The organism is Delftia sp. Lp-1 (genome assembly GCF_020523835.1).
GTDB lineage: Bacteria > Pseudomonadota > Gammaproteobacteria > Burkholderiales > Burkholderiaceae_C > Comamonas > Comamonas acidovorans.
In genome coordinates this window covers 1308270-1363857 of the sequence record NZ_JAJALJ010000001.1, presented here as the reverse complement: position 1 = coordinate 1363857, position 55588 = coordinate 1308270, and the positions used below count along the sequence as shown (strand labels likewise).

At 67.1% G+C, this 55588-nt stretch carries 52 protein-coding genes and 1 other RNA gene (2 of these 53 only partly in view); 25 read left to right on the top strand and 28 right to left on the bottom strand.

Going from position 1 to position 55588, the window contains the following annotated elements; translation table 11 throughout:
• The 4 genes in view from LGR64_RS05975 to LGR64_RS05960 are tightly spaced (at most 40 nt apart) and all read left to right on the top strand, a layout consistent with a single transcriptional unit that may run on beyond the window.
• Positions 1-266, top strand: partial view of a DUF3106 domain-containing protein gene (locus tag LGR64_RS05975; RefSeq protein ID WP_034398837.1) — the 3' portion only. It extends 586 nt beyond the left edge of the window; 266 of the gene's 852 nt are visible here — the last part of the coding sequence; its start codon lies off the left edge, out of view; the stop codon is at positions 264-266.
• A gap of 29 nt (positions 267-295) precedes the next feature.
• Positions 296-841, top strand: a complete 546-nt coding sequence (locus LGR64_RS05970; RefSeq protein WP_034396055.1) for an RDD family protein — start codon at positions 296-298, stop codon at positions 839-841.
• A 40-nt stretch (positions 842-881) separates the two neighbouring features.
• Positions 882-1295 carry a diacylglycerol kinase gene (locus LGR64_RS05965; protein ID WP_034396058.1) on the top strand — a complete coding sequence of 138 codons (414 nt, stop codon included), beginning with the start codon at positions 882-884 and terminating at the stop codon, positions 1293-1295.
• The gene (locus LGR64_RS05960; protein WP_012206672.1) at positions 1292-1885 is read left to right on the top strand and encodes a TIGR00730 family Rossman fold protein; all 594 of its coding nucleotides are present in this window, start codon (positions 1292-1294) and stop codon (positions 1883-1885) included. Before LGR64_RS05965 ends, LGR64_RS05960 begins: the two co-directional genes overlap by 4 nt.
• A gap of 101 nt (positions 1886-1986) precedes the next feature.
• Here LGR64_RS05960 and LGR64_RS05955 read toward each other — a convergent pair whose 3' ends face one another.
• Together LGR64_RS05955 and LGR64_RS05950 are read right to left on the bottom strand one after the other, a co-directional pair.
• On the bottom strand, positions 1987-2325 hold the full coding sequence (locus LGR64_RS05955) for a P-II family nitrogen regulator (protein WP_012206673.1): 339 nt from the start codon (positions 2323-2325) through the stop codon (positions 1987-1989).
• Between the two features lie 71 nt (positions 2326-2396).
• Positions 2397-4046, bottom strand: coding sequence for an NAD+ synthase (locus LGR64_RS05950; protein WP_013801500.1), 1650 nt, complete (start codon positions 4044-4046; stop codon positions 2397-2399).
• Positions 4047-4132: 86 nt separating this feature from the next.
• Between LGR64_RS05950 and LGR64_RS05945 the strand changes: the two genes are divergently transcribed.
• Entirely contained in the window at positions 4133-5356 is a 1224-nt protein-coding gene (locus LGR64_RS05945; protein WP_141834603.1) for a GNAT family N-acetyltransferase, read from the top strand.
• A 3-nt stretch (positions 5357-5359) separates the two neighbouring features.
• Here the strand turns inward: LGR64_RS05945 and LGR64_RS05940 are convergent, their stop codons facing one another.
• The 4 genes from LGR64_RS05940 to LGR64_RS05925 all read right to left on the bottom strand — a co-directional run bounded on the left by LGR64_RS05940 (position 5360) and on the right by LGR64_RS05925 (position 10862).
• Entirely contained in the window at positions 5360-7195 is a 1836-nt protein-coding gene (locus LGR64_RS05940; protein WP_141834599.1) for a methyl-accepting chemotaxis protein, read from the bottom strand.
• A gap of 492 nt (positions 7196-7687) precedes the next feature.
• Complete coding sequence (locus tag LGR64_RS05935) at positions 7688-9457, bottom strand: methyl-accepting chemotaxis protein (protein ID WP_141834596.1); 1770 nt, start codon at positions 9455-9457, stop codon at positions 7688-7690.
• A gap of 181 nt (positions 9458-9638) precedes the next feature.
• Positions 9639-10166, bottom strand: coding sequence for an inorganic diphosphatase (gene ppa, locus LGR64_RS05930; RefSeq protein ID WP_012206678.1), 528 nt, complete (start codon positions 10164-10166; stop codon positions 9639-9641).
• 153 nt (positions 10167-10319) lie between these two features.
• Complete coding sequence (locus tag LGR64_RS05925; protein ID WP_088164128.1) at positions 10320-10862, bottom strand: Mpo1 family 2-hydroxy fatty acid dioxygenase; 543 nt, start codon at positions 10860-10862, stop codon at positions 10320-10322.
• 62 nt (positions 10863-10924) lie between these two features.
• Here LGR64_RS05925 and LGR64_RS05920 point away from each other — a divergent pair, with 62 nt between their 5' ends.
• From LGR64_RS05920 to LGR64_RS05880, 9 genes are all read left to right on the top strand, one after another.
• Entirely contained in the window at positions 10925-11761 is an 837-nt protein-coding gene (locus LGR64_RS05920; RefSeq protein ID WP_013801494.1) for a Crp/Fnr family transcriptional regulator, read from the top strand.
• A 104-nt stretch (positions 11762-11865) separates the two neighbouring features.
• Positions 11866-13299, top strand: a complete 1434-nt coding sequence (locus LGR64_RS05915; protein WP_047218958.1) for an aldehyde dehydrogenase family protein — start codon at positions 11866-11868, stop codon at positions 13297-13299.
• Between the two features lie 75 nt (positions 13300-13374).
• On the top strand, positions 13375-13974 hold the full coding sequence (locus LGR64_RS05910) for a DUF2889 domain-containing protein (protein WP_141834593.1): 600 nt from the start codon (positions 13375-13377) through the stop codon (positions 13972-13974).
• Positions 13975-13998: 24 nt separating this feature from the next.
• Positions 13999-14784 (top strand): SDR family oxidoreductase, encoded by a 786-nt coding sequence (locus LGR64_RS05905; protein ID WP_141834590.1) that lies wholly within the window; start codon positions 13999-14001, stop codon positions 14782-14784.
• 65 nt (positions 14785-14849) lie between these two features.
• On the top strand, positions 14850-15986 hold the full coding sequence (moaA, locus tag LGR64_RS05900; RefSeq protein ID WP_141834587.1) for a GTP 3',8-cyclase MoaA: 1137 nt from the start codon (positions 14850-14852) through the stop codon (positions 15984-15986).
• An 85-nt stretch (positions 15987-16071) separates the two neighbouring features.
• Positions 16072-16767: a molybdenum cofactor guanylyltransferase MobA gene (mobA, locus tag LGR64_RS05895; protein ID WP_141834584.1), complete on the top strand. Its 696-nt coding sequence runs from the start codon at positions 16072-16074 to the stop codon at positions 16765-16767.
• Between the two features lie 52 nt (positions 16768-16819).
• On the top strand, positions 16820-18166 hold the full coding sequence (gene moeA / locus LGR64_RS05890) for a molybdopterin molybdotransferase MoeA (RefSeq protein ID WP_141834581.1): 1347 nt from the start codon (positions 16820-16822) through the stop codon (positions 18164-18166).
• 12 nt (positions 18167-18178) lie between these two features.
• Positions 18179-18511 carry a thioredoxin family protein gene (locus tag LGR64_RS05885; RefSeq protein ID WP_012206687.1) on the top strand — a complete coding sequence of 111 codons (333 nt, stop codon included), beginning with the start codon at positions 18179-18181 and terminating at the stop codon, positions 18509-18511.
• Between the two features lie 46 nt (positions 18512-18557).
• Entirely contained in the window at positions 18558-19289 is a 732-nt protein-coding gene (locus LGR64_RS05880; RefSeq protein WP_225970995.1) for a TetR/AcrR family transcriptional regulator, read from the top strand.
• A gap of 53 nt (positions 19290-19342) precedes the next feature.
• Here LGR64_RS05880 and LGR64_RS05875 read toward each other — a convergent pair whose 3' ends face one another.
• The 7 genes from LGR64_RS05875 to LGR64_RS05845 form a co-directional block, all read right to left on the bottom strand.
• Positions 19343-20320, bottom strand: a complete 978-nt coding sequence (locus LGR64_RS05875) for a Bug family tripartite tricarboxylate transporter substrate binding protein (RefSeq protein WP_013801486.1) — start codon at positions 20318-20320, stop codon at positions 19343-19345.
• Positions 20321-20373: 53 nt separating this feature from the next.
• Positions 20374-21195, bottom strand: a complete 822-nt coding sequence (locus tag LGR64_RS05870) for a TauD/TfdA dioxygenase family protein (protein ID WP_046240601.1) — start codon at positions 21193-21195, stop codon at positions 20374-20376.
• Between the two features lie 39 nt (positions 21196-21234).
• Positions 21235-23484, bottom strand: coding sequence for a xanthine dehydrogenase family protein molybdopterin-binding subunit (locus LGR64_RS05865; protein WP_141834578.1), 2250 nt, complete (start codon positions 23482-23484; stop codon positions 21235-21237).
• Positions 23462-23908: a (2Fe-2S)-binding protein gene (locus LGR64_RS05860; RefSeq protein ID WP_034396093.1), complete on the bottom strand. Its 447-nt coding sequence runs from the start codon at positions 23906-23908 to the stop codon at positions 23462-23464. The genes LGR64_RS05865 and LGR64_RS05860 overlap by 23 nt, the downstream gene beginning before the upstream one ends.
• Before the next feature lie 51 nt (positions 23909-23959).
• A complete protein-coding gene (locus LGR64_RS05855; protein WP_047218951.1) occupies positions 23960-25045 on the bottom strand; it encodes a porin in 1086 nt (361 codons plus the stop codon).
• A gap of 226 nt (positions 25046-25271) precedes the next feature.
• A complete protein-coding gene (gene rnhA / locus LGR64_RS05850; RefSeq protein ID WP_013801482.1) occupies positions 25272-25718 on the bottom strand; it encodes a ribonuclease HI in 447 nt (148 codons plus the stop codon).
• Complete coding sequence (locus LGR64_RS05845) at positions 25715-26545, bottom strand: class I SAM-dependent methyltransferase (RefSeq protein ID WP_141834573.1); 831 nt, start codon at positions 26543-26545, stop codon at positions 25715-25717. Before LGR64_RS05845 ends, rnhA begins: the two co-directional genes overlap by 4 nt.
• Here LGR64_RS05845 and gloB point away from each other — a divergent pair.
• Positions 26544-27317 carry a hydroxyacylglutathione hydrolase gene (gene gloB / locus LGR64_RS05840; RefSeq protein ID WP_012206696.1) on the top strand — a complete coding sequence of 258 codons (774 nt, stop codon included), beginning with the start codon at positions 26544-26546 and terminating at the stop codon, positions 27315-27317. The two genes, LGR64_RS05845 and gloB, sit on opposite strands and share 2 nt — an antisense overlap.
• The gene (locus LGR64_RS05835) at positions 27317-28852 is read left to right on the top strand and encodes a transglycosylase SLT domain-containing protein (protein ID WP_141834570.1); all 1536 of its coding nucleotides are present in this window, start codon (positions 27317-27319) and stop codon (positions 28850-28852) included. Before gloB ends, LGR64_RS05835 begins: the two co-directional genes overlap by 1 nt.
• A 75-nt stretch (positions 28853-28927) precedes the next feature.
• Here LGR64_RS05835 and LGR64_RS05830 read toward each other — a convergent pair whose 3' ends face one another.
• The 5 genes from LGR64_RS05830 to dnaX form a co-directional block, all read right to left on the bottom strand.
• Positions 28928-30013, bottom strand: a complete 1086-nt coding sequence (locus LGR64_RS05830; RefSeq protein WP_013801479.1) for an ABC transporter substrate-binding protein — start codon at positions 30011-30013, stop codon at positions 28928-28930.
• Positions 30014-30108: 95 nt separating this feature from the next.
• Positions 30109-30540: an MAPEG family protein gene (locus LGR64_RS05825; RefSeq protein ID WP_141834556.1), complete on the bottom strand. Its 432-nt coding sequence runs from the start codon at positions 30538-30540 to the stop codon at positions 30109-30111.
• Between the two features lie 45 nt (positions 30541-30585).
• A complete protein-coding gene (recR, locus tag LGR64_RS05820) occupies positions 30586-31176 on the bottom strand; it encodes a recombination mediator RecR (protein ID WP_034396114.1) in 591 nt (196 codons plus the stop codon).
• A 145-nt stretch (positions 31177-31321) separates the two neighbouring features.
• Positions 31322-31654 (bottom strand): YbaB/EbfC family nucleoid-associated protein, encoded by a 333-nt coding sequence (locus LGR64_RS05815; protein WP_012206701.1) that lies wholly within the window; start codon positions 31652-31654, stop codon positions 31322-31324.
• A gap of 47 nt (positions 31655-31701) precedes the next feature.
• On the bottom strand, positions 31702-33882 hold the full coding sequence (gene dnaX / locus LGR64_RS05810; protein ID WP_141834553.1) for a DNA polymerase III subunit gamma/tau: 2181 nt from the start codon (positions 33880-33882) through the stop codon (positions 31702-31704).
• A gap of 100 nt (positions 33883-33982) precedes the next feature.
• On the opposite strand from dnaX, the gene ffs reads away from it, so the two are divergent.
• An RNA gene (ffs, locus tag LGR64_RS05805) (signal recognition particle sRNA small type) lies at positions 33983-34079 on the top strand.
• A gap of 65 nt (positions 34080-34144) precedes the next feature.
• Here the strand turns inward: ffs and LGR64_RS05800 are convergent.
• Entirely contained in the window at positions 34145-35521 is a 1377-nt protein-coding gene (locus LGR64_RS05800; RefSeq protein WP_043818992.1) for a TIGR03862 family flavoprotein, read from the bottom strand.
• A gap of 271 nt (positions 35522-35792) precedes the next feature.
• Here LGR64_RS05800 and trxA point away from each other — a divergent pair, with 271 nt between their 5' ends.
• The gene (gene trxA, locus LGR64_RS05795) at positions 35793-36125 is read left to right on the top strand and encodes a thioredoxin TrxA (protein ID WP_012206704.1); all 333 of its coding nucleotides are present in this window, start codon (positions 35793-35795) and stop codon (positions 36123-36125) included.
• Between the two features lie 266 nt (positions 36126-36391).
• Entirely contained in the window at positions 36392-37654 is a 1263-nt protein-coding gene (gene rho / locus LGR64_RS05790) for a transcription termination factor Rho (RefSeq protein ID WP_012206705.1), read from the top strand.
• A gap of 73 nt (positions 37655-37727) precedes the next feature.
• On the opposite strand, the gene LGR64_RS05785 is transcribed toward rho, so the two are convergent.
• On the bottom strand, positions 37728-39137 hold the full coding sequence (locus LGR64_RS05785) for a CoA transferase (protein ID WP_141834550.1): 1410 nt from the start codon (positions 39135-39137) through the stop codon (positions 37728-37730).
• A gap of 101 nt (positions 39138-39238) precedes the next feature.
• Here LGR64_RS05785 and LGR64_RS05780 point away from each other — a divergent pair, with 101 nt between their 5' ends.
• The 4 genes from LGR64_RS05780 (at position 39239) to LGR64_RS05765 (ending at position 44051) form a co-directional block, all read left to right on the top strand.
• The gene (locus tag LGR64_RS05780; RefSeq protein ID WP_141834548.1) at positions 39239-40432 is read left to right on the top strand and encodes a citrate synthase family protein; all 1194 of its coding nucleotides are present in this window, start codon (positions 39239-39241) and stop codon (positions 40430-40432) included.
• A 114-nt stretch (positions 40433-40546) separates the two neighbouring features.
• Positions 40547-40792, top strand: a complete 246-nt coding sequence (locus LGR64_RS05775) for a type B 50S ribosomal protein L31 (protein WP_013801474.1) — start codon at positions 40547-40549, stop codon at positions 40790-40792.
• Between the two features lie 155 nt (positions 40793-40947).
• Complete coding sequence (locus LGR64_RS05770; RefSeq protein ID WP_141834546.1) at positions 40948-42687, top strand: hypothetical protein; 1740 nt, start codon at positions 40948-40950, stop codon at positions 42685-42687.
• On the top strand, positions 42684-44051 hold the full coding sequence (locus LGR64_RS05765; RefSeq protein ID WP_141834543.1) for an MATE family efflux transporter: 1368 nt from the start codon (positions 42684-42686) through the stop codon (positions 44049-44051). The genes LGR64_RS05770 and LGR64_RS05765 overlap by 4 nt, the downstream gene beginning before the upstream one ends.
• A 30-nt stretch (positions 44052-44081) precedes the next feature.
• On the opposite strand, the gene phoR is transcribed toward LGR64_RS05765, so the two are convergent.
• The 7 genes from phoR to pstS form a co-directional block, all read right to left on the bottom strand.
• Positions 44082-45476, bottom strand: a complete 1395-nt coding sequence (gene phoR, locus LGR64_RS05760; protein ID WP_012206711.1) for a phosphate regulon sensor histidine kinase PhoR — start codon at positions 45474-45476, stop codon at positions 44082-44084.
• 116 nt (positions 45477-45592) lie between these two features.
• Complete coding sequence (gene phoB, locus LGR64_RS05755; RefSeq protein WP_012206712.1) at positions 45593-46288, bottom strand: phosphate regulon transcriptional regulator PhoB; 696 nt, start codon at positions 46286-46288, stop codon at positions 45593-45595.
• Between the two features lie 20 nt (positions 46289-46308).
• Positions 46309-47010 carry a phosphate signaling complex protein PhoU gene (gene phoU, locus LGR64_RS05750; protein WP_012206713.1) on the bottom strand — a complete coding sequence of 234 codons (702 nt, stop codon included), beginning with the start codon at positions 47008-47010 and terminating at the stop codon, positions 46309-46311.
• 13 nt (positions 47011-47023) lie between these two features.
• Positions 47024-47806: a phosphate ABC transporter ATP-binding protein PstB gene (gene pstB, locus LGR64_RS05745; RefSeq protein WP_012206714.1), complete on the bottom strand. Its 783-nt coding sequence runs from the start codon at positions 47804-47806 to the stop codon at positions 47024-47026.
• A 38-nt stretch (positions 47807-47844) separates the two neighbouring features.
• Entirely contained in the window at positions 47845-48708 is an 864-nt protein-coding gene (gene pstA, locus LGR64_RS05740) for a phosphate ABC transporter permease PstA (RefSeq protein ID WP_034398840.1), read from the bottom strand.
• A gap of 17 nt (positions 48709-48725) precedes the next feature.
• Positions 48726-49664, bottom strand: a complete 939-nt coding sequence (pstC, locus tag LGR64_RS05735) for a phosphate ABC transporter permease subunit PstC (protein ID WP_012206716.1) — start codon at positions 49662-49664, stop codon at positions 48726-48728.
• A gap of 171 nt (positions 49665-49835) precedes the next feature.
• Complete coding sequence (gene pstS, locus LGR64_RS05730) at positions 49836-50876, bottom strand: phosphate ABC transporter substrate-binding protein PstS (protein ID WP_012206717.1); 1041 nt, start codon at positions 50874-50876, stop codon at positions 49836-49838.
• Positions 50877-51121: 245 nt separating this feature from the next.
• Between pstS and LGR64_RS05725 the strand changes: the two genes are divergently transcribed.
• Positions 51122-52606, top strand: a complete 1485-nt coding sequence (locus tag LGR64_RS05725) for a Ppx/GppA phosphatase family protein (RefSeq protein ID WP_141834541.1) — start codon at positions 51122-51124, stop codon at positions 52604-52606.
• Positions 52607-52668: 62 nt separating this feature from the next.
• Here LGR64_RS05725 and ppk1 read toward each other — a convergent pair whose 3' ends face one another.
• The gene (gene ppk1 / locus LGR64_RS05720) at positions 52669-55116 is read right to left on the bottom strand and encodes a polyphosphate kinase 1 (protein WP_034396140.1); all 2448 of its coding nucleotides are present in this window, start codon (positions 55114-55116) and stop codon (positions 52669-52671) included.
• Positions 55117-55328: 212 nt separating this feature from the next.
• Here ppk1 and LGR64_RS05715 point away from each other — a divergent pair, with 212 nt between their 5' ends.
• A protein-coding gene (locus LGR64_RS05715; RefSeq protein ID WP_013801468.1) for a Ppx/GppA family phosphatase crosses the window boundary here: on the top strand, positions 55329-55588 show its 5' portion. The gene runs 721 nt beyond the window's last position; 260 of the gene's 981 nt are visible here — the first part of the coding sequence; it begins with the start codon at positions 55329-55331; the stop codon falls past the right edge of the window.

Sequence of the window (55588 nt, the reverse complement as noted above, 5' to 3'; positions counted from 1 at the left end):
TTCCGGCGGCCTCGGTGGCTCCGGCCACCATTCCGAATCCGCCGAAGATTCCGCCCGCCACCATCTACAACCCGCCGCTCCCCGTACCTCCGGCCCCATCCCCTCCAGGTGTGGAAACCCATCCCGTGCGCCCGCCGGCGCTGGTGGAGACGGCGCCGGTGGAAGTGCCCTCGGCCACGCCCATGCCTTTGCCGCCCATGGAACTGCATGACAGCCCCGATGCTGCATCCCAGCCATCGCACGGCGAAGCGCCCCTCTCGCATTGACGCACTGACGCACCGATCTCCCCGTCCGCATGACGAACGCCACATCCCCCGCCTCCACCACGGCAGCCGCAATCGCAGCATCCCCACAGATGGCCCCGCGACTGGCGCGGCGCATGGCCTGCTGGCTCTACGAGGGCATGCTGCTGTTCGGCGTGGTCTTCATTGCAGGCTATCTGTTCGGCACCCTGTCGCAGACACGCAATGCCATGGACAACCGCCATGCGCTGCAGGCCTTCATGTTCGTGGTGCTGGGGATCTACTTCGTCTGGTTCTGGTCCAAGGGCCAGACGCTGGCCATGAAGACCTGGCACATCCGCCTGGTGGATGCGGCAGGCCAGCCCGTCAGCCAGTTGCGCGCGCTGCGGCGCTATGTGTTCAGCTGGATCTGGCTGCTGCCGCCACTGGCGGCCTATTCGACCGGCGTGCCTGCACTGACCACGCTGATGCTGCTGGTGCTGTGGGTAGCGCTCTGGGCGCTTCTGAGCCGCTTTCATCCGCGCCGGCAGTTCTGGCATGACGCATGGGCTGGCACCCAGTTGATCCACCAGGCCCCGGCGCCCAGGAAAAAGCGCTGACAGCCCCAGAGGCAGCGTCGCATCTCCTACACTCGCAAGCATGCCCGCCGCATCTCCCGACCCGACCGACAGTGCACCTGTCAATCCCCAGAAAAGCCGCACAGGCCTGACGCGTGTCTGGCACGCGGCAGGCTATTCGCTGGCAGGCCTTCGCGCCGGATGGAATGAAAAAGCCTTCCGCCAGGAAGCGCTCGCCGCCATCGTGCTGATCCCTGCCGCCTTCTGGCTGGGAAGCAGCTGGATCGAGGTCGCACTGCTGGCGGGCACCGTCTTGCTGGTGCTGATCGTGGAGCTGCTCAACAGCGGCATCGAGGCCGTGGTCGATCGCATAGGCCCCGAATGGCACGTTCTGTCCAAGCAGGCCAAGGACATGGGCAGCGCGGCCGTGATGCTGGCGCTGCTGCTGTGCGCCGGCGTCTGGCTGGCCGCCCTCTATCAACGGTTCATTGCATGACAAATCCCACGTTTTCCATTTGTGTGTATTGCGGCTCGCGCCCCGGCGACCAGCCCGGATTCATTGAGGCGGCCCGCGCCACCGGCCGCTGGATCGGCGAGCACGGCGGCCAGCTGGTCTATGGAGGCGGCCGCAGCGGCCTGATGGGCGAGGTGGCCGAGGCCACACGACAGGCCGGCGGCCGCGTCGTGGGCGTGATCCCGCAGGCGCTGGTGGACAAGGAACTGGCCAACCATGCCTGCGATGAACTGCACATCGTCCAGACCATGCACGAGCGCAAGGCCATGATGGCCGAACGCAGCGATGCCTTCGTCGCCCTGCCCGGCGGCATAGGCACCTTCGAGGAATTGTTCGAGGTCTGGACCTGGCGCCAGCTGCGCTATCACGACAAGCCCATCGGCCTGCTCAATGTGGATGGCTACTACGACAGCATGCTGCAGTTCCTGCAGACCTGCGTGGGCCATGGCTTCATGGGCGAGTGGCAGATGGGACTGATCGAAAGCGGCAGCGACATCCCCACGCTGCTGCAATCCCTGGTGCAGAACGCCGGCACCGGCCTGGAGACTGCGCCCTTGCGCGCCGTGATCTGAACAGAAGCGGAAACGGAAACGGCCACCCTTGAGAGGATGGCCGCCAGCGTCGAGATATCAAGAATGCAGGGCGCCGAATGCGCCCTGCCCTGCTCTCGGACTCAAATGGCTCCGTCGTCGAGCTCGCCGGTACGGATGCGCACCACGCGCTCCACGGCCGTGACGAAGATCTTGCCGTCACCGATCTTGCCCGTGCGCGCCACGTTGACGATGGCGTCCACGCAGCGGTCCACGTCCTCGGTGCGGACCACGACCTCGATCTTCACCTTGGGCAGGAAGTCCACCACGTACTCAGCGCCGCGGTAAAGCTCGGTATGGCCCTTCTGGCGGCCAAAGCCCTTGACCTCGGTGACGGTCAGGCCGTTGACGCCGCAGTCGGCCAGTGCCTCGCGGACCTCTTCCAGCTTGAACGGCTTGATGATGGCGGTGATCATTTTCATGGGGTGAACTCCTCAGTGCATGCAATACGGGGCAAGACGGCTGGCCAGGAAACCCCGCCGCCTCAGGTGCTTCAAGCGCGGAAGCGGTTGGTGATGGGGTAGCGCCAATCCTTGCCGAAGCTGCGGCGCGTCAGTCGCGGCCCCACGGGCGCCTGGCGGCGTTTGTACTCGTTGATCTGGATCAGGCGCGTCACTCGCTCCACATCGGCGCTGGCGTATCCGTCGGCCACGATGGAGGCGATGCTTTCGTTATTTTCCATGTAACGGCGCACGATGGCATCGAGCACCTCATAAGCGGGCAGGCTGTCCTGGTCTTTCTGGTCAGGGCGCAGTTCGGCGCTGGGCGGGCGCGTGATGATGCGATCCGGAATGGGGTCCAGCCCCGTGCCGAACGGATCGTTGGCATTGCGCCAGCGCGCCAGCGCAAAGACCTCGGTCTTGAGCACGTCCTTGATCACCGCAAAGCCGCCCGCCATGTCGCCATAGAGCGTGCAGTAGCCGGTGGACATCTCGCTCTTGTTGCCCGTGGTCAGCACCACGGAGCCGAACTTGTTGGACAGGCCCATCAGCAAGGTGCCGCGGATGCGGGCCTGCAGGTTTTCTTCGGTCGTGTCCTCGGCGCGGCCCGCGAAGGCCGGGGCCAGGGCGGCCTTGAAGGCCTCGAACTGGGGCGCGATGGAGATTTCGTCATAGCGCACGCCCACGCGCTCAGCCATGTCACGCGCGTCAATCCAGCTGATGTCGGCCGTATAGGGCGAAGGCATCATCACCGTATGCACCTTGTCCGCTCCCAGGGCATCGACTGCAATCGCCAGCACCAGGGCCGAGTCGATACCGCCCGACAGGCCCAGCAGGGCGCCGGGGAAACGGTTCTTGCCCACGTAGTCGCGCACGGCCAGCACCAGGGCGGACCACAGCGCCGGCAGGTGCCCTGGCTGCGCAATCACCTCGCCTGCCAGCACCAGCGCATGCCCGCCCGTGCGGACCTCCACCCGCGGCAAGGCCTCGGCAAAGGCCGGCGCGCGCGCGGCAATGGAGCCGTCCGCCTGCACGGCAAAGGAGCTGCCATCAAAGACGATTTCATCCTGGCCGCCAACCAGATGTGCGTAGACCAGGGGCAGGCCAGTCTCGCACGCACGCGCGGCCAGCGTGGCTTCGCGTTCGGCCTGCTTGCCCTCATGGAAGGGCGAGGCATTGATCACGGCCAGCAATTGCGCACCGGCCTGAGCGGCGGCGCGTGCGGGTTCGGGATGCCAGGCGTCCTCGCAGATCAGCAGGCCCACGCGCACGCCCTGCACTTCGATCACGCAGGGCGATTGGCCGGCCACAAAGTAGCGCTGCTCGTCGAACACGCCGTAGTTGGGCAGGCATTGCTTGGCATGGCTGCATTCCACGCGCCCGTCGCGCAGCACGCTGGCCGCATTGCGCAACGCGCCAACGGCGCCCTGGTCGCGCCAGGGATGGCCCAGCACCAGCGCCAGGCCCGGCCATTGCGCGGTCTCCAGCGCAAGCTGCTGCACGGCCTGGTCGCAGGCATCCAGAAAGGCGGGGCGCAGATACAGGTCTTCGGCCGCATAGCCGCACAGGGCAAGCTCGGGCGTCAGTAGCAAGCGCGCTCCCGTGGCATAAGCTTCACGGGCCGCGGCAATGATTTTCTGGACATTGCCGGGCAGGTCGCCCACGACAAAGTTGAGCTGGGCAGTGCAGATGGAGAGCGTCATGGAATGCAATGGAGCCAACAGGGCCGACAAGGCCACCCCACAGCGAAAGGCGGCAGCGCGCGTCACACCGGCCTGCAAGGAATGGCATGGCTGAAACCGCAATTATCACCCGCGTGCTGGACAGCGTGCAGCAGCTCGATGCCCAGGCCTGGAATGCGCTGCTGGCATCGCAGGCCGCGCCCACTCCCTTCATGCGCCACGAGTACCTGAGCGCGCTGGAATCCAGCGGCAGCGCCGTGCCGCAAACCGGCTGGGCCGGCCGCGTGGTCACGCTCTGGCAGGGCGGCGAGCTGGTCGCCGCCTGCCCGGTCTACGCCAAGGCGCACTCCTATGGCGAGTACGTGTTCGACTTTGCCTGGGCGCGCGCCTACGCCCAGCATGGCCTGGACTACTACCCCAAGGGCGTGCTGGCCGTGCCTTTCACGCCCGTGCCGGGCAGCCGCCTGCTGGCGCGCACGCCCTTGCTGCGTGCAGCCCTGGTGCGCGCGGTGCGCGAATGGGCCCAGGCGCAGCAGCTGTCTTCGCTGCACCTGCTGTTCAGCGATGCCGAGGATCTGGCAGCCTGCGATGCCGACGGCTGGATGCAGCGCAGCACCGTGCAGTTCCACTGGAGCAACCAGAGCGCCGATGGCGCCGGGCACAGCGATTTCCACCACTTTCTGGCGACGCTGAACCAGGAAAAGCGCAAGAAGATACGCCAGGAAAGGCGCAAGGTACATGAGGCCGGCGTGCGCTTTCGCGCCCTGCACGGGCCGGACATGGGAGCAGAGGACTGGGCCTTTTTCTACCGCTGCCACGAGCGTACCTACCTGGAGCATGGCAACGCCCCGTACCTCGAACCGGCCTTCTTCGAGGCCATGGCGCGCCAGATGCCCGAGGCCTGGCTGATGTTCATCGCCGAGCGCGACGGCCAGCCCATGGCCTGCAGCCTGATCGCGCTGGATGCTGCGGCCGCAAGGCTGTCAGCGGGCCATCCAGGCGGGCGCGCCCATGCGCCGCAGGCCCCGCAGGGAACGGCCTACGGCCGCTACTGGGGTGCACTGGAGCGCGTGGATTGCCTGCATTTCGAGGCCTGCTACTACCAGCCCATCGCCTGGTGCATAGAACGCGGCATTGCGCACTTCGAGGGAGGCGCCCAGGGCGAGCACAAGATGGCGCGGGCGCTGCTGCCCGTGGTCACCCCCAGCGCCCACTGGATTGCCCACCCGTCCTTTGCCGATGCCATCTCGCGCTTTCTGGACCGCGAGGGCGAGGGCATGGCCGGCTATCTGCAGGAGCTGCAGGCCCACAGCCCGCTGCGCCAGGGGTAGGGCTCAGAAGGTTTCCCAGTCGTCATCGCCCTGACCGGGCTGGCCGGGCTGGCGTGGTGCCGGCTTGCCGGCCTGCGTGGGTCCGGCGCGCGGCCGGATGGGGGGCGTGGCATCGCGCTCAAGCCGGCGGGCCAGCGTCTCGCCGCCTGCAGGCGCACCGCCGCCGCCCAGGGCCGCAGGCCGCGCAGGGCTGGCGGGTGGGGCGGGCCGGACAGGCGGGGCTGCGGGGCGCGTTGCGGCGCTGGCCGGTGCCGCCACCCTGTGCGGCACATGCGCATGGCTGTCCGTGGCGCCACGGGGCAACTGGAAGACGGCCACGGCCTCGACCAGGTCCTGCGCCTGCTTGCGCAGCGAGGCAGCGGCGGCCGCGCTTTCCTCGACCAGGGCCGCGTTCTGCTGCGTGGCCTGGTCCATCTGCGTGACGGCTTCGCCAACCTGGGCCACGCCGGAGCTCTGCTCGGTGCTGGCCGAGCTGATCTCGCCCATGATGTCGGTGACCCGGCCGATGGCGGCCACCACTTCGGTCATGGTCGTGCCTGCGCGGTCCACCAGTTGCGAGCCCTGTTCCACACGCTCCACGCTGGCCGTGATCAGCGCCTTGATTTCCTTGGCCGCCTCGGCGCTGCGCTGCGCCAGCGAGCGCACCTCGCCCGCCACCACGGCAAAACCCCGGCCCTGCTCACCTGCGCGGGCCGCCTCCACGGCGGCATTGAGCGCAAGGATGTTGGTCTGGAAAGCAATGGAGTCGATCACGCCGATGATGTCGCCGATGCGCCGGCTGCTGTCGTTGATGCCCTTCATGGTTTCCACGGCCTCGGCCACCACGTCGCCGCCACGGCGCGCAACGCTGGATGCATTGAGCGCCAGCTGATTGGCCTGGCGTGCGTTGTCGGCGTTCTGGCGCACGGTGGAGCCCAGCTCCTCCATGGAGGCTGCCGTCTGCTCCAGGGCGCTGGCCTGCTCTTCCGTGCGGCTGGACAGGTCGGCATTGCCGGAGGCAATCTGCGCGCTGGCCGAGGCCACGCCTTCGGCGTTCTGGCGCACGCTGCGCACGGTCTGCACCAGGCTGGACTGCATGCGCTGCAGCGCGCCCAGCAGCAGGCCGGTTTCGTCATGGCGGTCGATGCGGATGGTCCCGCCCAGGTCGCCGTTAGCCACGCGGTCTGCGGCATCGACCGCATGCGCCAGCGGCGCGCGGATGGAGCGCGTCAGCCACAGGCCGGCCAGCACGGCCAGCAGCACGGCCGCCAGCGCCGCCACGCTGAGGACGACGACCGAGCGCCCGTACACAGCCTCGGCATTGCGGCTTTCCTGCAAGGCGGCATCACTGTTGAGCTTGACCAGCAGATCCAGCGTGTTCGACGAATCGTTGTAGAGCTTCAGCGACTCGCCGCCCAGCACCGCCTGGGCCTTTTCCTTCTCGCCCTGGCGCGACAGCGCCAGCACCTGCTGGCTCAGTTGCTGGTAGCGCTCGCGTTCCTGGACCAGTTGCGCGTAGAGCCTGCGTTCTTCGTCCGATGACAGCAGCGGCTCATAGGCCTTCTTGCGCTCGGCCAGGCGGCGCTGCAGTTGTTCCAGCTGCTTTTCCGAATCGGTCTTGTAGGCGGCATCGTCATTGTTGACATGGCGCACTTCCAGAAGGCGCGTGCGCACGACATCGGTGCCGATCTGGTTGATCACTTCCACGCTGGGCATGGCGTTGCCCGTGATGACTTCCATGCTGGCGCGCATGGAACGCAGTTGCACCAGGGCCGCGGCCACCACGGCCAGCAGCAGCAGCACCAGCAGGCCGAAGGTGCCCAGCATGCGCGTTGAGATCTTGAGGTTTTTCACGTTCATCTTTCTTGTCGAAGTCCTGCCATCTTGTTGTGCCTAGCTTTGTGTTGCGCCATGGACAGGCGTCAGCCAGGCCCGGCGCGGACTTCGCAAAAACAGATCTGCCGCAGCCGCGCAAGTCGGCTCGTTGGCAGGGATTGGAGAGGGAGAGCCACCGCGGTGGCGCGGCCTGCTGGAAGACTGATTGCCGCCAGGCGTGGCGACCATGAGAACAAGGTGATCACGGGATATCCCTTCGCTCCTAGGGAGCGGCGCCAGAAGCCGCCATTGTTCACGCTGTAAGAATAGGACTACATCCACTTACATTCTGCCAGTATCCAGGCATTGTTCAGGACAAGTTCAGGTACTGGTAGTAGGCAGAAACCTTCACTGGCAGATTTGTGCCACAGCCTCTCGCTCCCGTCTTGCGCCAGCTCAGCGGCAGACACAAAAGGAAAGCGGCCCCATGCAAAGCATGGAGCCGCCAGAAAAGGAAGCTGAACTGCGCGTGAGGCCTCAGAACGCGGCCCACTCCTCATCGTCGGCGGTGGCCGTCTTGGTGGTCTTGGTGGCCTTGGCCGGGGTGGCCGCAGCGATCTGTTGTGCCGGCCTGGCGGCCATGGGAGCCAGGGCCGGACGCGGTGCCAAGGAGGCAACAACCGTTGCGCGCGATGCTGCGGCAGTCGCCACAGAGACAACTGGCGCATCGGCAGCCGCCGTGCGAAATACCGAGACCGAGGCCACCATGGCCTGTGCCTGCTGCTGCAGCGACTGGGCGGCGGCCGCGCTTTGCTCCACCAGGGCCGCGTTCTGCTGCGTGGCTTGGTCCATCTGCGTGATGGCATCACCCACCTGGGCCACGCCCGCGCTCTGCTCGCTGCTGGCCGCGCTGATCTCGCCCATGATGTCCGTCACGCGCCGGATGGCGGTGACGATTTCCGACATGGTCTCGCCCGCCTTGTCCACCAGTTGCGTGCCCTGCTCCACGCGCTGCTCGCTGGCCTGGATCAGCGCCTTGATCTCCTTGGCCGCCTCGGCGCTGCGCTGGGCCAGCGAACGGACCTCGCCCGCCACCACGGCAAAGCCCCGGCCCTGCTCGCCTGCGCGGGCCGCTTCCACGGCCGCGTTCAGCGCAAGAATGTTGGTCTGGAAGGCAATGCCATCGATCACGCCGATGATGTCGGCGATCTGGCGGCTGCTGTCGTTGATGCCCTTCATGGTGTCCACCACCTGGGCCACGACTTCGCCGCCACGCGCGGCGATGCCCGATGCGGAGGCCGCCATCTGGTTGGCCTGGCGTGCGCTTTCGGCGTTCTGCCGCACGGTGGCGCCCAGTTGCTCCATGGAGGCTGCCGTTTCCTCCAGCGCGCTGGCCTGGCTTTCGGTGCGTGCCGACAGATCGGCATTGCCCTGGGCGATCTCGCCAGCGGCCAGTGCCACGCCCTGCGCGTTGCCGCGCACCTCGCCCACCAGCTCGGCGAGCTTGCGGCGCATGTCTTCCTGCGCGTTGATGAGCTGGCCCATTTCGTCGCGGCGGCGGCTGGTGACCGGCGTCTCCAGATGGCCGGCCGCCACGTTGCGCGCCACATGGACGGCCTGGGCGACGGGGCCGGTCACGGCACGCGTGATGGCCCAGCCCACCAGGGCGGCAATGGCCACCACCACGGCCAGCGTGCCCAGCACCCAGATGCGGGCGAGGTCAAAGCCGGCCTGCGCCTGCTGGCGTGCCTGCTCTCCCGCCTCGCGCTGCAGGGTCAGCAGGCGGCCGGCGCTTTCGGCCAGCTTGCCGAACTGCGCCTCGGATTCGCCGGCGAACATCAGCCCCATCTCGTCGGCCATGAAGGCCTGCTCCTCGGTGGTCGAATAGTTGCCGGCACGCGCGCGCTCCAGCAGGCGCGCATGCATGGCCAGGAACTGCTGCTTGAAGCCGAGGTAGTCGTCAAAGGCCGCGCGCAGGGCCTGCTGGTCGATCAGCGCACGCAGAGCCGTCTCGTGCTCGCCGATGGTCTGCAGCCGGTCCTGCACCTGCTTGGCAAAGCCATCGACCTCGCCCAGGCTGCGCGCCGAGGCGATGCCGGCCTCGTGACGGCGCAGGCGGTTGTATTCGGATCGCATGGCGCCCGCATGGAACATGCTGGGCAGGGCCACATCCGACAAATGCAATGCGTTGCGGTGCATCTGCGCCAGCTGCAACCAAGCCACCGCCCCCAGGATGGCCGAGAACAGGACCATGACGAGGAATCCCATGCCCAGCTTCGTGCCCATGCGCCAATCTGCCAACTTCATTTGCTCGCTCCCGGGCCGATGGCTCGCACCAGCGCCTGATTGATCTGCCCAAACCCTGATCCACGACAAAACAAAAAACGCACCCGGCGCGTAGGCAACGGGTGCGTTTCAAATTGTATCAACTGCGAAGCGGGCATTTACCTCAGCGCAGTTGAGACTCCCTCAACGGGAGTGAAAAGGATCAGCCCTTGTAGTTGGCGATGCCGTCCACGACTTCCTTCTTGGCCTCGTCCACGCCCTTCCAGCCCAGCACCTTGACCCACTTGCCCTTTTCCAGGTCCTTGTAGTGCTCGAAGAAATGCTGGATCTGCTTGAGGGTGATCTCGTGGATGTCTTCCAGCGTGTTGATCTTGTCGTAGGCGGGCAGCAGCTTTTGCGTGGGCACGGCCAGGACCTTGCCATCCACGCCGGACTCGTCTTCCATCAGCAGGATGCCGATGGGGCGGCAGGCCACGACCACGCCCGGGGGCAGCGGGAAGGGCGTCATCACCAGCACGTCCACCGGATCGCCGTCGCCGGACAGCGTCTGGGGCACATAGCCATAGTTGGCCGGGTAGTGCATGGCCGTGCCCATGAAGCGGTCCACGAAGACGGCGCCGCTTTCCTTGTCCACTTCGTACTTGATGGGATCGGAGTTGGCCGAGATCTCGATGACCACGTTGAAGGTTTCAGGAGCGTTCTTGCCCGGTGTGACTTTGTCGAAAGACATGATGGATGAGGAGAGTTGAAACAAAAAAGCCCCCGCAGGGGGATAGCAGCGTGATTTTAGGCGCAGGCACACGCCCCCACGGATGGCTCCGCAGGAACGCCTGCCATGCTACGGCGGCAAGCCTGCGCCAAGCTTGCAGCGGCCGGGCCGTTTTCAGGCGTGTGCGCCGCCCGCGCGCCGTTGCACGGGCCCGCTGCGCTGCTCCACCGCATGCTGCACTTCGCGGCGCAGGCCCAGGGCAAAGCCCAGCTCGGCCAGCACGAACAGCGGCCCGATGACCAGGCCCACGATGTCATCCAGGAAAGCCGGCTTGCGGCCCTCGTAGTAATGGCCCGCGAACTGGATCACCCAGCCCACGGCGAAGATGCCCAGGCCCCAGCCCAGCCAAGCCCCCATCGGCAGCATGGCGATGGGCTGGGCCAGCGCCAGCATCAGGGCAAGCACCAGGGCCATGGCGATGCCGTAGCGCAGGTCCAGCAGACAGTAGTAGATGCCTGCCGCCAGTGCCGCCAGCAGGGCCAGGCTCAATGGCAGCTCGGGCAGGCCATCACCCAAGGGGACAGCCCACTGCAGGCGGGCCAGCAAAATCACCACCGCCCACATGATCAGCGGCACGCCGACGAAGTGCGTGAGGATGTTGCGCGGATCACGGTGATAGTCCGCGTACTGGGACAGTTGGTCGATGAGGGTTTTCATAGGCTGCACCTGCGGTGGATGTTGCGCAACCATGGTGGTGTCATCAAGGATTGGCGTCTGTCATGGATCCGACACAAGCCTCATCGCACACCTCGGGCTTACCCGCACCCGCCCCGGCAGCTCCGGCAGCCCACGCCGCCCCGCGCGGCGTACGGCGCCGTGCTGCGGCCGGCCCGCCGGGCATGGCCGATCTCTGGGCCACCATCGAGGCGGGCCGCTGGTTCCACGCCCTGCCGCCGGAGCTGGGCGCACAGCTCAAGGCACTGGCCCAGCCCCGCACGCTGGCGGCAGGCGACTGGCTGTTCCGGCGCGGCGACCCGCCCTGCGGCCTGTATGCGGTGGCGCGTGGTGCGCTCAGCATCTCGGGAACGGCCGCCTGTGGCGAGCAGGCCCGCACGGCGCTGCTGACGCTGGTGGAGCCTCCCATGTGGCTGGGGGAAATCGCGCTGTTCGATGGAGCCGAGCGCACCCACGATGCCCAGGCAGCCACGGCCTGCACCGTGCTGCACGTGCCCCAGGCCCCATTGCAGGCATGGCTGGCGGCCCATCCCGAACACTGGCAGGTGCTGGCCTTGCTGCTGACCGACAAGCTGCGCGTGTGCCTGATGGCGCTGGAGGAGCACACGCTGCTGCCTGCGCCGCAGCGTCTGGCGCGGCGCCTGGTGCGCATGGCCGAAGGCTTTGACCAGTGGCAGCCGGACGGCCAGGGCCGCCAGCGCTGGCGCCGCGAGCTGGATGTTTCCCAGGAACAGCTGGCGCGCATGCTGGGCCTGTCGCGCCAGACCACCAACCAGATCCTGCAGGAGCTGCAGCAGGCCGGTTGCCTGCAACTGCGGCGCGGCAAGATGGAGGTGCTGGACCGGCAGGGCCTGCGCGACGCGGGCTGGCCCGAGGACTGAAGCCACTGAAACCGCTGTAGCCGCTGGAGCCACCAAGGCGATCGAGGGAACGCAGCAACGCCCGGGACTGGACAAGCGGCGCGGGCCCCCCACAATCGGGCTCCATGCAATACCACTACATCGGCAATGCGTCCGTGCCCACGGAGTCGGGACGCACGATCCCCGTGCTGGACCCGTCGGACGGGCAGGCTTTCGACGAGCTGCAGCGCGGCTCGCCCCAGGACATCGACCTGGCCGTTCGTTCGGCGCGCGAGTGCCAGGACAGCGTCTGGAGCAAGCTTTCTGCCGCAGAGCGCGGTCGCCTGCTGATGCGCCTGTCGGGCAGCGTGCTCCAGCATGCCGATGAGCTCACGGCCATTGAGCAGCGCGACTGCGGCAAGCCCACGCGCCAGGCCCGTGCCGACGTGCTGGCGCTGGCGCGCTACTTCGAGTTCTATGCCGGCGCCTGCGACAAGCTGCACGGTGAGACCCTGCCCTACCAGCAGGGCTACAGCGCCCTGACCTGGCGCGAGCCCCACGGAGTGACCGGCCACATCGTGCCCTGGAACTATCCCATGCAGATCCTGGGCCGCAGCGTGGGCGCGGCGCTGGCCGCGGGCAATACCTGTGTGGTCAAGCCCTCGGAAGACGCCTGCCTGTCCGTGCTGCGCGTGGCGCGGCTGGCCACCGAGGCAGGCTTTCCAGCCGGCGCCTTCAACGTGGTCACCGGCCTGGGTCACGAGGTGGGCGAGGCCCTGGCGCGCCATCCCGGCGTAGACCACCTGAGCTTCACGGGCAGCCCCGGCGTGGGCACGCTGATCCAGCAGGCGGCTGCCGAGCGCCACTGCCCCGTCACGCTGGAGCTGGGCGGCAAGAGCCCGCAGATCGTGTTTGCAGACGCGGACCTGGACGCCGCCGTGCCCGCCATCGTCAATGCCATCGTGCAGAACGCGGGCCAGACCTGCTCGGCAGGTTCGCGCGTGCTGATCGACTCGCTGATCTACGAGCCGCTGCTCGAACGCCTGGGCCAGGCCTTCGAGGCGCTGCGCGTGGGCCCGGCCGCCATGGACCTGGACCTGGGGCCGCTGATCCGCGCCAGCCAGCAGCAGCGCGTCTGGGATTTCCTGTCCGACGCCCAGGTGGCCGGCATTGCCGTGGTGGCGCAGGGCCAGATCGTCGAGGATGCCCCCGACAGCGGCTTTTACCAGGCGCCCACCCTGCTGCGCGACGTGCCGCCCGAGCACCGGCTGGCGCAGGAAGAGATTTTCGGCCCCGTGCTCTGCGCCATGCCCTTCCATGACGAGGACCATGCCGTGCAACTGGCCAACGGCACGGCCTACGGCCTGGTGGCCGGCCTGTGGACGCGCGACGGCGCGCGCCAGCTGCGTCTGGCGCGGCGCCTGCGCTGCGGCCAGGTCTTCGTCAACAACTACGGCGCCGGTGGCGGCGTGGAGCTGCCCTTCGGCGGCGTCAAGTCCAGCGGCCATGGCCGCGAAAAGGGCTTCGAGGCGCTCTACGGCTTTACCACGCTGAAGACCGTCGCCATACGGCATGGCTGATCCTGGCGCATGACGGAAAATCGCGGGATGCCCGGCGCCAGCCGGCAGCCCGCGACAGAAAGAACAGCTTCCCCCATGCCCTTGTCCCCCATTCCCGACCGCACGCCCCAGCATGAACGCGACGTGCGCTACCGCAGCTACGCCCGCGCCGATGGCCTCTGGGATATCGAAGGCGAGCTGCGCGACAGCAAGACCCATGACATCGAACTGAGCGGCGGCCGCCACATGCCCGCCGGCATGGCCATACACCACATGTGGATACGCACGACGGTCGATGCCCGCCTGGCGGTGCAGGCCATCGAGGTCGTCATGGACTCCCACCCGCTGGGCCACTGCCCCGAGGCCACGCGGGCCCTGCAGAAAATGGTGGGCTGCAGCATGGCGCGCGGCTGGCGCAAGGCCATCAACGAGAACCTGGGCGGCGTGGCCAGCTGCACGCATCTGCGCGAGCTGCTGTTCAACATGGCCACGGCCGCCTTCCAGTCCGTGCCGGGTGTCTTTGGCGATGCCGACCCCAGCCAGCCGCCACGCCACCTGGGCCAGTGCCTGGGCTGGGACTTCAATGGCCCCGGCGTGGCGCGCTATTACCCGCAATTCGTGGGCTGGCAGCCCAGCACAGGCGGCGCGACCCCGATCCCGTCGACCACAGCAACCACTGAAACCCAGGGGGCCTGACCCCCGACCGAGGAGCAAAGCCCGATGCGTGTCCAGGACAAATCCATCATCGTCACAGGCGCCGGCAGCGGCATCGGGGCCGGCATCGCACAGCGGCTGGCCGCCGAAGGTGCCCGGGTCATCGTCAACGACATCGACCGCGAGGCCGGCACGCGCGTGGCACAGTCCATCACCGCCGAAGGCGGCCGGGCACTTTTCGTGCAGGCGGACATGACAAGCAGCGAACAGGTCAAGGCCCTGGTGCAGGCCACGCTGCAGGCGCATGGCCGGCTCGACATCTTCATCAACAACGCGGGCTGGACGCACCGCAACCGCCCCATGCTCGAAGTCAGCGAGGCCGAGTTCGACCGCGTCTACGCCATCAACGTCAAGAGCATCTACCTCTCTGCCGTGCACGGCGTGCCCGCCATGCGCGCCAACCCGGCGCTGGCCGATGGCCGCCCTGGCGGCGGCAGCTTCATCAACATCGCCTCCACGGCCGGCCTGCGCCCTCGGCCAGGGCTGACCTGGTACAACGGCTCCAAGGGTGCCGTCATCATCACCAGCAAGTCCATGGCGGCCGAGCTCGGGCCCGAGAACATCCGCGTCAACTGCATCAACCCCGTGTTCAACCCGGACACCGGCCTGGCCGCCGAGTTCGCCGGCGGCCCGGTGGACGAAGCGCGCCGCGCACGCTTTCTGGCGACCATTCCGCTGGGCCGCTTCTCCACCGCAGGGGACGTGGCCAATGCCGCGCTGTATCTGGCCAGCGACGAGGCCGCCTTCATCAGCGGCACCTGCATCGAGGTGGACGGAGCGCGCTGCGTCTAGACACAGATCAAGAACTGCAGGCTTGCGCAGTGCCTGGACATAGGCATTCGGGCAAAATCGCAGGCATGGCAGAACGAGTGATCCCCCTGGTCGACGAGCGCTCCCCCACGCGCCCGGCCGCCGTGCCAAGTCTGCTGCAGACGCCCACCGGCGATCTGCAGGACAGGCTTGGCCGGTCGCTGCGCGACCTGCGCATCAGCATCACCGACCGCTGCAACTTCCGCTGCAGCTACTGCATGCCCAAGGAAGTCTTCGACAAGAACTACAGCTACCTGCCGCACGGCTCGCTGCTGAGTTTCGAGGAAATCACGCGCACGGCGCGCCTGTTCGTGCAGCACGGCGTGCAGAAGATCCGGCTGACGGGCGGCGAGCCGCTGCTGCGCAAGAACGTGGAAACGCTGGTGGAGCAGCTCTCCGCCCTGCGCACGCCCGGCGGCCAGCCGCTGGACCTGACACTGACCACCAACGGCTCCCTGCTGGCCCGCAAGGCCCGCGCGCTCAAGGACGCCGGCCTGAACCGCGTCACCGTGAGCCTGGACGGGCTGGACGACGCGGTGTTCCGCAGCATGAACGACGTGGACTTCCCGGTCTCCGACGTGCTGGCCGGCATCGAGGCGGCCCAGGCCGCGGGCCTGACCAACATCAAGGTCAACATGGTGGTCAAGCGCGGCACCAACGAAGACCAGATCCTGCCCATGGCGCGCCACTTCCAGGGCACGGGCGTGACCTTGCGCTTCATCGAATACATGGATGTGGGCGCGACCAACGGCTGGCGCATGGACGAGGTTCTGCCCTCCGACGAGGTCATCGCCCGGCTGCGCGCCGAACTGCCCCTGGTGCCGCTGCAGCCCAGCGCCACCGGCGAGACGGCCGTGCGCTGGGGCTATGCCGACGCACGCGGCCTGCACGACCCGTCGCTGGGCGAGGTCGGCGTGATCAGCAGCGTCACCCATGCCTTTTGCGGCGACTGCAACCGCGCGCGCCTTTCCACCGAAGGCCGGCTGTACCTGTGCCTGTTCGCTTCCGAAGGCTGGGACCTGCGCAGCCTGCTGCGCAGCGGCGCCAGCGATGCAGAAGTTGCCTCCGCGCTGGCCCCCATCTGGCAGCAGCGCGGCGACCGCTACTCCGAACTGCGCGCCAGCCTGCCGGCCAGCACGGGCACGCAGCGCAGGCGCATCGAGATGAGCTACATCGGCGGCTGATCCGTGCGGCGTGCGCGGGGCGTCGGCGCCCTGCCATCGCCGCCTCGCCACCTACTCCTTTTCCCGCTGCTCCCTCCCGCCCCACATGCCCCCTTCTTCCCAGCCCGCTGTCCAGCCCACCCCCCTGGCCCTGAACGACATCACGGGCTGCGTGCTGGCAGGCGGGCGCGGCATGCGCATGGGTGGCATCGACAAGGGGCTGCAGCCCTTTCTGGGCCAGCCGCTGGCAGCCCATGCGCTGGACCGCCTGGCGCCCCAGGTCGGGCATCTGTTGATCAACGCCAATCGCCATGCCGAGGCCTATGCGCAATTGGGCGCGGCCCACGGTGCGCCGGTCTGTCCCGATGCCGAACCCGACTATCCCGGCCCGCTGGCCGGCTTCCTGAGCGGCCTGATGCACTGCCGGACGCCCTGGCTGGTCTGCGTGCCCTGCGATACGCCGCTGTTCCCGCTGGACCTTGTGGAGCGGCTTGTGCAGGCGGCGCTGTCGCAGCAGCCTGCGGCCGACATCGTCGTCGCCCATGGCTGGGAGCGCTCGCTTGACGCAGATCAATCCCTGCTGCGGGCCCAGCCCGTGTTCTGCCTGATGCGGTCATCGCTGCGTGATAGTCTGCAGTCGTTCATACGTTCGGGCGGCCGCAAGATCGATGCATGGACGGGCCAGCACCGCTGCGCCACGGCCCTCTTCGACCGCGCAGGCGACAGCCCGCTGGCCTTTGCCAACGCCAACACGCAGCAGGAGCTGCAGGCGCTGGCGCGCGCCGCAGCCACCCCGTCGTAGTGCCCCGCGCCGCCGGCCCGCACGCCGCCTTGCCCAACCGGATTCCGTTCTGATGACAGCATCCTTCCAGCCCGCATCCCCCACCACCGCATCCACCCAGGACCTGAGGGTCGATCAGGCCCTGACACAGCTGGCCAGCCTGCTGCAGCCCCTGGGCCCGGTGGCAGAGTTGGAGACGCTGGCGCTGGCCGATGCGCTGGACCGCGTGCTGGCCGAAGACATCGTCTCCCCCGTCGATGTGCCAGCGCATGACAACGCCGCCATGGATGGCTATGCCTTCGATGGCGGCCAGCTGCAGGCAGCTCACGCCGGTTCGCCCGCTGCACCGCTGGTGCTGCGCGTGGTCGGCCAGGCCCTGGCCGGCAAACCCTGGCACGGCACCGTGCAGGCCGGCGAGTGCATCAAGATCATGACCGGCGCCGTGTTGCCTAGCGGGCTGGACACGGTGATCGCGCATGAACGCACCGTGTCCGCAGGCGCTGACCACATCGGCATTCCGGCAGGCAGCGTGCGTGCCGGGGACAACCGGCGCCTGCGCGGCGAGGACCTGAGCATGGGCCGCGTGGCCCTGGCGGCGGGCCAGCGCCTGCATCCCGCGGCCCTGGGCCTGATCGCCAGCCTGGGCCAGCCCCAGGTGCGCGTGCGCAGGCGGCTGCGCGTGGCCTATTTCTCCACGGGCGATGAAATCCTCCACCCCGGCACGGCGCCGCGCGAGGGTGCGGTCTATGACAGCAACCGCTTCAGCCTCATCGGCCTGCTGCAGCGCATGGGCGTGCAGGTGCTGGACCTGGGCGTGGTGGCCGACGAGCCCGAGGCCCTGCAGGAGCGCCTGCGCGAAGCCGCCTCTTTGGCCGACGTGGTGCTGACCAGCGGCGGCATCAGCGCAGGCGAGGCCGACCACACGCGCGCCATGCTGCAGCGCATGGGCTGCGTGCACTTCTGGCGACTGGCCATGCGGCCCGGCCGGCCGCTGGCCGTGGGCCTGCTGCAGCCCGATGCGGGCACGCCGTTTGCCGCAAGCCGCACGCCTGCACGCACCACGGTGCTGATCGGCCTTCCCGGCAATCCCGTGGCCGCCATGGTCAGCTTTCTGGTCTTTGTCCGTCCGGCGCTGCTGCAGCTCATGGGCGCTGCGCAGGCAGCTGCCGAGGCGGCCGCCCTGCCCCAGGCCGCGGCTGCCCATGCGCTGTCCAAGCGGACGGGCCGCACCGAGTACCAGCGCGGCCTTCTGTCCACAGGCGCCGATGGCCGCTGCCTGGTCCGCACCACCGGGCCGCAGGGTTCGGGCGTGCTGCGCTCCATGGCCGAGGCGGACTGCCTCATCGTGCTCGAACATGAGCGCGGTGCCGTGCAAGCCGGCGAAACCGTGTCCATCCTGCCGCTGCAGGCCTTTCCCTGACAGGAGATTCCCATGCCCTTCCAGTCCAAGCACCTGACCGACGCCCCCGATCGCAGCACCGTCGACACACTGCCCGGCGCTACCTTGCTGGAGTTCGGCACCGCCTGGTGCGGCCACTGCCAGGGCGCGCAACCGCTGATTGCCCAGGCGCTGGAGGCCGCCCCACAGGTGGCCCACATCAAGGTGGAAGACGGCCCCGGCCGGGCCCTGGGTCGCAGCTACCGCGTCAAGCTCTGGCCCACCCTGATCTTTCTGCGTGACGGGCAGGAGGTGCAAAGGTTGGTGCGGCCCCAGCAGGCCCGCGAGATCGCGGACGCACTGGCCCGCATTACCGCCCAGCCCTGACACTTGCGGCGCGGCCGCTGCCTGTGTATCGCCGACAATGGCCCGCATGCCGCCTCAAAAGAAGCCAACCGAATCCGCGCCCAAGAAGCCCCGCCGCAACAGCGGCCGCCCGCTGGCCGACGATGCCGTGGGACGGGACATCATCCTGCAGACCACGGTCAACCTGCTCAAGACCCGCACGCCGGAGCAGCTGAGCATTCTGGAAATCGCGGCGGCAGCCGGTGTCACGCGTGCCCTGGTGCGCTACTACTTCAGCAGCCTCAAGGGCTTGCTGCAGGAGGTGACGGAGTCACTGATGCGCGAGTTGCAAAACCGCATGGAAGTGGCGCTCAGGACGCAGGGCACGGTGGAAGAGCGCGTCTACCAGCGCCTGCTGCTGCGGCTGGATTTCATGCGCGAGCACCCGCAGTTCGAGCGGCTGGCGCTCTCCGAGATCTACCACTACGAAAGCGAAGAAGAGCCGCCACCCTCGGGCACGCCGCTGCAGCGCATCACGCGGCGCGGGCTGGAGCTGACCTCGACCATGCTGATGGACGGAGCGCAGGCCAGCCACCCGGCACAGGTGGACCCGCGCTTCATCCACCTGGCCATCCTCAGCATTTCGGCCTTCCTGCCCACGGCACGGCCGCTGCTGGCCGAGCTGTTCGGTGAGGGGCCCGAGGCAGACCAGCAGATCGAGCGCTACCTGCGCTTCATGTCCCACCTGCTGGCCGAGCGCATCAGGCAGGATGCGCCGGCGCAAGACCACCCTCCGTCCCCGGGCCACCACCCGGGATGACTTGCGCCGGCGCCCGCTGCTTCCTCCCTCCTTTCGTTCAGCGCCTGTTCAATCTAGTCAGGCTGTATGCCCAGTTCCTTGACCAGCCGCCCGAAGCGCTCGAAATCGCCGGCATTGGTCTTGCCCAGGCGCTGGGGCGGACCGCCCACAGGGACGGTTCCCAGCGTGGCCATGCGCGCCACCACGTCGGGCATCCTGAGGATCTCGTTGAGGTGCGTGTTCAGCAGCTTGACCACCTCGGCGGGCATGTTCCTGGGGCCGAACAGGCCGTACCAGGCAGTCAGTTCCACGTCCTTGTAGCCCAGCTCGGCCAGCGTGGGCACGTCGGGCGCCAGCGGTGAGCGCTGGGCGTCGGCCACGGCCAGCGCCACCAGCTTGCCGCCGGGCAGGTAGGGAGCGATGGAGCCCAGCGTGCTGTAGGTGAAGGGCACATGGCCGCCCACCACATCGGTGACGGCCGGCGCCACGCCCTTGTAGGGTATGGCCTCAAAGCGGGCGCCCGTGGCGCGCCGGACCATCTCGCCGAGGAAGTGCATGGGCGAGCCGTTGCCCGGCGTGGCATAGCCCAGCGAGCGGCCTTGGCTGGAGGAGATGGCCTCCTTGAAGCTGCGCACGCCCGCACCGGGCCCGGCGACGAGGAACAGCGAAGTGGAGCCGACCTCGATCACGGGCGTGAAGCCATTGAGCACGTCGTAGCCGTGGCCCGCGCCCAGCTTGAGCACCAGTTGGGCCATGGCAAAGGTATTGGGCGCCAGCAGCAGCGTGTAGCCATCGGCCGGTGCCTTGGCCACGAAACTGCTGCCTATGGTGCCGCTGGCGCCCGCGCGGTTGTCCACGAGCACGGACTGGCCGATGCGGGCCGACAGCTTCTCGCCCAGCAGGCGCGCCAGCGCATCGGTGTCACCGCCTGCGGGATAGGCCACGACGATGGTGACCGGCTTGTGGGGGTAGGTCTGGGCCTGCGCCGGACCGGCGAGCAGCGCCAGGGCCATGGCCGCGCCCAGGGCGAGCGTTCTGCGTTTCGCTTTCATGGAGAGGGCTTTCATCGTGGTTTTTTCATTGTCAGCAAAGGTCGTTGCCGGGCTCAAGCCTGGCGTATCGCCACACGGTGCATCCGCCGCGCTGCGGGGTGGTAGTCATTGACCGCGTAGTGCTGCGTGGCCAGGTTGTCCCAGATGGCCACCGAGCCCTTGCGCCAGCGAAAGCGAACCTGCCATTCAGGCACCTTGGCCAAGCCGCTGAGCATGGCGATCAGAGCCGCGCTCTCGTCGCTGGTCACGCCTTCTATGTGCGTGGTGTAGAGCGAGTTCACAAAGGCCACGGGCAGCCCGGTGACCGGGTGCACCAGGACCACGGGCTGCTCCAGCGGCGGATGCTTGAGGCGGGTGGCGCGATAGGCCTCGCCAGACGGATCTCGGCGCATCAGGCTTTGCCTGAGCGCTGGCGCCTCCCAGTTGTGGGTGGCGCGCAGCTTGCGCAGATAGGCCTGCAGCTCGGGCGCCAGCGAGGCGAAGGCCGTGGTCATGCTGGCCCACATGGTGTCGCCGCCCGTGGGCGGCACGTCCACGGCGTAGAGGCAGGCACCGGCGGGCGGCTTGGTCTGCCAGGTCAGGTCGGCATGCCAGATGTCGGTGCCGGTGCGCGTGCCCTGGCTGATCAGCAGCTCGACATGGGGATCGTCCGGGTGCGAGGGAAAGGTGGAGGACACGGGCTCTACCTTTCCGAACACCTGGGCCACGCGCACCTGCTGCGCAGGGTCCAGCGTCTGGTCGCGGAAGAAGATGACCTGGCGCTCGGCCAGCAGCCGGCGCAGCGCGTCCGCATGGTCATGCACCTGCGCCGGGTCCGAGAGATCGATGCCGTAGATCTCCGATCCTATGCACGGGGTGATGTGTTCGACTTGCATGAAATTCCTTTTCTCGAAAAAAACGGGTTGGGGTGGTGATCAGGTGGACGCGATGTCCTGCGGCAGCGGCATGGAGCGGAACCGGCGGCCGGTGGCATGGAACAGGGCCGTGGCCACGGCAGGCGCCGTGGGGCCCAGGGCCACTTCGCCGCAGCCCTGGGGCGGCCGGTCGCTTTCGACCAGGACCACCTCCACGCGGGGCATTTCGGACAGTTGCAGCAGCGGGTAGTCGTGGAAATTGCTTTGCTGCACCACGCCCTTGTCAAAGCCCAGCCGGCTCTTGAAGGTGTTGGTCAGCGCAAAGCCGATGCCGCCTTCGACATTGGCCTTGACCAGTCCCGGGTTGACCACGCGGCCCGCGTCGATTGCGCAGATGGCGCGCTCCAGCCGCACGCGGCCTTCCACAACACGCAATTCCATGACCAGCGCGACGAAGGTCTGGAAGCTCTCGCCCCGCCCCGTGTAGACGTTGAAGGTCATGGCGCGGTGCAGCCCTGCCGGTGCGGGCTGCTCCCAGCGCGCGGCCTTGGCCGCCGCATCCAGCACGCCCAGCGCCAGCGGCTGGCCGGCCAGCAGGCGGCGCCGGTACTGGTAGTCGTCCACGCCTGCCGCATGGGCGAGTTCGCTGATGAAGCTCTCCAGGAAGAACACGCTGGACGTGGTGCCCACGCTGCGCAGATAGCTCAGCGGTATGGGCTGCTGCACGTCCACGGCATCCACCAACAGGTTGGGCACGCCGTAGATCAGGTCGTAGATGGACTCGACCATGGTCTCGTCCCAGCCGCCTGCATCGGCCATCTTCTTGGGGTTGATGGCTCCATACAGCGACTGGCCCGAGATGCGCGCATGCAGCGCGGCCGGCAGGCCGTCGGCGCCCAGCACGGCACTCATCCGCCCCGAGGCACCGGGCCGGTAGTAGGAATGCCGTATGTCGTCCTCGCGCGAGCGGATGACCTTGACGGGCCGGCCCACGGCCTTGGATGCCGCTGCCGCATGCAAGGCGAAGTCGGGCATGTACTTGCGCCCGAAGCTGCCGCCCAGGAAGGTGGTGTGCACGATGACCTTGTCCGCAGGCACCCCGCAGGCCTTGCCGAGTTCGCCACGCAGGAAGTCCTGGCCCTGGTAGGGCCCCCAGGTCTCGACCTCGCCGTCGCGCACATGGACAGTGGCGGCCAGCGGCTCCATGGTGGCGTGCGTGATGTAGGGCGAGTGGTAGTCGGCCGTGATCGGCTTGCCCGCCGCCAGCATTTCGCGCGGCTTGCCCAGGCTGCGGGCAACGACGGCCTTGTCGCTGGCCAGGCCTGCGACGAACTGCGCATGGATGCGCTCGCTGTCCACGCCGGCCGCCGCGCCGGCGTCGAATTCGATGTCCAGCGCGTCGGCGGCCTGCTTGGCGATCCAGTACGAATCGGCCACCACGACCACGGTGCTGGGCTCGGGGTCGGGCCACTGCGTGGTGCGCACGATGGCATGCACGCCGGGGCGCGCGCGCACCTCTGCCTCGTTGCGGATGCGCACGATGCGCCCCGTCACGCTGGGCGCCATGCGCACGGCGCCGATCAGCATGCCGGGCACCTCGACATCGATGCCGAAGACCGCACTGCCATCGACCTTGGCCGGGGTGTCCACCCGGCGCAGGTTGCGGCCGATCAGGCCCTGCTCGGAAGCCGACTTCATGCGCGGCCGCGCGGCGATGGACAGCCTGGAGGCATCGGCAACGATCTCGCCGTAGCCCACGCTGCGACCCGTCGCGGAGTGCAGCACCCGGCCGGCGCGCGTGCTGCACTGGGATGCCCGCACGCCCAGCCGGGCCGCGCCGGCACGCAGCAGCACATCACGGGCCTGGGCACCGGCCAGGCGCATGCGCTCGTAGAAATAGTTCATCGACATCGACGCGCCCACGAACTGCTGGAACGGCATCTCGCCCGCATCGTTGCGATAGGCGTCGCGCCCCGTGACGAAGCGCACGGTCACGCTGGCCCAGTCGGCATCGAGCTCGTCAGCCAGCACCTGGGGCAGGCCCGTGTAGATGCCCTGGCCCACCTCGCACTGCGACACGCCGATCACCACCTGCCCCGAAGGCTCGATCCAGACCCAGTCGCCGATGGAGGAGGCCGTTGCTGCCGCTGCACCGGCCCCCGCTGGCGCGGCCTGCGCCAGCGGAATCAGCAGGCTGCCGGCAGCAGGCGCCACCAGCAGCGCGGCAGCGCTCTGGAGCAGATGCCTGCGCCGCAGCGAGATGGCAGAGCCGGCCGTGCGGCCCCGTTCATTGCTTGGACGCTGCGGCATGGATGGCCTCCCGGATGCGGTGGTAGGTGGCGCAGCGGCACAGATTGGTCATGGCCTCGTCGATCTGCGCATCGGTAGGCTGTGGATGGGTCTTGAGCAGCGCGGCAGCGGCCATGACCATGCCGGACTGGCAGTAGCCGCACTGCGGCACGTCCTTGTCCATCCAGGCCTTCTGGATGGGGTGGGAACGGTTGCTGGACAGCCCTTCGATGGTCGTGACCGCCTTACCGCCCACCGTCGAGACGGGCAGCACGCAGGAGCGCACCGGCTCGCCATCGACATGGACCGTGCAGGCCCCGCACATGCTGATGCCGCAGCCGAACTTGGTGCCGGGCAGCTTGAAGTGATCGCGCAGCACCCACAGCAACGGGGTCTGCCCGTCGCCGTCAAAGGCCACGCTTTGGGAATTGAGGGTGAATTTCATCGTGGGGTCTCCAATGCGCCCGCATCGACCGGGCTGCATGTCTCATGCCTCTCAGAACGAGTGGTGTATGCCTGCCGCAATCACGGTCTGCGTGCGCCCGCTGGCAACGCCCACGGAATTCATCGCCGCCACGCCATCCGAGGCGCGCTGGTGCGTGACCGAGGCATGCAGCTGCGTGCGTTTGGAGAAGGCGTAGCGCGCGCCCAGGTGGACCTGGTTCCACTTCGTCTGCTCGAAGCGGCTGAAGGAGTAGCCCGTGTTGATGGTCACGGACTGGCTGGTCTGCCAGGCCAGGCCCAGGTCAAGGGCACTCATGTTGCTGGAGGCCCCGCCGTACTTGAGCGTGGAGCGCGTCAGCAGCGCGTTGAGCCGGACCGGAAGTGCATCGAGCTGGTAACCGCCGCCGATGCCCAGCACCTGGAAGGTATCGAGCACCAGGGGCCGGCCCGCCACCAGGTCCTGGCCCAGCGCGTTCGCCAGGCCCGTGCGCCCGGCGATATCGAAGGCACGGCCACGCGCATCGGTGTAGGCCACGGCCAGATTGAGCTTGGCACTGGAATAGCTGCCCATGACGCTATAGGTGCGGTTGGCCTGCGAGCGGCCCGGCACCTCGCCAAAGCCGTACTGCGCGCCGAACTGCATGCCGCCCATGCTGGGCGTCAGGTAGACCACGGAGTTGTCCACCGGAAACTGGCTGGACAGGCCGTCCAGGTTGCCGGGGTGGTAGAGATAGAAGTTGTAGAGCTGATAGCCGTTGCCCCACTGGCTCAGCGTGCCGGCCGTGAAATCGACCTGGCGACCCAGCCGCACCGAGCCCATCGACGCACTGTCCAGACCCACCCAGGAAGCCCGGTTGAAGTAGCTGGTCGGCGAGATCGGCGAGCCGATGTCCGTGAGGAATCCGTTTTCCAGCTGGAATGAGGCCTTCATGCCACCGCCCAGGTCCTCCGAGCCGCGCAGGCCCCAGAGGTCAGGCTGGGAAATGGCCGAATCCATGCGCGTCAGCCGGCTCCCGCGCACATCGCTGATCCAGGGCATGGTCAGGTCCATGCTGCCGTACAGCGTCACCGAACTCTGGGCCAGCGCCGCTCCCGCGCCGCCCAGCATCGCCAATGCGGCAATTGCTTTGTATTTCATCGCAAGGCTCTTTCATCGTGAGATGGGTAAAAAAATTCCACAAGTGGCAATTTTGAACACCACGCCACGGAAGATGCCTGGCAGGGCGCGAACTAATTTCCACTTATGGAAATATTAGCTGCGCGGGCCGAATTCTGGTTCTGGGGTTTTCATCTACCGCGTTGTAGGTAGGTCTCGGGAGGTGGAAGCAAGGGACGGGCATTGCACCCGCCCACGCACCAGACGCTCAGCGCCCCAGTGCCTGGTCCACGCCCTTGTTGGCCAGGGCGTCTGCCCGCTCGTTGCCAGGGTCGCCTGCGTGGCCCTTGACCCAGCGCCAGTCGATGCGGTGGCCGCCGCCCTGGACCAGGGCGTCCAGCCGCTGCCACAGCTCGACGTTCTTGACCGGCTCCTTGGAGGCCGTCTTCCAGCCCTTGGCCTTCCAGCCATGGATCCATTCGGTGATGCCCTTGAGCACATACTGGCTGTCGATGTAGAGCACCACATCGCAGGGCCGCCTGAGCGCGGACAACGCCTCGATCACGGCCATCATCTCCATGCGGTTGTTGGTCGTGTTCAGCTCGCCGCCGAACAGCTCTTTCCTGGCGCTGCCGGCCTCCAGCACCACGCCCCAGCCGCCGGGACCCGGATTGCCCTTGCAGGCGCCGTCCGTGTAGATAACAACTTGATTCAAAAAATTTCCTTGGGTTGAATGGCCCGGCCTTCAGGCCGGTTGGAATGCGGATCGCTGCCCTGCACCGCCTGCGCCGGCATGCGGTGGGCCACAGGCACGGAGGCGCCCGACACGGCTGCGCGGCCACGCCAGGCAGGCTCCAGCATGCGTGCGCCCGGCACGCGCTTGACGGCCACCACGCAGTACACGCCGCCCAGCATGGGCCAGCCCAGCCGCCCCACGCGGTCCATGAACTGCCAGCGCCGCAGCCAGCGATCCGTCTGCACGGCAGGACGATAGCAGCCGAACTGCACGGCCTCGATCTCGAAGGCCAGCAATCGCAGCCAGTCGCGCAGCCGCCAGTAACCCACGCCCCAGCCCACATCGGGCAGATACACGCCGCGCTCGGCACGGCGCTGCACGCCCAGCAGACTGGCGGGGTTGAGCCCGCACACGACGATACGGCCCTCGGGCATCAGCACCCTGGCCGCCTCGCGCAACACGGCATGCGGGTCCGGCGAGGTCTCCAGCGTGTGCGGCATGACGACGAGGTCGAGGCTGGCCTCGGAAAACGGCAGCGCGGCCGGATCGGCCAGCAGCGCCACGGGCACCTCCAGCGGCGGCACGCCCTCGGCTGGCACCGCATCCTGCATGGAATCCAGGGCCAGCCAGCGGTGCGGCATGCGATTGGCGCGCAGCCCCTGGAGCATGGGCATGCCCAACTGCAGGCTGTGATAGCCGAAAATATCGGCCACCGCCTCGTCGCAGCGCTGCTGCTCCCATTCCAGCAGGTAGTGGCCGAGGGCAGATTGCGTCCAGTGATGCGTCCCTATAATTTTGCTGCTCATGAACCTGTTGCCCATCCCCGCTTTTTCCGACAACTACATCTGGCTGCTGTACGACGCAGGGCAGGCCCTGGTCGTCGATCCCGGCGATGCAGCGCCCGTGCTGGCCAGCCTGCGCCAGCTGGACTTGCAGTTGCAGGGCATTTTAGTCACCCACCACCATGCCGATCATGTCGGCGGCGTGGCGCAGCTGCGCCAGGCCACGGGCGCCCAGGTCTGGGGCCCCGCCTACGAGCAGTTGCCCGAGCCCGTGCAGCGCGTGCAGGGTGGCGATACCGTGCAGGCCCTGGGCGGCCCCTGGCAGGTCATTGACGTGCCCGGCCACACCAGCGGCCACATCGCCTTCTACAGCACGGCGGCGCAGGCGCAGCCCGTGCTGTTCTGCGGCGATACGCTGTTTTCAGGGGGGTGCGGGCGCCTGTTCGAAGGCACGCCGCAGCAGATGCAGCAATCGCTGGACGATCTGGCCGCGCTGCCGGACAACACCCTGGTCTGCTGCGCACATGAGTACACAATGTCCAACCTGCGCTTTGCGCAGGCCGTGGAACCAAACAACCAGGCCCTGGCTCACTACCAGAGGCATTGTCAGGCGTTGCGCGAGGCCGGCCGGCCCACGCTGCCTTCCCTGATGGAGACCGAGCGCTCCATCAATCCCTTTCTTAGAACGCGCGAATCCGCAGTGGCCGCCGCCGCCGCAGGCTTCGACGCACAGGTGAGACAGCAGGACCCCGCCAGCGTGCTGGCCGGCCTGCGCCAATGGAAAAACGTCTTCTGATGAAACTGCTACACACCCTGCTGCTGGGCAGCCTGCTGGCTCTTGCGGGCTGCGCCACCACCAGCAGCCCGGACCTGGCCAGCACGGCCCCCGCCCCCAACACCGCACCGCACTCCCCGATGTACCCCAACGGACCGCTGAGCCCGCTGGGCACAGGCAGCGCCGGCAACGGCGGCGTGGCCTCACTGGAGACCACGGGCGATCTGTGGGTACGCATTCGCCAGGGCTTCGCCATGCCCGACCTGGACCAGGATCTGGTCAAGGACCGCGAGCAGTGGTATGCCAGCCGGCCCGACTACATACAGCGCATGACCGAGCGCTCCAGCAAGTACCTGTTCCACATCGTCGAGGAACTGGAGCGGCGCAACATGCCCACCGAGCTGGCGCTGCTGCCCTACATCGAGAGCGCCTTCAACCCGCAGGCCGTCTCCACCGCCAAGGCGGCCGGCATGTGGCAGTTCATGCCGGCCACCGGCACCTATTTCGACCTCAAGCAAAACGCCTTCCGCGACGACCGCCGAGACGTGCTGGCCTCCACGCGCGCCGCGCTGGACTACCTGCAAAAGCTCTACGACATGTTCGGCGACTGGCACCTGGCCCTGGCCGCCTACAACTGGGGCGAAGGCAGTGTGGGCCGCGCCATCAAGCGCAACGAGAAGCTGGGCCTGCCCACGGGCTACACCGACCTGCAGATGCCGGCCGAGACCCGCATGTACGTGCCCAAGCTGCAGGCCGTCAAGAACATCGTGGCCAACCCCGATGCGTTCAACACCGAGCTGCCACTGATCGAGAACCACCCCTACTTCCAGACCGTCACCATCACCCGTGACATCGACGTGGAACTGGTGGCCAAGCTGGCCGACGTGTCGACCGATGACTTCAAGGCGCTGAATCCCAGCTTCCGCAAGCCGGTGATCTTTGCGGCCGGCACGCCGGAAATCCTGCTGCCCTGGGACAACGCCAAGGTGTTCCGCCGCAACATGCAGGCCTTCGACGAAGGCCAGTACGCGAGCTGGACCGTGTGGACCGTGCCTTCCACCATCAGCGTGGCCGAGGCGGCCCAGCGCGTGGGCCTGGGCGAGTCCGACCTGCGCGCCCTCAACAACATCCCCCCGCGCATGCTGATCAAGGCCGGCTCCGCGCTCATGGTGCCGCGCGGCGCCAACGTGCGTGCCGACGTGGCCGGCCACGTGGCCGACAACGGCCAGATCAGCTTTGCCCCCGAGATCGTCACGCGCCGCACCACCATCAAGGCCCGCAAGCGCGACACGCTCATCAGCGTGGCCAACCGCTACGGCGTCAGCGCATCCAATCTGGCGGACTGGAATGACCTGAAGTCCTCCGCCACCCTGCATGCCGGCCAATCGCTGGTGGCCTACCTGCCGGTGCGCGCCAGCAGCGGCGGCAATGCCCGGGCGGCCAAATCCACAGGAACCGCGCGCAAGGTGGCCGTGCAGCCGCAAAACCGCAACGCCAAGGTGTCGGTCACCACGGCGCCGCGTGGCGGCAAGCCATCCAAGGTGAAAAAGCGCTGAAGGCGCGGAGGGCACCCTCACTGCCCCCTCCACAGAGCCCGCTTTCGCGGGCTCTTTTGCGTACGGCCCGGGGGCTCAGGTGTGGAAACGCTGGCGGGACTGCCGCACGAATTCGTTGGTGAACGAGCGCTCCAGGTCGATACCGCTGCGCGCCAGCGCAGGGTTGAGCCGGACCAGGGCGCGCAGGGCCGTGGCAGGCCCGTCATCGGGCATCAGGCCATCCGGCGAGATGGTGGTGCGCATGTGCTCGAAGGCCGACAGATAGGCGCGCCGCGAACCCAGCAGATAGGGTGCAGGCACGGCCCTGAGCACATCCATGGGCGCGGCGGTCTGCAGCCACTTGAGCGATCGGACCATGGCATTGCTCAGCGCCTGGGCCTTGGCCGGGTTCTTGCGCAAAAAGGCCTGGGTCGCGTACAGCGTGCCCGAGGGCATGGAGCCGCCGTACAGCTGTGCGCTGCTGCGCAGATCACGCAGGTCTCTGACGATGCGCACGGCTCCCTTGTCCTCCAGCACGCTCATCAGCGGGTCCGCATGGCACAGCGCATGCACGCGCCCGGTGCGCAGCGCCTCCATGGCGTCAGGCCCCGAGCCCACACCCACCAATTGCACCAGATCGGCCTCCAGGCCATCGCCCAGCAGCATCAGTTGCACGGCCCGGGCCGTGGATGCGCCCAGCGAGGACACGCCCACGCGCCGCCCGCGCAGGTCGGCCAGCGTCTGGTAGCGCGGCATCCAGCGCGAGGACACGCCCAGCGCAATCTGCGGCGCACGCCCCTGCACGACGAAGGCACGCAGCACACTGCCGCGCTGCTGCGCGACAAGCGTGTGTTCATAGGCACCCGCGCACACATCGGCGGCGCCCGATTCCAGCGCCTGCAGCGACTGCGACCCGCCCGGATAGTCATCGATGCGCACGGTCAGGCCCTCGGCCTCGAAGTACCCCAGTTGCTGGGCAATCACCAGCGGCAGGTAATACAGCAGGCCCTGACCGCCCACGGAAATCGTCACCAGCTCGGCCGAACCGAGGGAAGGAAGCGACCACAGGGAACCCAGCCCCATGAGGCTCAACAAGGTTCGGCGATCAAGCACGTGGGAAGACATGGTGGTTATTTTGCTGCAGTGCAACAAGATCATGCCCAGAGCCCGCATGCACAGCATCGGTGCTTGCCCGTATGTGAAACACCTTAGGCTTCAGGGCCAGCACGGCGCGCGGTGAACACGCGCCCGGCCCTCACCCAGGCCTCACCCAGGCCTCAGCGGTAGCCCGCGAAAAACAGCAGCAGATTCACCACCAGTGCCAGCGCCCAGGCCAGACTGCGCAGCGTGGCGCGGTCCGTCACATAGAAGGCGATGTAGGCAATACGCAACAGAACAAAGGCCACGGCCAGGCCATCGACACGCGCGGACGGTGCACCCAATTGCCAGGCAACCAGCAAGGCGCCAATGAAGAATGGCAGGCACTCGAAGCTATTGGCCTGCGCCGCATTGGCCCGTGCCTGGTAGCCCGTCTGCTGCGCCAGCCAGGCCCGGGGTTCGTGGTTGTCGAAACCGCGCTGCCCCGGCCGGTGCTTCATGCCGGGCGCCTTGGCGATGTAGGCGCAGGCCAGCGGCAGCAGGGCCGCCACCAGCAGGCACCAATGCGCGATGGAGAAGCCGCCGGGCGGCAGGATGACAGAGGTCGGCATACAGGCTCCTGATGAAAAGACAAGAAACGCCAGCCGCCTCGGCCACTACCGGCGGTCCACCAGCGCATGGGCGATCGTACCCAGGTCCACGTATTCGAGTTCGCTGCCTATGGGCACGCCGCGCGCCAGCCGCGTCACATGGATGCCGCGCGCCTTCAGGGCCTCGCTGATCGCATGGGCCGTGGCCTCGCCTTCGGCCGTGAAGCTGGTGGCCAGGATCACCTCCTGCACCTTGCCGTCGCCGGCACGCTCCAGCAGGGATGACAGGTTCAGATCGCGCGGACCTATGCCGTCGAGTGGCGACAGCCGCCCCATCAGCACGTAGTAATAGCCCTGGTAGGCACCCGTGCGCTCCATGGCCGCCATATCGGCGGGCGCCTCCACCACGCACAGCCGGGCCGCGTCACGCCCTTCATCCTGGCAGATGGAGCAGATGCGGCCTTCGGTGAAGGTATGGCAGCGCTCGCAGTGGGTGACCGACTCCACGGCCATGGTCAGGGCACGGGCCAGTTGCCGCGCGCCGTCCTGGTCGCGCTGCAGCAGGTGGAAGGCCATGCGCTGCGCCGACTTGATGCCCACACCCGGGAGCCTGCGCAAGGCCTCGATCAGGCCATCGAGCGATTGCACGTCCGACATGGCAGCTTCCTTTCAATGGAGAAGGGTCTCAGAAAAAAAGCGATCTGCAGGGGCAGATCGCTCGATGGCCACTCCACACGAGTGGGCAGCAGGAGAAGCCGGCATGGCCTCTCCAGGCTGTTCGGCACAACCGCTGGGGCCTGCCTCAGAACGGAAACTTCATGCCGCCCGGCAGGCCGGGCATGCCGGCCGTGAGCTTGCCCATCTTCTCGTTGGAAGTCTCTTCGGCCTTGCGCACGGCGGCGTTGAAGGCGGCAGCCACCAGGTCTTCCAGCATGTCCTTGTCTTCGGCCAGCAGGCTGGGGTCGATGGTGATGCGCTTGACGTCGTGCTTGCAAGTCATGACCACCTTCACCAGGCCCGCGCCAGACTCGCCTTCCACCTCGATGTTGCCCAGTTCATCCTGGGCCTTCTTGAGGTTGTCCTGCATGGCCTGGGCTTGCTTCATCAGGCCGGCCAGTTGTCCTTTGTTGAACATGTGAGTTCCTTCTTCTGTAGGGTAAAAACGAAACGCTCTAGAGCGTGTCAGGGCTGAATGGATACGGGCTTGATACTGCCGGGCACGATTTTCGCGCCATGGCTGCGGATCAGGGTCTGCACCAGAGAATGATTCATCACGATGTCTTCTGCAATGCGCTGGCGCTCATGGCTGGCCACCGCATTGCGCCGCGCGGGGCTGTCTGCCACGGCGCCTTGCTCGACATGCAGTTGCCGCGCCAGGCCAGCGGCCTCCAGCGCCGCACGCAAGCGCTCGCGCGTGGCGGGCTGCGCCAGCGAGCTGCTTTCCACGCGCAGCGTCCATGCATCGCCATCGCGTGCTACCAGTTGCGACTGCAGCGCCAGCTGCCGTGCCAGCGCCGTGACGGCCTCGGCCTGCACCAGTTGCTGGACGGCAGCGTGCCAGACATCGCCGTCGGGCGTGCGCTCCACGGTCGGTGCGGGAGGCGCACCGGGGGACTGGCGGCCACGTTCGGGAGCGAAGTCCTGCACATCGATCTGAGTGTCGATCTGCGGTTCGGCCTGCCGTGCCACGGCAGCGGCAGGCGGCTCCAGGGCCAGATCTCCGTCATCGCTCCAGCGGCCTTCGTCGGCCCAGCCTTCATCGGGCATCCCGGCCCAGGCACCCTCGTCCGGTGCATCGGCATCCTGCGCCTGCGGCGCCTCATCGGCAGAAGAGTCTTCGTCTTCCTGCATATCGTCCACGGGCTCATCCACAGGCTCGTCCAGGGGCTCCTGGGCGACACCGGCGGCCGGCTTCACCTCTGGAGCAGCGGAAGGCCTGGCCTCCTGGACAGGCGCAAGCACAGGTTCCGGCCTGGCAACTGCGGCCACGGGCGCCTGAACAGGCGCTGGAGCCGCAACGGCTTGCACCACGGGAGCGACCACGGCGGGCGCAGCGGTCACGGGAGATGCGACAGGCGCGACAGGAGCAGGAGACGCGACCGGGACGGGCATGGCCGCCTTGGCTGGGACAGCGGGAGCCTCGGGCACAGCGGGCTGTGCGGGCCGCGTCTGCGCCACGGGCGCGGGAGATTCAGGCTTCGCCGTGGAGGGGGTCAGCGCTGGAGTTTTTTTTTCAGCCGCGCCCGGGGCAGGCTCTGCAGATTGCGGCTTGAACGCCAGCAGCCGCAGCAGCGCCATGGTCAGCGCCGCGTACTCGTCGGGTGCCAGGCCCAGTTCGGCCCGGCCATGCAGGCAGATGCTGTAGAGCAGCTGGGTTTCGTCGCGCGGCATCAGCACCGCAAGGCGGGCGATCTCTGCGGCTTCTGGATCGCTGGCGTCGGCGGCCATCTGCGGCACGGCCTGTGCCACGGCCATGCGCTGCAGCACGGCGCACATTTCCTCCAGCGTGGAGGCGGCGGACAGGCCATTGCGGCGCAGCGCCTCGGAGGTTTCCACCACCACCTGGCCATCGGCCTGGGCAAGTGCCTCGATCAGGCGGAACACATGGCTGCGGTCCACGCTGCCCAGCATCTGGCGCACCGTGGCCTCCTGCAGCTGTCCGCTGCCAAAGGCAATCGCCTGGTCGGTCAGCGACAGCGCATCGCGCATGGAGCCACGCGCGGCGCGCGACAGCAGGCGCAGGGCCTGGGGCTCGGAGGCCACGCCTTCCTGCCCCAGCACCTGGCCCAGATGCTCCAGCACGGTCTCGGGCGCCATGGGCCGCAGGTTGAACTGCAGGCAGCGGCTGAGCACGGTCACGGGAACCTTCTGCGGATCGGTGGTGGCCAGCACGAACTTCAGGTATTCGGGCGGCTCCTCCAGCGTCTTGAGCATGGCGTTGAAGGCCGTGTTCGTGAGCATGTGCACTTCGTCGATCATGAAAACCTTGAAGCGTCCCTGCACCGGCTTGTAGACAGCCTGCTCCAGCAGGCTCTGCACCTCGTCCACGCCACGGTTGGAGGCAGCGTCCAGCTCCGTGTAGTCGGGAAAGCGCCCGCTGTCGATTTCGGTACAGGCCGCACAGACGCCGCAGGGCGTTGCCGTGATGCCGCCCTGGCCATCGGCGCCCTGGCAGTTGAGCGACTTGGCCAGAATGCGCGAGACCGTGGTCTTGCCCACGCCGCGCGTGCCGGTGAACAGATAGGCATGGTGCAGGCGCTGCTGCGTCAGGGCATTGGTGAGCGCCTGAACGACATGCTCCTGCCCCACCATTTCAGAGAAATTGCGGGGGCGGTATTTGCGGGCCAGCACAAGATAAGACATCCCGCGATTCTACGGGGCTGGGCGCCCTTGCCTGAGGCGACCCGGGTTTGGCCGGCCATGTCGTCCGGGCGGCCCGGTGTTTGCCCCTATAATCGAGAGTGACGGGCCTCCTCGCATGGGGAAGCGGCCAACCGGGTCAGGTGGGGAACCAAGCAGCCCTAACCGTGAAACCAGTGCCGAGGGCAAGGCTCGTCACCTTCATTGAACAGCAGGCCCTGCAGGCGCCTGCCCCGTCCAAGCCCGCTGCGGCACCCACTCCTTCTTAACGCTCTGCGCCATCCACCTTGAGATAGCGCGCAACGCCTTGCGCCGCCTGCAGGCCGCTGGCCATGCACGCCGTCAGCAGGTAGCCGCCCGTGGGAGCCTCCCAGTCCAGCATCTCGCCGGCGCAGAAAACGCCAGGAGCGGCTGCGCACATGCCGTTGGCATCCAGAGCTTCCAGCCGCACGCCGCCTGCCGTGCTGATGGCCTCGTCAATGGGTCGGGCCGCCACCACGGTGATGGGCAGGGCCTTGATGGCATGGGCCAGCCGCACAGGGTCGGCCACACCTTCCTTGCCCAGCACCTCATGCAGCACGGCGGCCTTGATGCCGTCCAGGCCCAGGCGCCCCTTCAGATGGCTGGCCAGGCTGCGCGAGCCGCGCGGATGGCGCACTTCCACCAGCACGCGCTCGGGCGTCAACTGGGGCAGCAGGTCGAGATGGACGGTGGCCTGCCCATCGCGCGCAATGGCTTCGCGCAGCGCCGCAGAGACGGCATAGATCAGGCTGCCTTCCACGCCCGTGGTCGTGGCAATGAATTCGCCCTTGCGCGAGAAAACATGGCCCTTGCCATCATCAAAGGACAGCGCCACAGACTTGAACGGCTGGCCCGCAAAGCGCTCGGTGAAATAAGGACTCCAGCCGCGCGCAGGCTGGGGACTGGCGCCCAGCAGCTCGGCCATGAACTCCCGGCGATCGATCTGTCCGCCCGAAGCCGCGCCATCCAGACCCACATCGAACCCGCAGTTGGAAGGCTTCAACGCAGCGACTTCAACACCGCGCTGCTCCAGCAATGGCAGCCAGGCGCCATCCGAGCCCAGGCGCGCCCAGCTGCCACCGCCCAATGCCAGCACCACGGCCCTTGCACGCACCTGCAGCCGCCCTTCGGGTGTATCAAAGCCCAGCGCATCGCCGTCTTGCCAGCCCACCCAGCGGTGGCGCGTGTGCAGCACCACGCCCTGGGTCTGCAGACGCACCAGCCAGGCACGCAGCAAGGGCGCAGCCTTCATGTCCTTGGGGAATACGCGGCCCGAGCTGCCCACAAAGGTTTCCACGCCCAGTTCACCGGCCCAGGCACGCAGTTGATCCGGCGACAGCAGCTCCAGCCAGCGCGACACCTCGGCACTGCGCTCGCCGTAGCGGGAGACAAAGGCGGGCAGGTTTTCGGAATGGGTCAGGTTGAGCCCGCCCTTGCCGGCCATGAGGAACTTGCGCCCAGCGGAGGACTTGGCCTCGAACACATGGACATCCAGCCCCTTGCCGGCCAGCCCTTCGGCCGCCATCAGGCCCGCAGGCCCCGCACCGATCACTGCCACATCGCAGTCCATCGTGCGCGCTGCCGCACCGGGTTCAAAAGCATCCATCACATCAGTTTCCATTCCATGCTCGCATTCAACTTGGCGCTGCCGGCCGGCACATATGCCTGCAGCGCGGGCGCGCAGAATACCCTGCCGCAGGCCGGTCTGCGCGCAGGCGCCACTAATTCCCGGAGTCCCGGCAACCCTGTCGCCACCCCATAAACAGCTATGACAGTCATAGCATTGAGCTACCGCCCATACGGTGCAGCAGGTGATAGGTTTCTGTCACAATCTTTTTGCGGTGCGGATTTTCCTGCGCCTTCCTCATTGCGAAAAATCAAGGACTCCACCCATGGCCAGCGAACTGATCAAACACATCTCCGACGCAAGCTTTGAAGCCGACGTCTTGCAGCCTGGCACCACGGTGCTGGTCGATTACTGGGCCGAATGGTGCGGCCCCTGCAAGATGATCGCCCCCATCCTCGACGAAGCAGCGCAGACCTACAAGGAAAAGCTGTCCATCGCCAAGATGAATGTGGACGAGAACCGCGAGATCCCCGCCAAGTTCGGCATCCGCGGCATTCCCACGCTGATGCTGTTCAAGGATGGCCAGCTGGCCGCCACCAAGGTGGGCGCCCTCAACAAGGCACAGCTGTCCGCTTTCCTGGAACAGCACCTGGCCTGATTCCCCCGACGGCCCCGCACACGGGGCCGTCACAGATGCGGGCCAGCGTTGACCGCAGCACCGCATAGCACTGGCGCATAAACGAGGCGCCAGCGCAAATTTCCCTGTGACCTTCGGATTTTTTCCTGTCATAATGCCCTTCATCACCGGCCTTATGCATTGAAGGCCGCGCTGAGACCCTCAGGCAAGCCAGCCCACTTCCACAGTGTTTCGCTTGGCTCAACGCCTTCCCCTGGTTTCTTTCCACTCCGTTCTGGAGTCACTCCATGCACCTTAATGAACTCAAGGCACTGCACGTGTCTGAAGTCCTGAAGCAGGCCGAAGCGCTTGAGATCGAAAACGTCGGTCGCATGCGCAAGCAAGAGTTGATGTTCGCCATCATCAAAAAGCGAGCCAAGGCAGGCGAACAAGTGTTCGCCGACGGCGTGCTGGAAATCCTGCCGGACGGTTTCGGCTTTCTGCGCAGCCCCGACACCAGCTATACGGCCAGCACCGACGACATCTACATCTCGCCCAGCCAGGTCCGCCGCTTCAACCTGCACACCGGCGACATGATCGAAGGTGAAGTGCGCACGCCCAAGGATGGCGAGCGCTACTTCGCACTGACCAAGCTCGACTCCGTCAACGGCGGCTCGCCCGAGCAGAACAAGCACAAGGTGCTGTTCGAGAATCTGACCCCCCTGTTCCCCACCCAGCAGCTGCGCCTGGAGCGCGAGATCAAGGGTGAGGAGAACATCACCGGCCGCATCATCGACATCATCGCCCCCATCGGCCGCGGCCAGCGTGCGCTGATCGTCGCACCGCCCAAGAGCGGCAAGACCATGATGATGCAGAGCATCGCCCATTCCATCACGGCCAATCATCCCGACGTGCACCTGATGGTGCTGCTGGTCGATGAGCGCCCCGAAGAAGTGACCGAGATGCAGCGCTCGGTCAAGGGCGAAATCATCGCCTCCACCTTCGACGAGCCCGCCACGCGCCACGTGCACGTGGCCGAAATGGTGATCGAGCGCGCCAAGCGCCTGGTCGAGCTCAAGAAGGACGTGGTCATCCTGCTGGACTCCATCACCCGCCTGGCCCGCGCCTACAACAACGTCGTGCCCTCGTCGGGCAAGGTGCTGTCGGGCGGCGTGGACTCCAACGCCCTGCAGCGCCCCAAGCGCTTCTTCGGCGCGGCACGCAATGTGGAAGAAGGCGGCTCGCTGACCATCATCGCCACGGCCCTGGTCGATACCGGCAGCCGCATGGACGAAGTGATCTTCGAAGAGTTCAAGGGCACCGGCAACAGCGAACTGGCCCTGAACCGCCGCCTCTACGAGAAGCGCGTGTTCCCCGCCATCGAACTCAACAAGAGCGGCACACGCCGCGAAGAACTGCTGCTGGCTCCCGAGATCCTGCAAAAGACCCGCATCCTGCGCCAGTTCATGTACAACATGGACGAGATCGAGGCCATGGAGCTGATGATCAAGAACATGCGGGCCACGAAGACCAACGTGGACTTCTTCGACATGATGCGCCGCGGCGGCTGATCGCAGAGATCCAGCCCACGGCCCCTACAGACGCCTCGCTCACGCGGGGCGTTTTGCATTCCAGCCGCCCGTCTCACCACGCTGCGGCAGACGTGCCCAGCGCACAGGCCGCGCGCTCCCAATGCATGGGCGCACCCGCCACCTCCACCGGCGCCCGCAGGCGCCGCGCCGCGCCCCAGGAGGTCGCCTCGATCGCCGCGCTGAAATCCTCGGCACCGTTCACCGGCGCCAGCGGGCAGGCATCCGGGTCGCTCACGCCATGCCCCGCCAGAAGATGGGCCGTGCGCGCCAACGAGGCACGCACCGTGCTGCCGCCCTGCCCCTGCATGCGCCGCACCAGTGCCATTACCACGGCGGCAGCCATCAGATAGCCGGTGGCGTGGTCCAGCGCCTGCAGCGGCAGGGGCGTGGGCCGGTCACGGACCAGCCGGTGCATGCCTGCATCGGCAATGCCGGCGCTCATCTGCACCAGGCTGTCGAAGCCGCGCCGCTGCTGCCAGGGCCCGCTCCATCCATAGGCGTTGAGCGACACATCGATGAGCGAGGGATTCAGCCGACGGCGCCACGCGGCCCCGAATCCCAGCCCCTCCAGCGCACCGTACCGGTAACCGTGGACCAGCACGTCGGCACCGGCCAAAAGTTGCTCGAACACGGCACGATCCTGGGGCGCCCGCAGGTCCAGCCGGGCGCAGCGCTTGCCCAGCGTGACTTCAGGCACCGTCCCCGGCTCCTCCCAACCAGGCGGATCGATGCGCAGCACCTCGGCACCATGGCCCGCAAGCCAGCGCGTGGCGGCGGGACCGGCCAGGATGCGCGTCAGATCCAGCACGCGCAGCCCCTTCAGCGGCCGCTGCGCCGATGGCTGCCACGCACCAGCACTGAAACTGAAGGGCAGGCCCGGCTGCGGATGCATCTGCCACGCCAGCAAAGGCTCCTGCTGCACGGCCTGCCCCTGCGGATGCGCAGCCCAGGCAGCCAGCCCGCGCATGGCGGCGGCACAGCCACCCTGCGCGACAACGGCCGACTCCAACTCATGCGCCGTCCAGCTGCTCACCGCCGTCGCCACAGTCTCCCGATCGGCCGGCGCGCCGAGCACGGCCAGCGCCGCTGCGCGGTGGTGGGGCGCATTGGTATGCAGGCGGATCCAGCCATCGGCCGTGCGGTAGTCACCGGCCACGGCGTCCCACAGCGCGGGCATCTCCCAGCCCAGCGGATGCAGGCTGCTGCCAAACCACAGGGACGCGAGCCTGCGGTCCACCACCACCTGCGGCGCGGCAGCGCCGCATTGGGCCATCAGCTCGGAGATGGCAAGGCCTGCCACACCCAGGCTGGCCGCCGCCAGATCGGAGACCGGAAACACCGAGGCCAAGGCGCCTTGCCCGCGCATCTCCAGACGGTGCAGCGCGCCCTGGGCACCTTCCAGTGCCGCCCAGATCTGGGCGACGCAGTGATCAAAAGCGCAAGGGGACGGAAGACTGGACATGGAGCACTCCTGGCAACGGAAACAAGGGTTGGAACTCGCACGATAGATTTCCAGAAAATATTGTCAATATTGATTAAATAAATCAACATATCATCATATCCATGCCCGACTACCTGAACTCGACCGAAGCCACCGCACTGCTGGGCGTGAGCCGCGCCACGCTGTATGCCTATGTCAGCCGAGGACTGCTGCACGCCCATGCGGCAGACACGCCGCGCGAAAGCCGTTACCTGCGCGAAGAGATCGAGCAGCTCGCGCGCCAGCGCGGCCAGGGCCGCAAACCCCGCGAAGTCGCCCAGGCCGCGCTCAACTGGGGCCTGCCGGTGCTGGAGTCATCGATCACGCTGATAGAACAGGGCCGCCTCTACTACCGTGGCGAGGACGCCGTGGACTGGGCACGCGCGCACACGCTGGAAGAGACCGCCGCCCTGCTCTGGCAATACCCGGCCAATGCCGCCTTCGCCGCACACGCCGTGGAGGCCGCCCCTGTGTTGCCCGACCTGCAGCTGCGCATGGCCGGCCAGCCTTGCGAAAACACGCTGCTGCCGCTGTTCACCGTCGCCAGCGATGACGCGGCCACTGCCGCATGGCAGCAATCGCCAGAACGGCTGGCAGCAGGCTGCGGAGCGCTCCTGCGCCTGCTGGCAGCCTGCCTGCTGGGCACGGCGCCGGACAAGACCCCCATCCACCTGCAATGCGCCCAGGCCTGGGCGCTGGACGCCCAAGGCGCCGACCTAGTGCGCATGGCCCTGGTGCTGTGCGCCGACCATGAACTCAACGCCTCCGGCTTCACGGCGCGCTGCGTGGCATCCACGGGCGCCAGCCTGCGGGCGGCCGTGGTGGGAGGCCTTGCCGCCCTGACGGGCGGGCGCCACGGCGGCACGACCGCGCGCGTCGAGGCGCTCTGGGACGAGCTGGGCGAGGCGCAGGCCCCGGCACGCCTGCGCCAGCGCCTGGCGCGCGGCGAGACCCTGCCCGGCTTCGGCCACCACCTCTACCCCGAAGGCGATGTGCGCGCCGCCCTGTTGCTGGAAATGCTGCCCAGGCAGGGACCGGCGGCGGCCTTGGCGGCCGAAGTGATGGCACTCACTGGCCTGGCCCCTTCGGTCGATTTCGCATTGGTGGCCCTGCGGCGGCACCTGCAGTTGCCGGCGGGCAGCGCCTTCGGGCTGTTCGCGCTGGGCCGCTGCGCGGGCTGGCTGGCACAGGCGCTGGAGCAGCGCGCCACACGGCAGATCATTCGGCCACGCGCGGCGTACACGGGCCCCAGGCCCGCCGGCTTGGCACGCAACTGAGCACTATGCGATAATGCAGGGCTTTTTCTTGCGGAAAGTACGCTTGATTTGAACCGCTACAAAGGTTGCAGCGGGTCAGGCACGGCTACCGCACTTGCATCAGAAGGAAAGATCATGAAAGAAGGCATCCACCCCAACTACCGCGAAGTTCTGTTCGTGGACCTGTCCAACGGCTTCAAGTTCGTGACCCGCTCCTGCGTGAACACGAAGGAAACCGACACCTTCGAAGGCAAGGACTACCCCCTGTTCAAGCTGGACACCTCGTCCGAGTCGCACCCGTTCTACACCGGCACGCAAAAGTCGGTGGACAACATGGGCGGCCGTGTGGAGCGCTTCCGCAACCGTTTCGGCAAGAAGTAAATCCTGCTTCTCCGGCCAGAAGGGCAGCACGGGCAACCGCGCTGCCCTTTTGTTTTTCGCAGTCCGGCCAATCCATGGCGGCCAGGCATGCCCCATTCTTTTCGAGGCCTTTGCTTCGCGTATTCTTGCGCCCTCCGTTGCAGAAAGTCCTGTGAGTGAACCAGCCCACCCCTGCCATCGTTGCCCAAAGCGCCGTGCGCCGCCTGCCCCGCTGGTCGCTGCTGCTGCTGTGCCTGGCCTATGTCGTGCCCGGATATGTGGGGCGCAGCCCCTGGCGCATGGCCGACATGGAGGCCTTCGGCTACATGCGGGAGCTGGCCCTGGGCCATACCTCGTGGCTGGCACCGCGCATGGCGGGCCTGCTGCCCGAATCCGAGGGCCTGCTGTCGTACTGGCTTGGCGCGCTGGCCATGCAGGGAGCGCCTTCCTGGCTGAATCTGGAGATGGCGGCACGCCTGCCCTTCATCGCCATGCTGGTGCTCACGCTGACGGCCACCTGGTGGGGCGTGTACTACCTGGCGCGCACGCCGGGCGCGCGCCCCGTGGCCTTTGCCTTTGGCGGCGAGGCACAGCCCACCGACTATGCGCGCGCCATGGCCGATGGCGGCCTGCTGGCCCTGGTGGCCTGCCTGGGCCTGGCCCAGCTTTCCCATGAAACCACCAGCTACATGACCCAGCTCGGCTGCGCGGCCCTGCTGTTCTTTGCCGCCGCAGCCATGCCCTACCACGGCCGCACCGCCATGCTGGCGCTGCTGCTGGGCCTGCCGGGCCTGGCGCTGAGCGGCGCGCCGACAGTGGCCACGCTGTTCGGCCTGGGCGGTGCGACCATGGCGTTTTTCTCGCGCACCTGGGGTGACGAGCCCTCGCCCGCGCCGCGCGAGGCGCGCATCTGGACCGCGCTGTGGCTGGGCGTCACGCTGCTGGCGGCTGCACTGTCCTTGTGGCTGGACCAATGGGCCTGGCGCCTTGTGGACAGCGGCACCGCCAAGGAATGGCAAAGCCTGGTCAGGCTGCTGCTGTGGTTCAGCTGGCCGGCCTGGCCGCTGGCCATGTGGACCCTGTGGGTCTGGCGCCGCCAGATCGCCGCGCCTCGCCGCTATCCCCATCTGGCGCTGCCGCTGTGGTTTGCCGTCATTCCGGTGATCGCTTCGCTGAGCACGCTGCCTGCGGACCGCGCCCTGCTGCTGGGCCTGCCCGCCATCGCCACGCTGGCAGCCTTTGCCCTGCCGACGCTGCGCCGCAGCATCAGCGCCTTGATCGACTGGTTCACCCTGCTGTTCTTCAGTGCCGCCGCCATTGCCATCTGGGTGATCTGGCTCTCGCTGCAGACCGGCATTCCCGCAAAGCCGGCCGCCAATGTGGCCAGGCTGGCTCCGCAGTTCACGCCGGAATTCTCGGTGTTCTCCTTCGCCGTGGCGGTTGCCGCCACCTTGGCCTGGTGCGTGCTCGTCGCCTGGCGCACATCGCGCAACCGCGCCGCCATCTGGAAGAGCCTGGTGCTGCCGGCCAGCGGCGCCACGCTGGGCTGGCTGCTGCTGATGACGCTGTGGCTGCCGCTGCTGGACCACGCGCGCAGCTTCGAGCCGCAGATGCGCCAGGTGCTGGCCGAACTGCCCAAGGACGGCAGCTGCGTGCAAACCTATGGCCTGCCCCGCGCGCACATTGCGGCGCTGCGCTTTTACGGCGACATTGACACCCAACGCCTGAGCATGGCCGGCGCCGCCCGCTGCGACTGGATGGTGGCCGAGGAAGAAACCTGGCTGGACCCGCACAGTGCGCGCCTGCAGGGCACCTGGGAAACCGTGGCCCGCGTGGTGCGCCCCACCGATCGCAAGGACTTCCTGCTGGTCTTGAAGCGCAGGCCCGAGGCGAGCCGAGCCCAGGCCAGGCCATGAGCCAGCCCGCGCGCGCGCCACTGGGCACCGAACGGCGCACCATCGCCCAGCACGCGCTGACCGTGCTGGCCGGGCAACTGGCGGTGATGGCCTTCGGCGTGACCGACACCATCGTGGCGGGCCGCTACGCCGAAGAAGCGCTGGCAGCGCTGTCCGTGGGCTCGGCCATCTTCGTGAGTGTCTATGTCTCGCTGATGGGCATCTTCCAGGCCCTGCTGCCGCTGTGGGCCGAGCATCGCGGCGCCGGACAGCCCGAGGCCATAGGCCGCACGCTGCGCCAGGCCATGTACATGCTGCTGGCCGCCTGCGCCCTGGGCATGGGCGTGCTGCTGTTTCCCGATGCGCTGCTGCGCTGGGCCGATGTGCCGCCACCGCTGCAGGTGGAGGTGCGGGCCTATCTTTCGGTGCTGGCCTGGAGCCTTCCAGCCGCGCTGCTGTTTCGCATCTACAGCACACTGAACCAGGCGCTGGGCCATCCCCTGCTGGTGACCTGGCTGCAGCTGCTGTCGCTGCTGCTGAAAATCCCCCTGTCGATCTGGCTGGCCTTTGGCGGCGCCGGCCTGCCTGCGCTGGGCGCCGAGGGCTGTGCCTGGGCCACGCTGCTGGTGAACTACGCCATGGTTGCCCTCGCATTCGTGCTGATGCGCAGCCAGCGCCTGTATGCGCCCCTGGCGCTGTGGCAGCGCATGGAGCTCCCGAACTGGCCGCAATTGGCACAGTTCGCTCGACTGGGCGTTCCTGCAGGCCTGGCAATTTTGGTGGAGGTGACCTCGTTCACGCTGATGGCCTTGTTCGTGGCGCGCCAGGGCACGCTGTCCTCGGCCAGCCACCAGATTGCTGCCAATCTTGCAGCGCTGTGCTACATGGTGCCCCTGTCCCTGGCGATTGCCACCAGCGCGCGGATCAGCTACTGGCGTGGCGCGGGGGACGAGGCCATGGCGCGCCGCCTTGTCACCATGGGATGGCGGCTTGCGGCAACGGGTGGACTGGTGCTGGCCTCGGCACTGTTCCTGTCCCGCGAGGGCCTGGCCCGCATCTACAGCAGCAACCCCGAGGTGGTGGCCACTACCGCCAGCCTGCTGGCCTGGGTGGCTGCCTACCATGTGGCCGACGCCGTGCAGACCTTCTGCCTCTTCGTGCTGCGCTGCTACCGCATCACCGTGGCGCCGCTGGTCATCTACTGCCTGCTGCTGTGGGGCGGCGGACTGGCCGGCGGATACTGGCTGGCCTACGGCACGGACAGCGCCCTGCCCGCCTGGCTGCACCATGGCACGCCCGTCCCGTTCTGGGCCAGCAGTGCCTGTGCGCTGCTGGTGACGGCCCTGGTGTTCAGCGCCATCGTGCGCAAAGCCACAAGCCGCTGAACGGCAACGGCCGTTCACACGGGGCCACGCCTATGCGGCGCGGCTTTCGCGGGCCTCGCCGACTTCGCGTGTGCCTGGGGCCGCGATGCGGACGCGGCTGGCCGGAAAGGTCACGGAAAACTCCGACCCCTGGCCCGGCGCGCTGGTGATGCCCAGCTTGGCGCCATGGCGCTGCAGCACGTGCTTGACGATGGCCAGGCCCAGGCCCGTGCCGCCGGTATCGCGCGAACGGCTGCGGTCCACACGGTAAAAGCGTTCTGTCAGGCGCGCCAGGTGCTTGGGTTCGATGCCTGGCCCGGAGTCCTGCACGGCAAAGCGTGCCGATCCATCAGGCAGGCTCTCCCAGGTCACCTCGATGCGCCCGCCTGCCGGCGTGTAGCGCATGGCGTTGGCCAGCAGGTTGGAGAAAGCGCTTTGCAACTCGGCGCTGGCGCCGGCCACCTCACCGGCCTGCGCCAGCATCTCGGCCGACGGAAAGCTCAGCGCATGCGGCAGGGATTGCTTGCGCGTGAGCATGGAAGACAGGCCGCGCGCCTCGTTCTCGCAGCGCTGCATCAGCTGGGCCACGGGCACCCATTCGTTGCTGCTGGGCAAGGGGCTGCCCTCCAGGCGCGACAGCGCCAGCAGGTCTTCCACCAGATGCTGCATGCGCTCGGCCTGCTGGGCCATCAGTCCCAGGTAGCGGTTGCGCTCCTCGGGCTCCAGCGGCAGGTTCTGCAGCGTCTCCACAAAGCCCACGAGCACGGTCAGCGGCGTGCGGATTTCATGCGAGACATTAGCCACGAAGTCGCGGCGCATGGCCTCTGCCTGCTCCACCGCGGTGACATCGCGCGCCAGCAGCAGCTTGCGCCCTTCGCCATAGCCATACAGCTGCACCGACAGCTTGACGGGCCGCGAGGCCGTGCTTTCGCGGCCCTGCATGACCAGGTCGCGTGAGAAATCCTGGGTGGCGAAATAGGCGCTGAACTCGGGGTCACGCACCAGGTTGCCAATGCTTTGCAGCAGGTCGCGTTCGGCATCGAAGCCGAACTGCCGCGCCGCAATCTGGTTGCACCATTCGATGCGCCCATCGGCGTCCAGCAGGACCACGCCATTGGGGCTGGCCTGCAGGGCGGAAAGAATGTCGTTGAGGCGCTGATCGCCCTGCTGCACCTGCTGCACGCTCTGGCGCAGCCACCGGCGCATGCGCACACTGGCCTCACCCCAGATGCCGCTGAGCTCGGGCGCCTCCCGCAGCTCCGACTGGCGCAGCCAGGACAGCAGGCGCATGGCGTTCCAGCTGTCCACCAGCCACCAGATCCAGCCCGCGCACAGCGCCCCCGTCAGGGCCGCCACGGCCTGGGCGGCCATGCCGGGGCTGGAGGCGGACATGACGCCCCAGAGCCACCAGCCCAGCAATGCGCCCGCGATCTGGGACGCCAACAAGCGAAAACCTCGCCAACCCATACTTGCGCCTTCTTTGCGTTGTATTCGCTGCCCGGGGCAGCGGCGCCCTGGCATGACCCGTGAAGGCCATGCGTGGATTCATGCGGAAAAAGGCCTCAGGCCAGCGCCTGCGCGCTGAGCCGGTAGCCGGCGCCGCGTACCGTTTCGATCAATGCACCGGCCATGCCCAGCGCCTCGCGCAGCCGCTTGACGTGCACGTCCACCGTGCGCTCCTCGATGAAGACGTGATCACCCCAGACCTTGTCCAGCAACTGGGCACGGCTGTGCACGCGCTCGGGGTGCTTCATCAGATAGTGCAGCAGCTTGAACTCGGTGGGCCCCACCTTGATCATGTCGCCCTGCCAGCTCACGCGGTGCGCGGCGGCATCGAGCACCAGCTCGCCGATATTGACTTTGTCCTGAATCTGCTCGGGCGCACGGCGCCGCAGCACGGCACGGATGCGCGCGAGCAGTTCCTGGGTCGAGAAGGGCTTGGTGATGTAGTCATCGGCGCCCGCATCGAGCCCCGCCACCTTGTCGGGTTCATCGCCGCGCGCCGTGAGCATCAGAATGGGCACGGCCTTGGTGCGGCTGTCCGCGCGCCATTTGCGCGCCAGGGACAGGCCGCTGGCGCCGGGCAGCATCCAGTCAAGCAGGATCACGTCGGGCAGCACGGCATCCAGCTCGCGCTGAGCCGTCACGCCATCCTCGGCCCAGACCGGCTGGAAGCCGTTGTGCCGCAGGTTGACAGCGATCAGCTCCGCGATGGCGGGCTCGTCCTCGACGATGAGGACCATGGGCATCTTCTTCATCCGTTGTTCGCCTCCGGCACTTACAGCACTGCCGACTCAATGGCATCCATGGTCTGGTGACGGACATCCTTGCCCTCCACCAGATAGATGATCAGCTCGGCCACATTCTTGGAATGGTCGCCGATGCGCTCGATGGCCTTGGCCAGGAACAGCAGGTCCAGGCTGGCCGAGATGGTGCGCGGGTCTTCCATCATGTAGGTGATGAGCTTGCGCACGAAGCCGTCGAACTCCTGGTCGATCAGATCATCTTCCTTGAGGATGGCCACGGCAGCCTTGGTATCCAGGCGTGCAAAGGCGTCCAGCGTCTTGCGCAGCAGGCCCGAGGCCATCTCGGCCGCCGTGCGCAGGTCGCCCGTGGGCAGGGAGCGCGCAGCACCGCTTTCGATGATGGACTTGACCATGCGCGCCATCTTGTGCGCTTCATCACCCATGCGCTCCAGATTGGCCGTGGCCTTGGAGAAGGCGATCAGCAGGCGCAGGTCGCGCGCCGTGGGCTGGCGCCGGGCGATGATGGACGAGAGCTCGTGGTCGATCTCCACTTCCATGGCGTTGACGCGCTTTTCCGCGGCATCGACCTGCTCCACGGCCTCGATGCTGAAGCGCGACAGCGCATAGACCGCCTGGCGGATCTGGGACTCGACCAGGCCGCCGAGCTCCATGACGCGCGCAGAGACGCGGTTGAGTTCGCTGTCGAACTGGCTGGAAAGGTGTTTTTCGTTCATCGATTGCTCCTGCTCAGCCGAAGCGGCCTGTGATGTAGTCTTCCGTTTCCTTGCGCTGGGGCTTGAAGAACATCTGCTCGGTGTCTCCGAATTCCACCAGATCGCCCAGGTACATGTAGGCCGTGTAGTCGCTGCAGCGCGCTGCCTGCTGCATGTTGTGCGTCACGATGACGACGGTGTAGTCGTTCTTCAGCTCGGCAATCAGCTCCTCGATCTTGGCCGTGGAGATCGGGTCCAGGGCCGAGCAGGGCTCGTCGAGCAGCAGCACTTCGGGCTTGATGGCAATGCCGCGCGCGATGCACAGGCGCTGCTGCTGGCCGCCGGACAGGCCCGAGCCGCTTTGCTGCAGCTTGTCCTTGACCTCGCCCCACAGGGCCGCCTTGCGCAGTGCCCATTCCACACGGTCGTCCATGTCGGAGGAGCTGAGGTTTTCAAACAGCTTCACGCCGAAGGCGATGTTGTCGTAGATGGACATGGGAAACGGCGTGGGCTTCTGGAAGACCATGCCCACCTTGGCGCGGATCAGCGCCACGTCCTGCTTGCTGGTCAGCAGGTTCTCGCCGTCCAGCATGATCTGGCCTTCGGCGCGCTGCTCGGGGTACAGCTCGAACATGCGGTTGAAGGTGCGCAGCAGCGTGGACTTGCCGCAGCCCGACGGGCCGATGAAGGCCGTGACCTTCTTTTCGGGGATGTCCAGGTTGATGCCCTTGAGGGCGTGGAACTTGCCGTAGTAGAAGTTCAGGTCGCGAACCGTCAGCTTGGAGGAGTTCAGCGCGGTGGAAGAGGTCGCAGTCATTGCGTGATCCTTGTCCTTGTTGATTGCTTATTGCTGCATTACTTCTGGCGGGTCAGGAACCGCGCCAGGATATTGAGACCGAGCACCGCCACGGTGATCAGGAACACGCCGGCCCAGGCCAGTTGCTGCCAATTCTCGTAGGGGCTCATCGCGAACTTGAAGATCGTCACCGGCAGGCTGGCCATGGGCTTGGACAGGTCGGCATTCCAGAACTGGTTGTTCAGCGCCGTGAACAGCAGCGGAGCGGTTTCCCCGGCAATGCGGGCCACGGCCAGCAGCACGCCGGTGATCACGCCGGCACGCGCTGCACGCAGCGTCACCATGATGATGACCTTCCACTTGGGCGTGCCCAGCGCGTAGGCCGCTTCGCGCAGACTGGCAGGCACCAGCACCAGCATGTTCTCGGTGGTGCGGATGACCACGGGAATCACGATCAGCGCCAGCGCCACCACGCCCGCATAGCCGGAAAAGCTCTTGAAGCGCGCCACGACCACGGTGTAGACGAACAGGCCGATCACGATGGAAGGTGCCGACAGCAGGATGTCGTTGACGAAGCGCGTGGTATTGGCCAGCCAGCCGCGCGCATCGTATTCGGCCAGGTAGACACCGGCCATCACGCCGATGGGCGTGCCGACGAAGGTGGCCAGCGCCACCATGATCAGCGAGCCGAAGATGGCGTTGGCAATGCCGCCCGCCTCATTGGGCGGAGGCGTCATTTCGCTGAACAGCGCCAGGCTCAGGCCGCCGATACCCAGCGTGATGGTTTCCCACAGGATCCAGACCAGCCAGAACACGCCGAAGGCCATGGCAGCCAGCGACAGGGTCAGCGCCACCTGGTTCACGCGCTTGCGCTTGGCGTACTTAGCCTGGCGCACGCGCGTCAGTTCGGCGGCATTGATCATCTTGGTGGAGGTGCTGCTCACGAGCGGGCTCCTTCATTCTTCTGCAGACGGTTGAGCAGCACCTTGGAGCAGGCCAGCACCACGAAGGTGATGAAGAACAGCACCAGGCCCAGATAGATCAGCGAAGCCTGGTGCAGGCCTTCGCCCGCTTCGGCAAACTCGTTGGCCAGCGCCGAGGTGATGCTGTTGGCAGCCTCGAAGACCGACAGCGAGTTGAGCTGGTTCATGTTGCCGATCACGAAGGTGACGGCCATGGTCTCGCCCAGCGCACGGCCCAGACCCAGCATCACGCCACCGAGCACGCCGGTCTTGGTGTAGGGCAGCACGACCTTCCAGACCACTTCCCAGGTCGTGGAGCCCAGGCCGTAGGCCGACTCCTTGAGCAGGGCAGGCGTGACTTCGAACACATCGCGCATCACCGAGGCGATGAAGGGGATGATCATGATGGCCAGGATGATGCCGGCCGACAGGATGCCGATGCCCACGGGCGGGCCGGACACGAAGGCTTCCAGATAAGGAACGCCCTGAAACAGCTTTTGCAGCGGCTGCTGCACATAGGTGGAGAGCACGGGACCGAAGACCATCAGGCCCCACATGCCGTAGACGATGGAAGGCACGGCGGCCAGCAGCTCGACGGCGGTGCCCAGCGGGCGCTTGAGCCAGGCGGGCGACAGCTCGGTGAGGAACAGGGCGATGCCAAAGCTCACGGGCACCGCAATCAGCAACGCGATGGCCGAAGTGGCCAGCGTGCCGTAAATCATGACCAAGCCGCCATATTCGTTGCGAACGGGGTCCCAGACGCTGCGACCCAGAAAGCTCAGGCCGTATTCATAGATGGCGGGCCAGGCGCCGACCAGCAGCGAAGCCAGGATGGCCAGCAGCAGGCCCAGCGTCAGCAGCGCGGCCAGACGCGCGAGAGCGCCAAACAAGCGATCCGCCACGCGCCCCGACAGCATCGGGGGGCGTAGCGGAGAAGGTGTGCGTCGCTGGGAAGCCTGTGCAGAGGCGGCCAGCGAGTTCGAGGGCGACGTTGTGGACACGTGAGGCGCCTTTATTCGCGGTTTGTGGGGAGATCAGGGGGGCCATGATGCACCTGCCGGCGGTGCGCCACGGCCCCTTTTCAGGGTTTACTTCAGGGAAATCGCGGTACCCGAGGCGTCCTTGACTTGACCCCAGGATTGGAAGATCACGTTCTTGACTGCGTCAGGCATGGGCACGTAGTCCAGGTCGGTGGCGGTCTTGTCGCCGGACTTGTAGGCCCACTCGAAGAACTTCAGCGAGGCAGCGGCCTGTGCGGGCTTGTCCTGGGCCTTGTGCATGATGATGAACGTGGCCGAGGTGATGGGCCATGCATCCTTGCCGGGCTGGTTGGTCAGGATCTGGTAGAAGCTCTTGGCCCAGTCGGCACCGGCGGCAGCGGCCTTGAAGGTGGCGTCGTCGGGCGACACGAAGGCGCCGCCAGCGGTCTGCAGCTGCGTGTAGGTCAGCTTGTTTTGCTTGACATAGGCGTACTCGACGTAGCCGATGGAGTTGGGCAGGCGGCCCACGAAGGCGGCCACGCCTTCATTGCCCTTGCCGCCGGCACCCGTGGGCCAGTTCACGGCCTTGCCTTCGCCAACCTTTTCCTTCCACTCGGCATTGACCTTGGACAGGTAGTTCGTGAAGCCGAAGGTGGTGCCCGAGCCGTCAGCACGGCGCACGGGAGCGATGGTGGCGTCAGGCAGGGTCACGCCGGGGTTCAGGGCCTTGATGGCCTCGTCGTTCCACTTGGTGATCTTGCCCAGGTAGATGTCGCCCAGCACCTGGCCGGTCAGCTTGAGCTGGCCGGGCTGGATGCCCTTGATATTGACCACGGGCACGATGCCGCCGATCACGGTGGGGAATTGCACCAGGCCCTTCTTGGCCAGTTCGTCGTCCTTGAGCGGCTCGTCCGAAGCACCGAAGTCCACGGTCTTGGCTTCGATCTGCTTGATGCCGGCGCTGGAGCCCACGGACTGGTAGTTGATCTTCACGCCGGTGGCCTTGTGGTAATCGGCGGCCCACTTCGAGTACAGCGGCGCAGGGAAGCTGGCGCCGGCGCCGGTGGCTTCCTGCTGGGCCAGGGCCTGGCCCATACCGCCCGCAGACAGAGCACCAGCCACCAGAATGTGAATCACAGACAACTTCATGTACAGACCTCTTAGGGGTTGAAAGATGCGATGACTGGACTGTAAGAAGGCTTTGTGACATTGATATGACACGAAGAAAAGGCGTCACAAATGCTGGGCCATAGTCTGTAAGACCCAGGTCATCGCGGTGTCACAATTCCGTCTTAGTCTTGTGCCTCGCACGAGCTGGCACCAGACAAGCGCAGCCCTGCCACCCGGCACCGCTGCGCACTCCTGCTCGACGAATCTTGATTGGCGTTTCTTTCATGGCACCAGAATCCCTGCTCGCCGCCGTTGACCTCGGATCCAACAGCTTTCGCCTAGAAATAGGCCGCGTCGGCAGCCACCAGCGCATAGAGCGCGTGGAATATCTCAAGGAGACCGTGCGCCAGGGCAATGGGCTCAACGAGCACCATGAGCTGACCGACGAGGCCATGCAACGCGGCTGGGACTGCCTGGCACGCTTTGGCGAGCGCCTGGCCGGCTTTCCTGCCGACCAGGTCCGCGCCGTGGCCACACAAACCCTGCGGGAGGCCCGCAACCGCGATGTCTTCATCGCACGCGGCAGCGCCCTGCTGGGCTTTCCCATCGAGGTCATCTCGGGCGAGGAAGAGGCCCGGCTGATCTATCGCGGCGTCTCCAGCCTGTTGCCACCCTCGCAGCAGCGGCGCCTGGTGGTGGACATTGGCGGCCGCTCGACCGAAGTCATCATCGGCCAGCATGGCGAGGCGCGCCAGGTGGCCTCCTACCCCATAGGCAGCGTCGCCTGGAGCACGCAGTTCTTTGGCGAAGGCACGCTGTCGCGCGCACATTTCTCGGCCGCCATCAAGGCCGCACAGGCGGCCCTCACCCAGACCGTCTCGGCCTACCCGGCCACTGCATGGGACTGCGCCTATGCCTCGTCGGGCACGGCCAACGCCGTGGGCGACATCCTGGCTGCCAACGGATATTCCGGCGGGCTGATCACGCCCGACAGCCTGCGCTGGCTGCATGAACAGCTGATGGAGGCCGGCCATGTGGACCGCATCCGGCTGGCCGGACTCAAGGAAGACCGCCGCGCCGTCATCGCCGGAGGCCTGAGCATCCTGATTGCGGCCCTGGGCCTGCTGGGCATCAATGAACTGGAAGTCGCCCAGGGCGCGCTGCGCCAGGGCGTTTTGCACGACCTGCTGGAGCACGAGCCCCCCGCCGACCGCGAGGCAGCCGAAATTGCCGCGCTGCAGCAGGACTTCGGCATTGACGCCCCGCATGCGCTGCGCGTGCGCAAGGTGGCACGCTGGGCCTGGCAATCGCTGCACGCACAACAACCGCCCGATGTCCTGTCCACGCATGCACTGGACACGGCTGCCAGCCTGCACGAGATCGGCATGCGCATCTCCCTGAGCGCCTACCACCGGCACGGTGCCTACATCACCGAGCACTGCGGTGCCGCGACATGGCCTGTGGAACTGCGCGCGCGCATCACACAGCTCGTGCTCGGCCACCAGGGCAAGCTGCGCAAGCTGGAAGCCGCCATCGAGGACCAGGCCGTGGCCTGGCCCCTGCTGGCACTGCGGCTGGCCGTGCAGCTGTGCCATGCCCGGCGTGACCCCGATCTGCAGGGCATGCGCCTGCATCGCTCGGACAGCGTCTTTCACCTGACCGTGCCGGAAGGCTGGGCCAAAAGCTATCCCCAGTCCGCCCAGTTGCTACGCACCGAGGCCGTGGCCTGGCAGAAGACGCCCTGGACCTTGCAGCTGCATCTGCACTGAGCACGGCCACCCGCTTCGGCTTGCGCCGGGGGATGGCGCGGGGCGGCCGGCCGTGACGCAGCTCAGACCTGGGGCCCGTAGCGCTCCATCAAGGCGCGCTGCGCACCCAGGCCCGTGGTCGGATAGGGTGCACGCTGGTAGGCGCCATTGGCCTCCAGGGTCCAGGCATCGCGGTTGTCATACAGGCCAGCGACCAGGCATTCGTCTATCACCTGCTGGCGCAGCACGGGGTCGCGCACGGGCCAGGCCAGTTCCACCCGGCGCATCATGTTGCGGTTCATCCAGTCGGCGCTGGACAGCAGCAGCTCCTGCTGCTTGCCCCAGGCAAAGTAGAAGACGCGCGAGTGCTCCAGGAAACGGCCGATGATGGAGCGCACGCGGATGTTGTCGGTCCAGCCCTTGCGCTGCGGCGGCAGCATGCAGGCACTGCGCACGATGAGATCGATGCGCGCGCCCTGCTGGCCGGCACGCACCAGGGCCTGCATGAGCAGTTCGTCGGTCAGCGCATTCATCTTGAGCACGATGCGCGCCTCTTCGCCGCGCTGCGCCGCCTCGCCCACCTGGTTGATCAGCGCCAGCATGCGGTCGTGCAGCTGGAACGGCGCAATCACCAGCTGGTGCAGCTTGGGCAGGCGGTTGTGGCTGGACAGGTGGCTGAATACGGCATCCATATCGGCCGTGATCTGCGCATCGCAGGTCAGCTGGCTGATGTCCGTGTACAGGCGCGCCGTGCGCACGTTGTAATTGCCGGTGGACAGGTGTCCATAGCGCTTGAGCTGTCCGCTGCGCTTTTCGCGGCGCGTGATCAGCAGCATCTTGGCGTGCGTCTTCAGGCCCAGCACGCCGTAGACCACCTGGGCGCCCAGGGCCTCCAGCTTCTCGGCGGAGTTGATGTTGGCCTCTTCGTCAAAGCGGGCCTTGAGCTCCAGCACGGCCAGCACCTCCTTGCCGCGGCGCACGGCCTCGGCCAGCAACTGCATGATTTCGGAGTCGGACCCGGTGCGGTAGATGGTCTGCTTGATGGCCAGCACCTCGGGGTCGTTGACGGCCTCGCGCAGCAGCTCCAGCACGCCGTCGAAGCTCTCGAAAGGCTGGTGGATCAGCACATCACGCTTGCGGATCTGGGCCATCACCGAGCGGCCCGGCTGCAGCTGGCGCGGCCATGCCGGCCGCCACGGCGGGAACAGCAGTGCGGGGTCATCGACCAGATCGACCAGCTGCGACTGGCGCACCAGGTTCACGGGCCCCTTGACGCGGAACAGTGCCTCGGTCGGCAGGCCGAACTGGCCCAGCAGCAGGTCGGACAACATGGGCGAGCAGGCAAAGGACACCTCCAGCCGCACGGCCTGGCCGTAGTGGCGGTGGTGCAGACCCTGGCGCAGCGCCATGCGCAGGTCGCTGACATCGTCCTCATCCACCGCCAGGTCCGAATGGCGGGTGACACGGAATTGCGCGAACTCCGCCACCTCACGCCCCGGGAACAGCTCGACCAGATGGGCGCGCACGATGCTGGAGATGCTCACGAACAGGCGCTGCTTGCCCGCGATCTTCTCCGGCAGGCGCACCAGGCGAGGCAAGGCACGCGGGACCTTGACGATGGCCACCTCGTTGGCGCGGCCAAAGGCATCGACACCCTTGAGGCGCACGATGAAGTTCAGCGCCTTGTTGGCCACCTGGGGAAATGGATGGGATGGGTCCAGGCCCACCGGCATGAGCAGGGGCTGGACTTCGCGCAGAAAGTATTCGCGCACCCATTTGCGCTGGGCGCTGCTGCGCTCGCCATGGGAGACCACGCGTATGCCCTGCCCCGCAAAGGCAGGAATCAGCGATTGGTTGTACAGCGTGTACTGGCGCAATACCAGCTCATGCGCCTTGTCCATCAGCGAGCGAAAGCTCTGCAGCGTATACAGGCCCTTGGCGTCGCCGGCCTTGGCCGCCGTCACATGGGGGGCGCAGCGCACCTCGAACCATTCGTCGAGATTGGAAGAGACGATGCACAGGTAGCGCAGCCGCTCCAGCAGCGGCACATCCTCGCGCACAGCCCAGTCCAGCACGCGTTCGTTGAACGCCAGGATGCAATGGTCGCGGTCCAGAAACTGTTGTTGCTGCTGCTGTTGCACTTCACCGCTTTCGGCTGTGGCGTACAGGCCAGTGTATGCCGCGGCGACCAGCCCCGCAGCAGAGACCGGGGCAGACGCTGGCATCGCCTGGCCCTGCAATTCCAGCAGGGCGGTGGAAAGGCTTTTGGCCAGGGGCATCATCGGGACATTCAAGGGTGCAGAGACGGGTATGGGCGCTGTCTCGCGGGCCATGCCCAGCGAGGCCGGCCCTGCGGGCATGGTGCGCAGCCCCTGTTCATGTTCTGGTTCGGCAGGCGCGGCAGAGGCGCTGGCGGGAATCGGCGTGAATGTCTGGGGCATGGATGCAGGGGCCCGGCCTGTGCAGGACCCGGTAGTCACCCCGTGGACCGGGGATTCGGGCAGTCTGCCCCGGGTTTGTGACATGTTCATGACATAAATCCCGCCCACGCATGACACCTGTCATACAAGCGACTTCCGGCAAGGAATGGCTGCGCTGTCGCTGTCATGCAAAGGTCATGACCAGGTCACGCAGCCACGAGGGCCACGCTGTATCGCCAGGGTGCTAAGCTCACTGCCATCCCCCTGGATGGCGTTGGCTGCTGCAAACCTGCCGCAGCCGTGTCGTCGTCCGCCTTTCGCGCATGCCCTCTTCCAATCCCCCCGAAAGCCGCCTGGCCGCCATCGACATTGGCTCCAACAGCTGCCTGCTGGCCATGGCCCGCAGCGACGGCGCAAAGGTACAGCTGTTCAGCCACCGCAAGGAAGCCATACGCCTGGGCAGCGCCCTGGACGCACAGGGAGCCCTGAGCCTGGAGGCCATGCAGCGTGGCTGGGCCTGCCTGGAGCGCTATGCGCAGGTGCTGGGCGACCTGCCCCGCCACCGCGTTCGTGCCGTGGCCAC

Excerpts from the sequence above, each read along its gene's own strand:
- LGR64_RS05970 (WP_034396055.1), top strand. The coding sequence starts at position 296 with ATGACGAACGCCACATCCCCCGCCTCCACCACGGCAGCCGCAATCGCA.
- LGR64_RS05965 (WP_034396058.1), top strand. The coding sequence starts at position 882 with ATGCCCGCCGCATCTCCCGACCCGACCGACAGTGCACCTGTCAATCCC.
- LGR64_RS05960 (WP_012206672.1), top strand. The coding sequence starts at position 1,292 with ATGACAAATCCCACGTTTTCCATTTGTGTGTATTGCGGCTCGCGCCCC.
- LGR64_RS05955 (WP_012206673.1), bottom strand. The coding sequence starts at position 2,325 with ATGAAAATGATCACCGCCATCATCAAGCCGTTCAAGCTGGAAGAGGTC.
- LGR64_RS05950 (WP_013801500.1), bottom strand. The coding sequence starts at position 4,046 with ATGACGCTCTCCATCTGCACTGCCCAGCTCAACTTTGTCGTGGGCGAC.
- LGR64_RS05945 (WP_141834603.1), top strand. The coding sequence starts at position 4,133 with ATGGCTGAAACCGCAATTATCACCCGCGTGCTGGACAGCGTGCAGCAG.
- LGR64_RS05940 (WP_141834599.1), bottom strand. The coding sequence starts at position 7,195 with ATGAACGTGAAAAACCTCAAGATCTCAACGCGCATGCTGGGCACCTTC.
- LGR64_RS05935 (WP_141834596.1), bottom strand. The coding sequence starts at position 9,457 with ATGAAGTTGGCAGATTGGCGCATGGGCACGAAGCTGGGCATGGGATTC.
- ppa (WP_012206678.1), bottom strand. The coding sequence starts at position 10,166 with ATGTCTTTCGACAAAGTCACACCGGGCAAGAACGCTCCTGAAACCTTC.
- LGR64_RS05925 (WP_088164128.1), bottom strand. The coding sequence starts at position 10,862 with ATGAAAACCCTCATCGACCAACTGTCCCAGTACGCGGACTATCACCGT.
- LGR64_RS05920 (WP_013801494.1), top strand. The coding sequence starts at position 10,925 with ATGGATCCGACACAAGCCTCATCGCACACCTCGGGCTTACCCGCACCC.
- LGR64_RS05915 (WP_047218958.1), top strand. The coding sequence starts at position 11,866 with ATGCAATACCACTACATCGGCAATGCGTCCGTGCCCACGGAGTCGGGA.
- LGR64_RS05910 (WP_141834593.1), top strand. The coding sequence starts at position 13,375 with ATGCCCTTGTCCCCCATTCCCGACCGCACGCCCCAGCATGAACGCGAC.
- LGR64_RS05905 (WP_141834590.1), top strand. The coding sequence starts at position 13,999 with ATGCGTGTCCAGGACAAATCCATCATCGTCACAGGCGCCGGCAGCGGC.
- moaA (WP_141834587.1), top strand. The coding sequence starts at position 14,850 with ATGGCAGAACGAGTGATCCCCCTGGTCGACGAGCGCTCCCCCACGCGC.
- mobA (WP_141834584.1), top strand. The coding sequence starts at position 16,072 with ATGCCCCCTTCTTCCCAGCCCGCTGTCCAGCCCACCCCCCTGGCCCTG.
- moeA (WP_141834581.1), top strand. The coding sequence starts at position 16,820 with ATGACAGCATCCTTCCAGCCCGCATCCCCCACCACCGCATCCACCCAG.
- LGR64_RS05885 (WP_012206687.1), top strand. The coding sequence starts at position 18,179 with ATGCCCTTCCAGTCCAAGCACCTGACCGACGCCCCCGATCGCAGCACC.
- LGR64_RS05880 (WP_225970995.1), top strand. The coding sequence starts at position 18,558 with ATGCCGCCTCAAAAGAAGCCAACCGAATCCGCGCCCAAGAAGCCCCGC.
- LGR64_RS05875 (WP_013801486.1), bottom strand. The coding sequence starts at position 20,320 with ATGAAAGCGAAACGCAGAACGCTCGCCCTGGGCGCGGCCATGGCCCTG.
- LGR64_RS05870 (WP_046240601.1), bottom strand. The coding sequence starts at position 21,195 with ATGCAAGTCGAACACATCACCCCGTGCATAGGATCGGAGATCTACGGC.
- LGR64_RS05865 (WP_141834578.1), bottom strand. The coding sequence starts at position 23,484 with ATGCCGCAGCGTCCAAGCAATGAACGGGGCCGCACGGCCGGCTCTGCC.
- LGR64_RS05860 (WP_034396093.1), bottom strand. The coding sequence starts at position 23,908 with ATGAAATTCACCCTCAATTCCCAAAGCGTGGCCTTTGACGGCGACGGG.
- LGR64_RS05855 (WP_047218951.1), bottom strand. The coding sequence starts at position 25,045 with ATGAAATACAAAGCAATTGCCGCATTGGCGATGCTGGGCGGCGCGGGA.
- gloB (WP_012206696.1), top strand. The coding sequence starts at position 26,544 with ATGAACCTGTTGCCCATCCCCGCTTTTTCCGACAACTACATCTGGCTG.
- LGR64_RS05845 (WP_141834573.1), bottom strand. The coding sequence starts at position 26,545 with ATGAGCAGCAAAATTATAGGGACGCATCACTGGACGCAATCTGCCCTC.
- LGR64_RS05835 (WP_141834570.1), top strand. The coding sequence starts at position 27,317 with ATGAAACTGCTACACACCCTGCTGCTGGGCAGCCTGCTGGCTCTTGCG.
- LGR64_RS05830 (WP_013801479.1), bottom strand. The coding sequence starts at position 30,013 with ATGCTGTGCATGCGGGCTCTGGGCATGATCTTGTTGCACTGCAGCAAA.
- LGR64_RS05825 (WP_141834556.1), bottom strand. The coding sequence starts at position 30,540 with ATGCCGACCTCTGTCATCCTGCCGCCCGGCGGCTTCTCCATCGCGCAT.
- recR (WP_034396114.1), bottom strand. The coding sequence starts at position 31,176 with ATGTCGGACGTGCAATCGCTCGATGGCCTGATCGAGGCCTTGCGCAGG.
- LGR64_RS05815 (WP_012206701.1), bottom strand. The coding sequence starts at position 31,654 with ATGTTCAACAAAGGACAACTGGCCGGCCTGATGAAGCAAGCCCAGGCC.
- dnaX (WP_141834553.1), bottom strand. The coding sequence starts at position 33,882 with ATGTCTTATCTTGTGCTGGCCCGCAAATACCGCCCCCGCAATTTCTCT.
- LGR64_RS05800 (WP_043818992.1), bottom strand. The coding sequence starts at position 35,521 with ATGGAAACTGATGTGATGGATGCTTTTGAACCCGGTGCGGCAGCGCGC.
- trxA (WP_012206704.1), top strand. The coding sequence starts at position 35,793 with ATGGCCAGCGAACTGATCAAACACATCTCCGACGCAAGCTTTGAAGCC.
- rho (WP_012206705.1), top strand. The coding sequence starts at position 36,392 with ATGCACCTTAATGAACTCAAGGCACTGCACGTGTCTGAAGTCCTGAAG.
- LGR64_RS05785 (WP_141834550.1), bottom strand. The coding sequence starts at position 39,137 with ATGTCCAGTCTTCCGTCCCCTTGCGCTTTTGATCACTGCGTCGCCCAG.
- LGR64_RS05780 (WP_141834548.1), top strand. The coding sequence starts at position 39,239 with ATGCCCGACTACCTGAACTCGACCGAAGCCACCGCACTGCTGGGCGTG.
- LGR64_RS05775 (WP_013801474.1), top strand. The coding sequence starts at position 40,547 with ATGAAAGAAGGCATCCACCCCAACTACCGCGAAGTTCTGTTCGTGGAC.
- LGR64_RS05765 (WP_141834543.1), top strand. The coding sequence starts at position 42,684 with ATGAGCCAGCCCGCGCGCGCGCCACTGGGCACCGAACGGCGCACCATC.
- phoB (WP_012206712.1), bottom strand. The coding sequence starts at position 46,288 with ATGAAGAAGATGCCCATGGTCCTCATCGTCGAGGACGAGCCCGCCATC.
- phoU (WP_012206713.1), bottom strand. The coding sequence starts at position 47,010 with ATGAACGAAAAACACCTTTCCAGCCAGTTCGACAGCGAACTCAACCGC.
- pstB (WP_012206714.1), bottom strand. The coding sequence starts at position 47,806 with ATGACTGCGACCTCTTCCACCGCGCTGAACTCCTCCAAGCTGACGGTT.
- pstA (WP_034398840.1), bottom strand. The coding sequence starts at position 48,708 with ATGATCAATGCCGCCGAACTGACGCGCGTGCGCCAGGCTAAGTACGCC.
- pstC (WP_012206716.1), bottom strand. The coding sequence starts at position 49,664 with ATGCTGTCGGGGCGCGTGGCGGATCGCTTGTTTGGCGCTCTCGCGCGT.
- pstS (WP_012206717.1), bottom strand. The coding sequence starts at position 50,876 with ATGAAGTTGTCTGTGATTCACATTCTGGTGGCTGGTGCTCTGTCTGCG.
- LGR64_RS05725 (WP_141834541.1), top strand. The coding sequence starts at position 51,122 with ATGGCACCAGAATCCCTGCTCGCCGCCGTTGACCTCGGATCCAACAGC.
- ppk1 (WP_034396140.1), bottom strand. The coding sequence starts at position 55,116 with ATGAACATGTCACAAACCCGGGGCAGACTGCCCGAATCCCCGGTCCAC.